The 55,006-nt window shown below is 69.6% G+C and carries 53 protein-coding genes, 2 pseudogenes and 1 riboswitch (1 of these 56 cut by a window edge); of the genes and pseudogenes, 24 read left to right on the forward strand and 31 right to left on the reverse strand.

What is annotated here, in order from left to right; translation table 11 throughout:
• Nucleotides 1-431 precede the first annotated feature (431 nt).
• Nucleotides 432-566, reverse strand: coding sequence for a hypothetical protein (locus tag BMY22_RS25190; RefSeq protein ID WP_279626340.1), 135 nt, complete (start codon nucleotides 564-566; stop codon nucleotides 432-434).
• A gap of 530 nt (nucleotides 567-1,096) precedes the next feature.
• On the opposite strand from BMY22_RS25190, the pseudogene BMY22_RS25305 reads away from it, so the two are divergent.
• Both BMY22_RS25305 and BMY22_RS03720 read left to right on the forward strand, forming a co-directional pair.
• Nucleotides 1,097-1,532, forward strand: a pseudogene (locus BMY22_RS25305) (DUF3450 domain-containing protein).
• Nucleotides 1,532-2,599, forward strand: a pseudogene (locus BMY22_RS03720) (MotA/TolQ/ExbB proton channel family protein); the annotation flags it as partial. The pseudogenes BMY22_RS25305 and BMY22_RS03720, both read left to right, overlap by 1 nt.
• A gap of 262 nt (nucleotides 2,600-2,861) precedes the next feature.
• Here the strand turns inward: BMY22_RS03720 and BMY22_RS03725 are convergent.
• From BMY22_RS03725 to BMY22_RS03740, 4 genes are read right to left on the reverse strand one after another with little or no spacing between them, the layout of a single operon-like run.
• Nucleotides 2,862-3,377, reverse strand: a complete 516-nt coding sequence (locus BMY22_RS03725; protein ID WP_090619683.1) for a DUF3299 domain-containing protein — start codon at nucleotides 3,375-3,377, stop codon at nucleotides 2,862-2,864.
• A gap of 9 nt (nucleotides 3,378-3,386) precedes the next feature.
• The gene (locus BMY22_RS03730; RefSeq protein WP_090619685.1) at nucleotides 3,387-4,652 is read right to left on the reverse strand and encodes an ABC transporter permease; all 1,266 of its coding nucleotides are present in this window, start codon (nucleotides 4,650-4,652) and stop codon (nucleotides 3,387-3,389) included.
• Between the two features lies 1 nt (nucleotide 4,653).
• Nucleotides 4,654-5,361, reverse strand: coding sequence for an ABC transporter ATP-binding protein (locus BMY22_RS03735; protein WP_090619686.1), 708 nt, complete (start codon nucleotides 5,359-5,361; stop codon nucleotides 4,654-4,656).
• A gap of 42 nt (nucleotides 5,362-5,403) precedes the next feature.
• Nucleotides 5,404-5,958, reverse strand: coding sequence for a DUF2796 domain-containing protein (locus tag BMY22_RS03740; RefSeq protein WP_090619688.1), 555 nt, complete (start codon nucleotides 5,956-5,958; stop codon nucleotides 5,404-5,406).
• A 129-nt stretch (nucleotides 5,959-6,087) separates the two neighbouring features.
• On the opposite strand from BMY22_RS03740, the gene BMY22_RS03745 reads away from it, so the two are divergent.
• Nucleotides 6,088-6,423 carry a hypothetical protein gene (locus tag BMY22_RS03745; protein WP_090619690.1) on the forward strand — a complete coding sequence of 112 codons (336 nt, stop codon included), beginning with the start codon at nucleotides 6,088-6,090 and terminating at the stop codon, nucleotides 6,421-6,423.
• Nucleotides 6,424-6,433: 10 nt separating this feature from the next.
• Here BMY22_RS03745 and trxA read toward each other — a convergent pair whose 3' ends face one another.
• The 3 genes from trxA to BMY22_RS03760 all read right to left on the reverse strand — a co-directional run bounded on the left by trxA (nucleotide 6,434) and on the right by BMY22_RS03760 (nucleotide 8,482).
• Nucleotides 6,434-7,303, reverse strand: a complete 870-nt coding sequence (gene trxA / locus BMY22_RS03750) for a thioredoxin (protein WP_090619691.1) — start codon at nucleotides 7,301-7,303, stop codon at nucleotides 6,434-6,436.
• 88 nt (nucleotides 7,304-7,391) lie between these two features.
• On the reverse strand, nucleotides 7,392-8,051 hold the full coding sequence (locus BMY22_RS03755) for a class I SAM-dependent methyltransferase (RefSeq protein WP_090619693.1): 660 nt from the start codon (nucleotides 8,049-8,051) through the stop codon (nucleotides 7,392-7,394).
• Nucleotides 8,048-8,482, reverse strand: coding sequence for a hypothetical protein (locus BMY22_RS03760; RefSeq protein ID WP_090619694.1), 435 nt, complete (start codon nucleotides 8,480-8,482; stop codon nucleotides 8,048-8,050). The genes BMY22_RS03755 and BMY22_RS03760 overlap by 4 nt, the downstream gene beginning before the upstream one ends.
• Before the next feature lie 112 nt (nucleotides 8,483-8,594).
• Here BMY22_RS03760 and nrdR point away from each other — a divergent pair, with 112 nt between their 5' ends.
• From nrdR to BMY22_RS03825, 13 genes are all read left to right on the forward strand, one after another.
• Entirely contained in the window at nucleotides 8,595-9,059 is a 465-nt protein-coding gene (nrdR, locus tag BMY22_RS03765) for a transcriptional regulator NrdR (protein WP_039806057.1), read from the forward strand.
• 14 nt (nucleotides 9,060-9,073) lie between these two features.
• Complete coding sequence (gene ribD / locus BMY22_RS03770) at nucleotides 9,074-10,156, forward strand: bifunctional diaminohydroxyphosphoribosylaminopyrimidine deaminase/5-amino-6-(5-phosphoribosylamino)uracil reductase RibD (protein ID WP_090619903.1); 1,083 nt, start codon at nucleotides 9,074-9,076, stop codon at nucleotides 10,154-10,156.
• 88 nt (nucleotides 10,157-10,244) lie between these two features.
• Nucleotides 10,245-10,399, forward strand: a riboswitch (FMN riboswitch).
• Nucleotides 10,400-10,513: 114 nt separating this feature from the next.
• Nucleotides 10,514-11,173, forward strand: coding sequence for a riboflavin synthase (locus tag BMY22_RS03775; protein WP_090619696.1), 660 nt, complete (start codon nucleotides 10,514-10,516; stop codon nucleotides 11,171-11,173).
• Nucleotides 11,174-11,188: 15 nt separating this feature from the next.
• Complete coding sequence (ribBA, locus tag BMY22_RS03780; RefSeq protein ID WP_090619697.1) at nucleotides 11,189-12,268, forward strand: bifunctional 3,4-dihydroxy-2-butanone-4-phosphate synthase/GTP cyclohydrolase II; 1,080 nt, start codon at nucleotides 11,189-11,191, stop codon at nucleotides 12,266-12,268.
• Nucleotides 12,269-12,401: 133 nt separating this feature from the next.
• Complete coding sequence (gene ribH / locus BMY22_RS03785) at nucleotides 12,402-12,878, forward strand: 6,7-dimethyl-8-ribityllumazine synthase (protein WP_090619699.1); 477 nt, start codon at nucleotides 12,402-12,404, stop codon at nucleotides 12,876-12,878.
• The gene (gene nusB / locus BMY22_RS03790) at nucleotides 12,875-13,363 is read left to right on the forward strand and encodes a transcription antitermination factor NusB (RefSeq protein ID WP_090619700.1); all 489 of its coding nucleotides are present in this window, start codon (nucleotides 12,875-12,877) and stop codon (nucleotides 13,361-13,363) included. The genes ribH and nusB overlap by 4 nt, the downstream gene beginning before the upstream one ends.
• 8 nt (nucleotides 13,364-13,371) lie before the next feature.
• Entirely contained in the window at nucleotides 13,372-14,337 is a 966-nt protein-coding gene (gene thiL, locus BMY22_RS03795; RefSeq protein WP_090619701.1) for a thiamine-phosphate kinase, read from the forward strand.
• Nucleotides 14,338-14,341: 4 nt separating this feature from the next.
• Nucleotides 14,342-14,821 (forward strand): phosphatidylglycerophosphatase A family protein, encoded by a 480-nt coding sequence (locus tag BMY22_RS03800; protein ID WP_090619904.1) that lies wholly within the window; start codon nucleotides 14,342-14,344, stop codon nucleotides 14,819-14,821.
• Nucleotides 14,818-15,576, forward strand: a complete 759-nt coding sequence (locus BMY22_RS03805; RefSeq protein ID WP_090619703.1) for a substrate-binding periplasmic protein — start codon at nucleotides 14,818-14,820, stop codon at nucleotides 15,574-15,576. The genes BMY22_RS03800 and BMY22_RS03805 overlap by 4 nt, the downstream gene beginning before the upstream one ends.
• Nucleotides 15,577-15,594: 18 nt before the next feature.
• Nucleotides 15,595-16,248: a retropepsin-like aspartic protease family protein gene (locus BMY22_RS03810; RefSeq protein ID WP_090619705.1), complete on the forward strand. Its 654-nt coding sequence runs from the start codon at nucleotides 15,595-15,597 to the stop codon at nucleotides 16,246-16,248.
• Between the two features lie 123 nt (nucleotides 16,249-16,371).
• A complete protein-coding gene (gene ribA / locus BMY22_RS03815) occupies nucleotides 16,372-16,998 on the forward strand; it encodes a GTP cyclohydrolase II (protein WP_090619707.1) in 627 nt (208 codons plus the stop codon).
• 41 nt (nucleotides 16,999-17,039) lie between these two features.
• The gene (locus BMY22_RS03820) at nucleotides 17,040-17,837 is read left to right on the forward strand and encodes a cobalamin-binding protein (RefSeq protein WP_090619708.1); all 798 of its coding nucleotides are present in this window, start codon (nucleotides 17,040-17,042) and stop codon (nucleotides 17,835-17,837) included.
• Between the two features lie 95 nt (nucleotides 17,838-17,932).
• Entirely contained in the window at nucleotides 17,933-18,817 is an 885-nt protein-coding gene (locus BMY22_RS03825) for a lipase family alpha/beta hydrolase (RefSeq protein ID WP_090619710.1), read from the forward strand.
• Here the strand turns inward: BMY22_RS03825 and BMY22_RS03830 are convergent.
• From BMY22_RS03830 to BMY22_RS03895, 13 genes are all read right to left on the reverse strand, one after another.
• On the reverse strand, nucleotides 18,814-19,188 hold the full coding sequence (locus BMY22_RS03830) for a hypothetical protein (RefSeq protein ID WP_090619711.1): 375 nt from the start codon (nucleotides 19,186-19,188) through the stop codon (nucleotides 18,814-18,816). The genes BMY22_RS03825 and BMY22_RS03830 overlap by 4 nt on opposite strands.
• Before the next feature lie 96 nt (nucleotides 19,189-19,284).
• Nucleotides 19,285-20,547: an Hsp70 family protein gene (locus tag BMY22_RS03835; protein ID WP_090619713.1), complete on the reverse strand. Its 1,263-nt coding sequence runs from the start codon at nucleotides 20,545-20,547 to the stop codon at nucleotides 19,285-19,287.
• Nucleotides 20,548-20,629: 82 nt separating this feature from the next.
• The gene (locus BMY22_RS03840; protein ID WP_090619714.1) at nucleotides 20,630-23,437 is read right to left on the reverse strand and encodes a hybrid sensor histidine kinase/response regulator; all 2,808 of its coding nucleotides are present in this window, start codon (nucleotides 23,435-23,437) and stop codon (nucleotides 20,630-20,632) included.
• Nucleotides 23,438-23,557: 120 nt separating this feature from the next.
• Complete coding sequence (gene purD / locus BMY22_RS03845; protein ID WP_090619716.1) at nucleotides 23,558-24,838, reverse strand: phosphoribosylamine--glycine ligase; 1,281 nt, start codon at nucleotides 24,836-24,838, stop codon at nucleotides 23,558-23,560.
• A gap of 141 nt (nucleotides 24,839-24,979) precedes the next feature.
• Nucleotides 24,980-26,587 (reverse strand): bifunctional phosphoribosylaminoimidazolecarboxamide formyltransferase/IMP cyclohydrolase, encoded by a 1,608-nt coding sequence (gene purH / locus BMY22_RS03850; RefSeq protein ID WP_090619718.1) that lies wholly within the window; start codon nucleotides 26,585-26,587, stop codon nucleotides 24,980-24,982.
• A 72-nt stretch (nucleotides 26,588-26,659) separates the two neighbouring features.
• Nucleotides 26,660-26,980, reverse strand: coding sequence for a DNA-binding transcriptional regulator Fis (gene fis / locus BMY22_RS03855; RefSeq protein ID WP_041806900.1), 321 nt, complete (start codon nucleotides 26,978-26,980; stop codon nucleotides 26,660-26,662).
• The gene (gene dusB / locus BMY22_RS03860; protein ID WP_090619719.1) at nucleotides 26,977-27,975 is read right to left on the reverse strand and encodes a tRNA dihydrouridine synthase DusB; all 999 of its coding nucleotides are present in this window, start codon (nucleotides 27,973-27,975) and stop codon (nucleotides 26,977-26,979) included. The genes fis and dusB overlap by 4 nt, the downstream gene beginning before the upstream one ends.
• A gap of 174 nt (nucleotides 27,976-28,149) precedes the next feature.
• The gene (locus tag BMY22_RS03870) at nucleotides 28,150-29,322 is read right to left on the reverse strand and encodes a DUF3426 domain-containing protein (protein ID WP_090619723.1); all 1,173 of its coding nucleotides are present in this window, start codon (nucleotides 29,320-29,322) and stop codon (nucleotides 28,150-28,152) included.
• Nucleotides 29,323-29,453: 131 nt separating this feature from the next.
• Complete coding sequence (prmA, locus tag BMY22_RS03875; RefSeq protein ID WP_090619724.1) at nucleotides 29,454-30,332, reverse strand: 50S ribosomal protein L11 methyltransferase; 879 nt, start codon at nucleotides 30,330-30,332, stop codon at nucleotides 29,454-29,456.
• 152 nt (nucleotides 30,333-30,484) lie between these two features.
• Nucleotides 30,485-31,834 (reverse strand): acetyl-CoA carboxylase biotin carboxylase subunit, encoded by a 1,350-nt coding sequence (gene accC / locus BMY22_RS03880; protein ID WP_090619726.1) that lies wholly within the window; start codon nucleotides 31,832-31,834, stop codon nucleotides 30,485-30,487.
• Nucleotides 31,835-31,851: 17 nt separating this feature from the next.
• Nucleotides 31,852-32,313 carry an acetyl-CoA carboxylase biotin carboxyl carrier protein gene (gene accB, locus BMY22_RS03885; protein WP_090619728.1) on the reverse strand — a complete coding sequence of 154 codons (462 nt, stop codon included), beginning with the start codon at nucleotides 32,311-32,313 and terminating at the stop codon, nucleotides 31,852-31,854.
• Between the two features lie 22 nt (nucleotides 32,314-32,335).
• Nucleotides 32,336-32,779, reverse strand: a complete 444-nt coding sequence (gene aroQ, locus BMY22_RS03890; RefSeq protein WP_090619730.1) for a type II 3-dehydroquinate dehydratase — start codon at nucleotides 32,777-32,779, stop codon at nucleotides 32,336-32,338.
• Nucleotides 32,780-32,944: 165 nt separating this feature from the next.
• On the reverse strand, nucleotides 32,945-34,729 hold the full coding sequence (locus BMY22_RS03895; protein ID WP_090619731.1) for a protein-disulfide reductase DsbD: 1,785 nt from the start codon (nucleotides 34,727-34,729) through the stop codon (nucleotides 32,945-32,947).
• 210 nt (nucleotides 34,730-34,939) lie between these two features.
• Here BMY22_RS03895 and BMY22_RS03900 point away from each other — a divergent pair, with 210 nt between their 5' ends.
• The 5 genes from BMY22_RS03900 (at nucleotide 34,940) to speA (ending at nucleotide 40,219) form a co-directional block, all read left to right on the forward strand.
• A complete protein-coding gene (locus BMY22_RS03900; RefSeq protein ID WP_090619733.1) occupies nucleotides 34,940-35,989 on the forward strand; it encodes a DUF2333 family protein in 1,050 nt (349 codons plus the stop codon).
• Nucleotides 35,989-36,522: an NUDIX hydrolase gene (locus tag BMY22_RS03905; RefSeq protein WP_090619734.1), complete on the forward strand. Its 534-nt coding sequence runs from the start codon at nucleotides 35,989-35,991 to the stop codon at nucleotides 36,520-36,522. The genes BMY22_RS03900 and BMY22_RS03905 overlap by 1 nt, the downstream gene beginning before the upstream one ends.
• Nucleotides 36,523-36,710: 188 nt before the next feature.
• The gene (locus BMY22_RS03910; protein WP_090619736.1) at nucleotides 36,711-37,715 is read left to right on the forward strand and encodes a 2-hydroxyacid dehydrogenase; all 1,005 of its coding nucleotides are present in this window, start codon (nucleotides 36,711-36,713) and stop codon (nucleotides 37,713-37,715) included.
• 188 nt (nucleotides 37,716-37,903) lie between these two features.
• Nucleotides 37,904-38,275, forward strand: coding sequence for a translation initiation factor Sui1 (locus BMY22_RS03915; RefSeq protein ID WP_090619737.1), 372 nt, complete (start codon nucleotides 37,904-37,906; stop codon nucleotides 38,273-38,275).
• Between the two features lie 33 nt (nucleotides 38,276-38,308).
• A complete protein-coding gene (gene speA / locus BMY22_RS03920; RefSeq protein WP_090619739.1) occupies nucleotides 38,309-40,219 on the forward strand; it encodes an arginine decarboxylase in 1,911 nt (636 codons plus the stop codon).
• Nucleotides 40,220-40,300: 81 nt separating this feature from the next.
• Here the strand turns inward: speA and BMY22_RS03925 are convergent, their stop codons facing one another.
• The 3 genes from BMY22_RS03925 to BMY22_RS03935 all read right to left on the reverse strand — a co-directional run bounded on the left by BMY22_RS03925 (nucleotide 40,301) and on the right by BMY22_RS03935 (nucleotide 42,882).
• A complete protein-coding gene (locus BMY22_RS03925; RefSeq protein ID WP_244158789.1) occupies nucleotides 40,301-41,644 on the reverse strand; it encodes an MATE family efflux transporter in 1,344 nt (447 codons plus the stop codon).
• Complete coding sequence (locus BMY22_RS03930; RefSeq protein WP_090619742.1) at nucleotides 41,629-41,922, reverse strand: hypothetical protein; 294 nt, start codon at nucleotides 41,920-41,922, stop codon at nucleotides 41,629-41,631. The genes BMY22_RS03925 and BMY22_RS03930 overlap by 16 nt, the downstream gene beginning before the upstream one ends.
• A gap of 105 nt (nucleotides 41,923-42,027) precedes the next feature.
• Nucleotides 42,028-42,882 carry a universal stress protein gene (locus BMY22_RS03935; RefSeq protein WP_090619743.1) on the reverse strand — a complete coding sequence of 285 codons (855 nt, stop codon included), beginning with the start codon at nucleotides 42,880-42,882 and terminating at the stop codon, nucleotides 42,028-42,030.
• A gap of 476 nt (nucleotides 42,883-43,358) precedes the next feature.
• Here BMY22_RS03935 and BMY22_RS03940 point away from each other — a divergent pair, with 476 nt between their 5' ends.
• Nucleotides 43,359-45,098 carry an FAD-dependent oxidoreductase gene (locus tag BMY22_RS03940; protein ID WP_090619745.1) on the forward strand — a complete coding sequence of 580 codons (1,740 nt, stop codon included), beginning with the start codon at nucleotides 43,359-43,361 and terminating at the stop codon, nucleotides 45,096-45,098.
• 124 nt (nucleotides 45,099-45,222) lie between these two features.
• On the opposite strand, the gene BMY22_RS24810 is transcribed toward BMY22_RS03940, so the two are convergent.
• The 6 genes from BMY22_RS24810 to BMY22_RS03970 form a co-directional block, all read right to left on the reverse strand.
• Entirely contained in the window at nucleotides 45,223-45,786 is a 564-nt protein-coding gene (locus tag BMY22_RS24810; protein ID WP_244158790.1) for a hypothetical protein, read from the reverse strand.
• A gap of 572 nt (nucleotides 45,787-46,358) precedes the next feature.
• Complete coding sequence (locus BMY22_RS03950; RefSeq protein WP_090619747.1) at nucleotides 46,359-47,174, reverse strand: sugar phosphate isomerase/epimerase family protein; 816 nt, start codon at nucleotides 47,172-47,174, stop codon at nucleotides 46,359-46,361.
• 91 nt (nucleotides 47,175-47,265) lie between these two features.
• Nucleotides 47,266-48,609: an MFS transporter gene (locus BMY22_RS03955; protein ID WP_090619748.1), complete on the reverse strand. Its 1,344-nt coding sequence runs from the start codon at nucleotides 48,607-48,609 to the stop codon at nucleotides 47,266-47,268.
• Between the two features lie 260 nt (nucleotides 48,610-48,869).
• Nucleotides 48,870-49,679 carry an IclR family transcriptional regulator gene (locus BMY22_RS03960; protein ID WP_090619750.1) on the reverse strand — a complete coding sequence of 270 codons (810 nt, stop codon included), beginning with the start codon at nucleotides 49,677-49,679 and terminating at the stop codon, nucleotides 48,870-48,872.
• A 116-nt stretch (nucleotides 49,680-49,795) separates the two neighbouring features.
• Complete coding sequence (locus BMY22_RS03965) at nucleotides 49,796-50,839, reverse strand: Gfo/Idh/MocA family protein (protein ID WP_090619751.1); 1,044 nt, start codon at nucleotides 50,837-50,839, stop codon at nucleotides 49,796-49,798.
• Between the two features lie 40 nt (nucleotides 50,840-50,879).
• Complete coding sequence (locus BMY22_RS03970; RefSeq protein WP_244158791.1) at nucleotides 50,880-51,827, reverse strand: shikimate dehydrogenase family protein; 948 nt, start codon at nucleotides 51,825-51,827, stop codon at nucleotides 50,880-50,882.
• 260 nt (nucleotides 51,828-52,087) lie between these two features.
• Here BMY22_RS03970 and aqpZ point away from each other — a divergent pair, with 260 nt between their 5' ends.
• Both aqpZ and BMY22_RS03980 read left to right on the forward strand, forming a co-directional pair.
• A complete protein-coding gene (gene aqpZ, locus BMY22_RS03975; RefSeq protein ID WP_090619754.1) occupies nucleotides 52,088-52,792 on the forward strand; it encodes an aquaporin Z in 705 nt (234 codons plus the stop codon).
• A gap of 160 nt (nucleotides 52,793-52,952) precedes the next feature.
• Nucleotides 52,953-54,059, forward strand: a complete 1,107-nt coding sequence (locus BMY22_RS03980; protein ID WP_090619756.1) for a glycoside hydrolase family 5 protein — start codon at nucleotides 52,953-52,955, stop codon at nucleotides 54,057-54,059.
• On the opposite strand, the gene BMY22_RS03985 is transcribed toward BMY22_RS03980, so the two are convergent.
• Nucleotides 54,045-55,006, reverse strand: the 3' portion of a protein-coding gene (locus tag BMY22_RS03985; RefSeq protein WP_090619757.1) for an ABC transporter ATP-binding protein/permease. The gene runs 805 nt beyond the window's last position; only the last 962 of its 1,767 coding nucleotides appear in the window; its start codon lies off the right edge, out of view — the gene reads right to left on this strand; its stop codon occupies nucleotides 54,045-54,047. The two genes, BMY22_RS03980 and BMY22_RS03985, sit on opposite strands and share 15 nt — an antisense overlap.

Genomic DNA, 55,006 nt, shown 5'->3' on the forward strand with positions numbered 1-55,006 from the left:
TGCCGGGCAGCTTGCCGGTACCGTGGAGGCGGATGTCTTCGCTCTCTTCGTGGGGGTCGACGGTAACCAGGCCGGCCCGCATGATGATGTCGCCGCGCTCGTGTGCAGTGGCGTAGGGGGCTGCCAGGGCCATGCCGACCAAGGAAAGGGCGAAGAGGGATTTGAACTTGGCCATGGCGAACTCCCGAAGAAGTATTTACGTGTTGGAGTTGATATTAATAACTCCCGACAGTCCGGCCTTGATTTGTCTCAATAAAACTCCGGGATCTTGTTCGATCCGGATGGGAGGTAATAAAGTCGCTGTTTCTGGTGGAAGGCGATCTGGTGTCGAGTTGTTGGCTGGATAACTTTTTGGCGGGCAGGAAAGTTTGGCTTGCAGGGAGGCTCGAAAAACTTTCAGGAGGCTTGTCATCGTCGAAGTGTGTCGACAATCAAGCGGAAGAAAGAGCGGAGGTGGGATTCGACGGCTGGTACTGCGCGAGTCGTTCGGCGAAACCTGGATAATGGTTTCCGGACAGATGGGCGATGATAGTTTGCTCGGTCGCTTTCATCTTGATCTGGCGCAATAAAAGCTCTTTCGTGTTCTTGTGCGGGGAGTGAATTGTGAAGCCATTCTCAAAACACTGTCCTTCGTCCAGAGGGCGCGGGTGCCGAGGCGGGTTGTCGCAGATCGGGCCGGAGGCCTTGGCCCGAGCCCCGACAAGCCTTGCCACCGGTGGCTGCGGGTGGTTCCTCTGCAGAAGATGCTTTTCTCTTTGGGAATGTGCCTTGCCGAGGGTGCCCCGTATGAACGCTTATCCCCACCGTTTGCTGGCGGCTGTCTCACTGCTGCTCAGTCTGCCGCTGTCGGCGGCGTCGCTGGAGGAAAGCCAACGCCTGGCCGAGGAGGCAAAGGCCTCGCAAGAGCGCATCGAAGCGTTGGACGATACCGGTCGGGCAATACCGCGCGGCCATCCGGCAGGCCGAGGCCTTGAGGGGCTACAACACCCAGATGCGCGAAATGACCGTCGCCCAGAGCAAGGAACTGGCCGGTTATCGGTAGCAGCTGGACGATATCGAGCGTACCCGGCAGGCCGTGGCGCCGCAGATGCAGCGTATGGTCGAGGTGCTCGGCGAGTTCGTCGCGGCCGACCTGCCGTTCCTGCCGGAGGAGTGTGGCGACCGTCTGGCGCAGTTGCAGGAGCTGCGGCCGCAGCCGGATGTCTCCCTGGCGGAGAAATACCGGCGGACCCTCGAGGCCCGCCAGATCGAGAGCGACTATGGTCGTACCCTTGAGGCGTGGCGCGGCGAACTGCAGGCAGAGGGCGGCCTGCGCAGCGTCGAATTTTTCCGTCTGGGCCGGGTGATGCTTTATTACCAGACCCTCGACGGCCACGAGAGCGGCTGGTGGAGCCCAGGCGCGCCGCTGGGAGGTGCTTGACGACAGCGCCCGACGTCCCCTGGCCCAGGCCATCGCCATCGCCCGGCAGCAACAGGCTCCCGCCTACCTGCGGCTGCCCGTCAAGACCCTGACCCGGGAGGCCAAGCAATGATGCGTCGTTTCGCGGCCGCCTTTTTCCTGAGCCTGTTGCCGACCCTCGCCCCGGCGGCGGACGTCCTGAGTCCCGATCAACTGCTCGAGCATATCCGCAGCGAACGCGCCGCCGAGGTCGGTGCCATGGCCGAGCGAGAAAAGGCCTTCCTTGCCAAGCACAGCGAGCCAGCCAGTCTGCTCGCCGCCGCCCGGACCGAGCTGAATGCGCAGAAGGCCGAGGCCGAGCGCCTGAAGGCCGAATTCGACCGTCAGGCGGCCCAACTGGCCGAGCAGGAAAAAAACAGCTGACCCTGCACGTCGGCGACTTCGGCGAGCTGTTTGCCGTGGTTCGCCAGAGTGCCGGGGATATCGTCGGGCAGTGGCAGGACAGCCTGCTCAACGCGCAGTACCCCAGAGCGTCTGGCGCGCCTCAAGGCGCTGGCGGAAAGCAGGGTCCTGCCGTCCAGCGAGGATCTCGACGGCTACTGGATGACCCTGCTCGAAGACCTCGCCTCCAGCGGCCGGGTCGAGCGGCTGGAGCTGCCGGTGCTGCGCGTCGGCACCTTTTCCAGCTTCGGCGAGGCGGGCTTCCTGCGCTACGACGCCGAAGCCGGCGAACTGCTGGCGGCGGCCAACCAGCCCTCGGGACGCGGCCAGGTGACGAGCTATCTGGAGAGCGGCGAGGCGCTCGCCGAGCTGCCTGTCGATCCCTCGCGCGGCACCCTGCTGGCCCAGCTGCAACGCGAGCCGGATTTCTGGACCCGCCTGCAGCAGGGCGGACTGGTCGGCTGGGTGATCGTCGCCCTCGGCGTATTCGGTCTATGCCTCGCCGCCTGGCGGATATTCTATCTCGGCGGCGTGCTCGGGCCGCAGCCGCAGTTGGCCGACCTGGAAACCCTGGAACTCAAGCTGGGCGAGGTGATCCTCCAGGAAACCCCACCGCTGGAGCGCGGCCTGGGCCTGGTCAAGCTGATCAGTACGGTAGCCCCACTGCTCGGCCTGCTCGGTACCGTCGGCGGCATGATCGCGGTGTTCGATGTGCTGGCCCTGAGCGGGGCCGGCAACCTGCGCGGCATGGCCGCCGGCGGCGCCGAGGGCGGAGCGGGCAGTACCGCTCCGGCAATCCCCTGCACTGGCTGAGCCCGGCCCAGCTGGAGCAGGCGCACTGGAATCTCGCCCTGGAGGCGCTGACGCGCGCCGAGCAGGCCGGCGCGGGCCGTAGCCAGGTAGGCCCCTGGCGCGAGTGGGCGGAGGGCGAACTGGCGTTCGAGCGCGAACGACATCCGGCCACGGTGAACTGAGCGTTGCGGTTTCCGGCCCCTTCGAAGGCCGTTGGGACAGGCGGCGATTATTGGTCCAGCTGGTACGGATAGACCTTGCTGGTAGCCATCCGGTAACCCGCCTCGGCCAGCTCGCTGCTGGTATGTTCGACCTGTAGTTTGCCTTCCACCCAATACGGCTGGTACAGCACCTCGAGCTGTACGCCCGGCTCGTTGCGCACATGCACGATCTGGTTCGACGGCGGCGGTGGCACATGGATGCAGGCGCCGAAGTAGGGCACCAGCAGGAATTCGCGGACGCGCCCGTCGCTGGCAGTCTCCAGCGGCACCAGGTAGCCGGGCAGGCGGACCAGCTGGCCGTTCAGCGCCTCGACCACCGGCGCCGCCGGCGACATCTGCGCCGCGGGCGGGTCGGACTCGTCCGACAGCGCGCTGCCCTGGCCTGGGTCGTGCATCGGCGCCTGCGGTTCCGGAGTGGCCGGCGTCCCCGTCGGGATCATCTCGGTCCAGGCCAGGTCGCGGGGTTCGGCCGCCCACAGCGGCGGGACGAGGGCGAGCAGCAGGGCAATCAGAATGCGTCGCATCGGGACTCCTCACAGACGAATGGACAGGCCGTCGGACAACGACTGGCGATAGGCGCGCCAGGCCGGCACGCCGCCCAGCGGCAGGGCGGCGAGCAGAATGGCGCCGAGCAGCAGCCATTCGTAGGCGCTCGGCGCAGCGAACGGCAGATACAAACCGTAGGCCGCCTGCAGCGGTCCCTGGGCCAGCAGGATACCGAGATAGAGCAGGGCCAGGCCGAGCAAGATGCCGGCCAGGGCCAGCGCGAAGGCCTCCAGCACCAGCAGTCCGGCGATGTGCCAGGGCCGCGCGCCCAGCGAGCGGAGGATCGCCATCTCCCGGCGGCGCTCGTTGAGGCTGGCGAGGATCGCCGTGAGCATGCCGATCAGCCCGGTCAGCACGACGCACAGCGAGATCACGAACAGCGCCTGCTCCGCCGTGCCCATCAGGCTCCACAGCTCCTGCAGGGCGACCCCGGGGAGGATCGCCAGCAGCGGCTCGCCCAGGTAGTCGTTGATTTCCCGCTGCACGGCGAAGGTGGCGATCTTGCTGTCGAGACCGAGCAGGAAGGCGGTGATCGCCTTGGGCTGCAGGTCCAGCCGGCGCGCCCGTTCGGCGTCGATCCGCGCGCTGCCCTGGGCCGGCACGCCGCCTCGCCAGTCGACGTGCAGCGCCTCCATCCCGGCCAGGTCGATGTGCAGGGTGCGGTCCACCGGCGTGCCGGTGCGGCCGAGGATGCCGACCACGCGGAACGGCTTGTCGTCGTGGCGGGTCAGGCTGATCTTCGCCACGCCGTGGGCCAGGACGATCTCGTCGCCCGGTCGGTAGTGCAGCGCTTCGGCCACCTCGGCGCCGAGCACCACCTCGAACGGGTCCGCGGCGAAGGCGCGGCCTTCTTTCAATTCCAGTGGCTGCTGGCGGCCGTAGTGGTAGTGCTCGAAGTAGGCCGGCGTGGTGCCGAGCACCCGGTAGCCGCGGTGCGAATCGCCCAGCGACAGCGGGATCGCCCATTTCACCCGCGGGTGCTCGGCGAAGTGCCGGAAACTCTCCCAGCGGATGTTGTTGGTGGCGTTGCCGATGCGGAACACCGAGTAGAGCAGCAGGTTCACCGGACCGGAGCGGGCGCCGACGATCAGGTCGGTGCCGCTCAGGGTGCTGGCGAAGCTGGCGCGGGCCTCGGTGCGCACCCGCTCGACGGCGAGCAGTAGGCAGACCGAGAGGGCGATGGCGAACACTGTGAGCAGGGCGGTGAAGCGGCGGTTGGTCAGGCTGGCCAGGGCCAGGCGCAGCAGGTGCATGTCAGATCTCCCGGGGGCGGGCGGCGCGGTTCAGTTCGAGCAGCGACAGGTTGCGCTCGAACAATCCCGCCAGGCTCTGGTCGTGGCTGACGAACAGCAGGCTGGCCGAGGCTTCGCGGCACTCGGCGAAGAGCAGGTCGAGAAAGGCCTGGCGAGCGTCGGTGTCCAGTGCCGAAGTGGGCTCGTCGGCGATCACCAGCTCCGGCTGGCCGATCAGCGCGCGGGCGGCGGCGACCCGCTGCTGCTGGCCGATCGAGAGTTCCGCGGCGCGGCGTTCCAGCAGGGACTCGTCCAGGCCGAGGTGTTCCAGCAGGCCGGCCACCGCCCGGGCGACGCTGCCATGGCGCTGGCGGGCTCGTGCGGTGCGCAGCTTCGAGAAATGGCAGGGCAGCTCGACGTTGGCGCGTACCGACAGGAACGGCAGCAGGTTGAATTGCTGGAAGATGTAGCCGGTATGGTCGACCCGGAAGTGGTCGCGGGCCGCCGCGGAGAGCGCGCCGAGTTCGGTACCGAGCAGGCGGATGTGCCCGCGGGCGGGCTGCTGCACGCCGCCGAGCAGGCCGAGCAGGGTGGTCTTGCCGCTGCCGGAGGGGCCCTTGAGGAACAGGGTCTCGCCGCGCCGCAGGTGAAACTCGGGAATGTCCAGCAGCTCGGGCTGGCCCGGCCAGGCGAAACCGAGGTTGGACAGTTCGATCAGGGGGGCGCTCATGGTGTCGGTCGAGGTACTCGATTGGGTCGTCGGCCGCAGGCCTCAGAATTCCAGGGCGGTGCGTTCGGGGCCGAGTTCCAGGCCTTGCTGCCCGTGGGGGCCGATCAGTTGGACCTGGATCTTCCGGGTGGCCGGGAATGTGCCGAACAGTGCGGCGAGATTCAAGCCCTCCAGCGCGTCTGCGGCGCTGCACTGCAGGCGGTAGCGGGCCTCGATGGCGCTGTGCTCGTGTCCGGCGACTTCGTCCGGATCGAGCAGTGCGCCGTGCAGGCTGTGCTCCTGCACCCGGCAGCGGGCGGCGGACGGTACGCCGAACAGGTCGAGCGGCTGCTCCAGCCGGGCGCGGACCTCGGCTACCCTGGCCTGCTCGGCGTCGCTGCGGGCGGCATGTTCGAAGCCGACCAGGTTCATCGCCGGGCTGGCGAATTCGATTTCGAGGATCTCCCCGTCCAGCGCCAGGTTGAGCTGGGCGCTGCCGTGCTCGTGGGCGGCGAGGGCTTCCCCGTGGGCGTGTTCGGAATGGCGATGGGGCTCCTCGGCCCGGGCAAGGCCGGCGGTCAGCAGGAGGAGGGACAGGGCAAGCAGCGAGCGGGGCATGGCGGTCTCCGGGCCGGATTCACGTTATGTTATAACGAGTTTGCCCGGGCCTCGCCAGCTGCGGGTCGCGCTTGGCGGAGCGCAGGCGGCGTGGGAGCATGGCGGCCTTCATCGCGAGGAGCTGTGCCCATGCTGAGAATACGCGGACACATCGGCGACTGGCCGGTAGACCTGAGTCTGGAACTGGACGACGAGGACTGGGCGCGCCTCGGCGCCCGGCTGGCTGCCGGCAACCCCGGCGCGCCCGCGGCCCCGGCGACGGAGCCGGTCGACCGGCTCTGGCAGACCGCCCAGCAGCTGCTGCGCAGCGCCGGGCAGATGGACGGCCCCGCGCTGCTCAACCAGTTGCAGGCGCTGGCCGGCAGCGCCGAGGCCGGCAAGCGCCTGCTGGTGCGGCTGCGCCACTGCGCGCAGGTCCGGGTCGAGAACGGCCCGGACGCGCCGATCTACCACTGGGCGGAATGATGCTCACGCCTCAGTAGAGGGCCTGGTAGAGCTTGCGGCGGTAGGTGGCGACCAGCGGGTGATCGCTGCCGAGCAGGTCGAAGACCTGCAGCAGGGTCTTGTGCGGCAGGCCGTCGGCGTAGCTGCGGTTGCGCACGAACAGCCGGAGCAGGCCGTCCAGTGCCGCCTCGTACTGCTGGCGCGCCAGTTGCTGGATCGCCAACTGATGGGCGGCCTCGTCGTCGCCGCCGTCCTGGGCCAGACGGCTCTTCAGCGCGGCGACCTCCGGCAGGTCGGCGGCCTGGCGCAGGAAGGTCAGCTGGGCCCGGGCGCCGGCCAGGGCCTGCTTGTGTTCGTCGCCCTTCACCGCCGCGAGCACCGCCTCGGCCTCGCCCAGTTCGCCGCGTTCGGCCAGGCAGCGGGCATAGAGGATCAGCGCGGCGGCGTTTTCGTTGTCTTCGCCGAGCAGCGCCACGAGCAGGCTCTCCGCCTCGCCGAACTGCCCGGCGGCGAACAGCGCCTGGGCGTTTTCCAGCGGGTCGCCCGCGGCGGGGGCGGGCGGCTGCACGTGGGGTTCGAGCATCGCGCGGATCGCCGATTCCGGCTGGGCGCCGGCGAAACCGTCGATAGGCTGACCGTCCTTGAACAGCACCACGGTGGGCAGGCTGCGGATGCCCATGCGCATCACGGTCTGCTGCTCGACGTCGCTGTTGACCTTGGCCAGCAGCAGTTCGCCCTGGTAGCTCTCGGCGATCTTCGCCAAGAGCGGCATCAGTGCCTTGCAGGGCGCGCACCATTCGGCCCAGAAGTCCACCAGCACCGGCTTGTGAAAGGAGTTTTCGAGGACCAGTTGCTCGAAGCTGGCGTCGGTGACGTCGAAGATGTAGGGGGTTTCGCTCATCGGAACTCTCGGAATGGGCTGGAACGGAGGCCAGCATGGTAAGTGGGGGCGCGCAGCGGGGGAAGCAAGGGGCGGGCGGGGCGCCCGCTCAGGCGCCGCGCCGGGCGTGGTACAGACTGACCCGGCGAAACTCCGCCGGCTCGGCCAGGTCCGGCCAGGTGCAGGCGTCGAGGGTGGCCAGGCGCCGGTAGCGCGGATGGGCGAAGTCGCGCACCCGCGAGTCCGCCACCAGGGCCTCGCGGCCGCGGGCGAGGAACGCATCGAGCAGCGGCAGGTTGGCGCGGTCGTAGAGCACGTCGGCGACCAGGATCAGCTCGAAGCGGTCGGCCTCGGCGAAGAAGTCCGTCGAATAGCCTAGCTCCACCCCGTTCAGCGCGGCGTTCGCCCGGCAGGCGGCGAGCGCCAGCAGGTCGAGATCGCAGGCCACCACTTCGGCGGCGCCCAGGCGGGCCGCAGCGATTGCCGCGACGCCGCTGCCGGCGCCGAAGTCCAGCACGCGCCGGCCGCGTATCCACGCCGGGTGTTCGGCCAGCCAGCGGGCGAGCGCCAGGCCGCTGGCCCAGCAGAAGCTCCAGTAGGGCGGTTCCGCGAGGATGCGCCGGGTTTCCGACGGGCTGAAGGCGCGTGCCATGTTCGCCAGATCGACCAGCCAGAGGCGCAGGTCGCTGCCCGGCAGCGCCTGGGCGACCAGTCGGGCATCGCCGAGCAGCTCGTCCAGCGCCGCCTGCAGCTCGAACGGCGCGTTCACGGCGCGGGGACCAGTTGCAGGGCGCCCAGCGCCTGGCTGTCGACGACGGAAAGGGTACGCGGCGGCAGGCGCAGGATCAGCCGGCCGGACTGGCTGGCCCGGCCGCGCAGCTCGATCCGCGTGCCGGCGGCGAAGGGCTGCGGGTGAAAGCGCAGGCTGAACGGCAGCGTCTGGCCGTTGCCCTGCAGGCGGGTGCTGCCAAGCTCCTCGCGCGGCGTGCCGCGCGCATCGACCAGCAGCACCGCCAACTCCACCTCGCTGTCCGCCGGGGCGCCGAGCAGGCTGCCGCGCAGCTCGCGCTGGTCGGCCGGCAGCGCTTCGTGCGTGGCGGCGGGCGCTGCCGAGGGCGACGGCGGGGACGGCTCGGGGTGATTGGAACAGGCGGCGAGCAGGAGGCTCAGGCCGAGGAGGGCGAAAGGGCGCGGCGACATGGGGGCTCCTTGGCGAGGGGGTGGCTGGGCGTCTGTATAGCGCAAAGCCCGCGGCTTGTCTTGGGGGCGGGATGCGCTACCATGGACTCCCGTTCTGCGACAGCCCTCGCCCATGCATTGTCCCTTCTGCAGCGCCCACGACACCAAGGTCATCGACTCGCGGCTGGTCGCCGAGGGCGATCAGGTGCGCCGCCGTCGCGAATGCCAGGCCTGCGGCGAGCGCTTCACCACCTTCGAGACCGCCGAACTGGTGATGCCCCGGCTGATCAAGCAGGACGGCAGCCGCCAGCCGTTCGACGAGGACAAGCTGCGCGCCGGCATGCAGCGGGCGCTGGAGAAGCGTCCGGTGAGCGTCGAGCGCCTGGAGGCGGCGATCGGCCGGATCAAGCACGAGCTGCGCGCCACCGGCGAGCGGGAGATCAAGTCGCGGGTGCTCGGCGAGCTGGTGATGGCCGAGCTGCGCAAGCTCGACGAGGTCGCCTATATCCGCTTCGCCTCGGTCTACCGGCGCTTCCAGGACCTCAACGAGTTCCGCGAGGAAATCGAACGCCTCTCCCGCGAGCCATCCAAGCCATGAACCACCCTCTCTATATGGCCCGCGCCCTGGAACTGGCGCGCCGGGGACTGTATTCCACCCACCCCAATCCGCGGGTCGGCTGCGTGGTCGTCGCCGAAGGCACGGTGGTCGGCGAGGGCTGGCACGTGCGCGCCGGCGAGTCGCACGCCGAGGTCCATGCCCTGCGCCAGGCCGGCGAGCGGGCGCGCGGCGCCACCGCCTACGTCACCCTGGAGCCCTGCAGCCATCACGGGCGCACGCCGCCCTGCGCCGAGGCGCTGGTCGCGGCCGGGGTCGGCCGGGTGGTGGCGGCCATGCAGGACCCCAATCCGCAGGTGTCCGGGCGCGGTCTGGCGCGTTTGCGCCAGGCCGGCATCGAGGTCGAGGTCGGCGTGCTGGAGGCCGAGGCGCGCGAACTCAACGCCGGTTTCGTCAAGCGCATGGAGCGCGGCCTTCCGCTGGTGCGGGTCAAGCTGGCGATGAGCCTGGACGGCCGCACGGCGATGGCCAGCGGCGAGAGCCAGTGGATCACCGGGGCGCCGGCGCGCGCCGCGGTGCAGCGCCTGCGCGCCCGCTCCAGCGTGGTGCTGACCGGCGCCGACACCGTGCTCGCCGACGGCGCCCGGCTCACCGTGCGCGGCGAGGAGCTGGGGCTGGCGCCCGAGCAGGCCGCCCTGGCGCTGCAGCGCCCGCCGCTGCGCGTGCTGGTCGACGGAGGCCTGCGGGTGCCGCTGGACGCGCCCTTCTTCCAGGCCGGGCCGGCGCTGGTGGCGAGCTGCGCGGCCGAGCGCGAAGCCGCCTACCGCGCGGCCGGCCACGAGCTGCTGGCCTTGCCGGGCGAGGCCGACCGGGTCGACCTGCCGGCGCTGCTCGCCGAGCTGGCCGCGCGCGGCGCCAACGAGGTGCTGGTGGAGGCCGGCCCGCGCCTGGCCGGGGCCTTCGCCCGGCTGGGGCTGGTCGACGAGTACCGGATTTTCGTCGCGCCCAAGTTCCTCGGCTCGACCGCCCGGCCGCTTCTGGAGCTGCCCTTGGAGCGCATGGCCGAGGCGCGCGCGCTGAAGATCCGCGACATCCGCGCGGTGGGCGAGGACTGGCAGATCGTCGCGGTGCCCGCCTAGACGGCGCCTCATCCTCGCCCAGAGAGCCAGACGCCGGTGGCCGGCGGCGCGCGCCTTGTGGTAAAAAGCGCCTCCGGGCCGCAGGGCCCGACGTTCTCAGGGCGGGGTGGAATTCCCCACCGGCGGTGATGACGCGCAGCGTCCAGCCCGCGAGCGCTTGCCACGGGGCGATCCCGCGCAAGGTCAGCAGATCCGGTGCGATTCCGGAGCCGACGGTCAGAGTCCGGATGAGAGAGCGGGATGTTCCGCCACGCGCAATCCGCGCGCGCGATCCCTTTCGATCTGCATGCCCTGTTTTTCCGAAACAGGAGATCGTTCCATGCACCATCATCTGCAACAGCGTGCCGGAGGGACTGCATGTTCACCGGCATAATCGAGGCCATCGGCACCGTCCGCGCCCTCACCCCCAAGGGCGGCGACGTGCGCGTCTACGTCCAGACCGGCAAGCTCGATCTCGGCGACGTCAAGCTCGGCGACAGCATCGCGGTGAACGGCATTTGCCTGACCGCGGTGGAGCTGCCCGGCGACGGCTTCTGGGCCGACGTCAGCCGCGAGACCCTGGCGCGTAGCGCCTTCATCGACCTCAAGGCGGGCAGCCGGGTCAACCTGGAAAAGGCCCTGACCCCCACCAGTCGCCTCGGCGGCCACCTGGTCAGCGGGCACGTCGACGGCGTCGGCGAGGTGATCTCCCGCGAGGAGAACGCCCGCGCCGTGCAGTTCCGCATCCGTGCGCCGCGCGAGCTGGCGCGCTACATCGCCCTCAAGGGCTCGATCACCGTCGACGGCACCAGCCTGACGGTCAACGGGGTGAACGGCGCCGAGTTCGAGCTGACCATCGTGCCGCACACCCTGGGCGAGACCATCATGGTCGACTACCGGCCGGGCCGGCAGGTGAACCTGGAGGTCGACCTCCTGGCGCGCTACCTGGAGCGGCTGATGCTCGGCGACAAGGCCGCCGAGCCCAGCGCCTCCGGCCTCACCACCAGCTTTCTGGCCGAGCACGGCTACCTGAAGTAATCGAGGAGTGGCCAGATGGCTCTCAACAGCATTGACGAACTGATCGAAGACATACGCCAGGGCAAGATGGTCATCCTCATGGATGACGAGGACCGCGAGAACGAGGGCGACCTGATCATGGCCGCCGAATGCGTGCAGGCCGAGCACATCAATTTCATGGCCAAGCACGCCCGCGGGCTGATCTGCATGCCGATGAGCCGCGAGCGCTGCGAAACCCTCAAGCTGCCGCTGATGGCGCCGCGCAACGGCTCCGGCTTCGGCACCAAGTTCACCGTCTCCATCGAGGCGGCCGAGGGCGTCACCACCGGAATTTCCGCCGCCGACCGGGCGCGCACCGTGCAGGTCGCCGCGGCGAAGCATGCCAAGGCCGACGACATCGTCAGCCCCGGGCACATCTTCCCGCTGATGGCCCAGTCGGGCGGCGTGCTGTCCCGTGCCGGACACACCGAGGCGGCCTGCGACCTGGCGCGGATGGCCGGCTTCGAGCCTTCCGGGGTGATCTGCGAGATCATGAACGACGACGGCAGCATGGCCCGTCGTCCCGAGCTGGAGGCCTTCGCCGAGCAGCACGGCATCAAGATCGGCACCATCGCCGACCTGATCCACTACCGGCTGATCCACGAGCGCACCATCCAGCGCATCGCCGAGCAGGAGCTGGACAGCGAACTGGGCCGCTTCCACCTGGTGAGCTACCGTGACGCGGTGGAAGGCGACGTGCACATGGCGCTGATCATGGGCGAGATTCACGCCGACGAGCCGACCTTGGTGCGGGTGCACAACATGGACCCGCTGCGCGACCTGCTGATGGTCCGCCAGCCGGGTCGCTGGAGCCTGCGCGCGGCGATGGCCGAGGTGGCCCGCGCCGGCCGCGGCGTGGTGCTGCTGCTCGGCCATCCGCTGGAGGCCAACGAGGTGTTGACCCTGCTGCGCGAGGGGACGCCCAAGTCGCCGAGCACCTACAGCACCGTCGGTGCCGGTTCGCAGATCCTGCGCGATCTCGGCGTGCGCAAGATGCGCCTGATGAGCGCGCCGATGAAGTTCAACGCGATATCCGGGTTCGACCTGGAGGTTGTAGAATACCTGCCCGCCGAATGATCCCCGCCGGAACCGCCCTCCACTCCCATGCCCTTGCCGGCAGGGGCGGGCGGTGCCGTCCGGGAGGTCGGGACCGATTGGTTTGCGGAGCCGCCGAGGGCGCTCCGGTTCTTTAACGAGACGAGATTCGCCAATGACCCTGAAGACCATCGAAGGTACCTTCACCGCCACCAAGGGCCGCTACGCCCTGGTGGTCGGCCGCTTCAACAGTTTCGTCGTGGAAAGCCTGGTGCAGGGCGCCATCGATACCCTGGTGCGCCACGGCGTCGAGCAGAGCGAGCTGACCATCGTCCGTGTCCCCGGCGCCTTCGAGATCCCGCTGGTGGCCCAGAAGGTCGCCCAGCGCGGCGAATTCGACGCCATCATCGCCCTCGGCGCGGTGATCCGCGGCGGTACCCCGCACTTCGAATACGTCGCCGGCGAGTGCACCAAGGGCCTGGCTCAGGTGTCCCTGCAGTTCGGCGTGCCGGTCGCCTTCGGCGTGCTCACCGTCGACTCCATCGAGCAGGCCATCGAACGCTCGGGTACCAAGGCCGGCAACAAGGGCGCCGAAGCGGCCCTGTCCGCCCTGGAAATGGTCAGCCTGATGGCGGCCCTGGAGGCCAAGTGAGCGCGAATCGCGACGACGGCCAGAGCGGGCAGGGCGCCAAGCCGGCCAAGGGCAAGATAGCGGCGCGCCGGCAGGCGCGCGTCCTGGCCATGCAGGCGCTCTACCAGTGGCACGTGGCCGGTCAGCCGCTCAACGAGATCGAGGCGCAGTTTCGCGCCGACAACGATTTCAGCACGGTCGACGGTGCCTACTTCCACGAAATCCTGCACGGCGTGCCGCGGCAGAAGACCGAGATCGACGAGGCCTTTGCGCCGCTGCTCGATCGCCCGCTGGCGGAGGTCGACCCGGTGGAACTGGCCATCCTGCGGCTGTCCACCTACGAGCTGCGCAGCCGTCCCGACGTACCCTACCGGGTGGTGATCAACGAGGGCATCGAGCTGGCCAAGGTGTTCGGCGCCACCGACGGACACAAGTTCGTCAACGGCGTGCTGGACAAGCTGGCGCCGCGCCTGCGCGCGGCCGAAGCCCGCGGCGGCAGGCGCTGAGCGCGCCGATGGGCGAGTTCGAGCTGATCCGCCGCTACTTCGCCGCCGCCGCCTGTGCGCAGGCGGCGCCCGGCGTGGCTCTCGGCATCGGCGACGACTGCGCCCTGCTGGAGCTTCCCGCCGACGAGCAGTTGGCGATTTCCACCGATACCATGGTCGCCGGGGTGCACTTCCCCGATCCCTGCGATCCCTTTCTGCTCGGCCAGCGCGCCCTGGCCGCGGCCGCCAGCGACCTGGCGGCGATGGGCGCCACGCCCCTCGGCTTCACCCTCGCCCTGACCTTGCCGGCGGCCGATCCGGCCTGGCTGGCGGCCTTCGCCCGCGGCCTCGACCACAAGGCGCGCGAGTGCGGCTTGGCGCTGATCGGCGGCGATACCACCCGTGGTCCCCTGTGCATCACCCTCACCGTGTTCGGCCGGGTGCCGGGCGGTCTGGCGCTGCGTCGGAACGGCGCGCGTCCCGGCGACCTGCTCTGCGTCGGCGGCCCGCTCGGCGATGCCGCCGGCGCGCTGTCGCTGGTGCTCGGCCGGCGCCAGGCGCCCGACGAGATCGCCGGCCCGTTGCTGGCGCGCTACTGGTCGCCGCGGCCGCAGCTATCCCTGGGGCTGGCGCTGCGCGGTCGGGCCAGTGCGGCGCTGGACGTTTCCGACGGCCTGCTCGCCGACTGCGGGCATATCGCCGCGGCATCCGGCGTGGCCCTGTGCATCGAGCGCCGCCGGGTGCCGCTGTCGGCGCCGCTGCGCAGCCTGCTCGACGAGGAGGCCGCACTGGCCTGTGCCCTCGGCGGCGGCGACGACTACGTGCTGGCCTTCACCCTGCCGCCGCGCTTCCTCGCCGCCCTGCAGGCCGAGTGGCCGTTGCGGGTGATCGGTCGGGTCGAGGCCGGCTCGGGGGTGCGCCTGCTGGACGAGGCCGGACGAGTGCTCGAAGCGCCGCCCGGCGGCTATCAACATTTCGGGAGTCCGCGTGACTGAATCCGTGCGCGTGCCGCCCTCGGTGTGGCGCAATCCCTGGCACTTCCTGGCCTTCGGCTTCGGCTCCGGAACCCTGCCGAAGGCCCCCGGTACCTGGGGTTCGCTGGTCGCGCTGCCCTTCGTGCCGCTCTGGCAGATGCTGCCGGACTGGGGCTACTGGCTGCTGCTCGGGCTGACCATGCTGTTCGGCTTCTGGCTCTGCGGCAGGGTTGCCGCCGATCTCAAGGTGCACGACCACGAAGGCATCGTCTGGGACGAGATGGTCGGTATGTGGATCACCCTCTGGCTGGTCCCGGAAGGCTGGCAGTGGCTGCTGCTGGGGTTCGCGATGTTCCGCCTGATGGACATCCTCAAGCCCTGGCCGATCCACTGGATCGACCGTCACGTGCACGGCGGTGTCGGCATCATGCTGGACGACGTGCTGGCCGGGGTCTTCGCCTGGCTGGCGATGCAACTGCTCGTCTGGGGTCTGGCCTGGCTATGAAGCGGGTCTGGGCGAGCGTGTTGCTGTGCTGCTGCCTGGGCGTCGCGGCCGCCGGGGCGGGGGAGGAGCTACCGGGGGCGCTGCTGGCCGGGGCGAGCCTGCCGCGGGAGATCCTGCTGGTCGGCGTCGAGCGCAAGAACCATACCGGTGCCGATGCCCGCGGCCTGGTCTGGGAGATCCTGCGCCTGGTCTTCGAGCCGGCCGGGCTGCAGGTGCGCACCGACACCGTGCCCTATACCCGCGCGGTCGGTCTGGTCGCCCGCGGTGATGCCGATGCCTGGGTCGGCGCCTATCCGGAGGAGACCGCGGGAGCCCTGTTTCCCAAGTGGCACTACGCCGCCGAGGTGATCGCGGCGCTCGGCCTGGCCCGGGCACCGGTACCGACCCTGCAGGACCTGGGCAATTTCCGCCTGGCCTGGATACGCGGCTACGCCTTCGATAAGTACCTGCCGCGGTTGCAGCGCTACCAGGAAATCCAGCGCTACAACGGCGCGCTGGCGATGCTCCGGCTCGGCCATGCCGACTACCTGATCGCCGCCCGGGCGGAACTCGAGAGCGTTCTCGCCTGGGCAGAAGCTCCCGACGCTTACCGCATCACCGACCTGACCTTGTTGCCGCTGTACCCTGGCTTCGCCGACACGCCCCGCGGGCGCGAGCTGGCCGCGCTGTACGACCGGCGCATGGGCGAGCTGGTGCGCTCCGGCGAGCTGCGGCCGATCTTCGAGCGCTGGCAACAGCCTTATCCTTTCGACTGATACTTCCTGGAGGCAGGGATGCTGCGCTTTCGTTGGTTCGTCGCCGGCCTGCCGCTGGCCGTTGCCGCCAGCTTGGCGGCCGCGCCTCAGGTGCGGGTGGTGGGCTTGTTCCCCGGCGCCGCGGTGGTCAACCTGGACGGTCGGCGCCAGCTGCTCAAGGTCGGCCAAGAGGGGCCGGGCGGCGTGCGGCTGATCGCCGCCGACAGCCGCGGCGCGCTGCTGCAGGTCGACGGCGTGGAGCGCCGCTACGAGCTGACCCGTGAATACGGCGAGGGCGACGGTTTCGCGCCGCCGGGCAAGGCGCGCCTCGGCGTCGCCCGCGGCGAGGGCGGCCACTACTGGGTCGCCGGCGCCATCGGCGGCCAGCCGGTGCAGTTCCTGGTCGACACCGGGGCCACCACCGTGGCGCTCAGCGAAAGCCAGGCCCGGCGTCTGGGCATCGACTATCGCGGCGGCGGGCGGCCGGTGCGGGTGAGCACCGCCAACGGCACGACCCAGGGCTGGCAGGTCAAGCTGGAGCGGGTCAAGGTCGGCGCGCTCGAGGTGCTCGGCGTCGAGGCGGTGGTCCTGCAGGGCGACTCGCCGAGCACCGCCCTGCTCGGTATGAGCTTTCTCAACCGCGTGCGTTGGCGGGAGGAGCAGGGGCTGCTGATGCTGGAGTCGAAGCTCTAGCGGCGCGCCCCGGTTCGCCCTTCGGCGCGAGGCTTCCGGTCGATGATCGGCAATTCGGGCTGCGCCGCCGGGCGACACGGCTGTTACAATGGCCGTTCGCCGAATCTTTCAGGAGTCCCTCCGGTGTCCGTCGTCTTCGCCGCCGCATCCAAGCTGCCCACGCCGTTCGGCGTCTTCACCATGCATGGCTTTCTCGACGAGGCCACCGGCAAGGAGCATGTGGCGCTCACCCTGGGCAAGGTGGACGACGGAGCGCCGGTGCTCGGCCGCCTGCATTCCGAATGCCTGACCGGCGACGCGCTGTTCAGCCTGCGCTGCGACTGCGGCTTCCAGCTGGAGGCGGCGCTGCGCGCCATTGCCGCCGAGGGCCGCGGCGTACTGCTCTACCTGCGCCAGGAAGGGCGCGGCATCGGCCTGCTGAACAAGATCCGCGCCTACAAGCTGCAGGATGCCGGGGCCGATACCGTCGAGGCCAACGAGCGCCTGGGCTTTCGCGCCGACCAGCGCGACTATGGGATCTGCAAGCCGATGCTGGAGCATTTGGGCATCTCGGCGATCAAGCTGATGACCAACAACCCGCGCAAGGTCAAGGCGCTGGAAGGCTCCGGCATCCGGGTGGCCGAGCGGGTGCCGCTGCAGACCGGACTCAACCCGCACAACCAGAAGTACCTGCAGACCAAGGCCGGCAAGCTCGGCCATCTGCTCGGCAGCCTGCACCAGGGCGAGGTGGAGGCGGAGTCCGAGGGCTGAGGCCGGTCTCTCTGCGTTCCCGGCCGCGCCCGTTCCGCGCGATGCGCCCGTGGCTCGCCGGCCTGCTCTGCTTCGCCCTGCCGCTGATGGCCGCCGAGCGGGTGGTCAGCCTGGCGCCGTCGCTCACCGAACTGATGCTCGAACTGGATGCCGGCGACCGCCTGGTCGGCGTGCTCGACGGCGGCGAACGGCCGGCGGCGCTGGCCGGCCTGCCTTCGCTGGGGCGCTGGGGGCGGCTGGAAATGGAGGGCCTGCTCGCCCTGCGCCCGGACCTGATCCTGCTCTGGCCGGACAGCCTCGGCGCGGCGCAGCGCGAACAGTTGCGCGGTTTCGGCATCCCCGTTTTCGAGGCGCAGCCGCGGCGCTTGGAGGATATCGCCGGGCAGCTCGAGGCGCTCGGCGCGCAGGTGGGGCGCGCCGAACGGGGCCGGCAGCTGGCGGCGCAGCTGCGGGGGCAACTCGCCGAGCTGCGCCGCCATTACCGTCGCGAGGTGCCGCTGCGGGTCTTCTACCAGGTCTGGGACCGGCCGCTGTACAGCATCGGCGGTGTGCAGATCATCAGCGACGCCCTGCAGGTCTGCGGTGCGGTGAACGTCTTCGCCGACCTCGACCTGCCGGCGCCGCAGCTCTCCCTGGAGGCGGTGCTGGCGCGCGATCCCGAGGTGATCCTGGTCAGTGAGCCGGACCAGCTCGCCGCCTGGCAGGCCTGGCCGCAGCTGGGGGCGGTGCGCCGCGGGCAGGTCTGGGCAGTACCCGACCGCGGCCTCGAACGGCCCAGCCTGCAGATGCTGGCGGCCACCCGCACGCTCTGCGAGCTGCTGCGCCAGGCCCGGCCCTGATCGGCCCGCGGCGGGCAGGCGAAGCGGATGCATTCGGGCGGGCGGCGGCGCTATCGTTGTCCCATTCCGATGTGGAAGGAGCGCGCAGGGAGGTCATGGGCATGCTTCTCGAAACCCGCTATCCGATCGTGCTGGTCCACGGCCTGCTCGGCTTCGTGCGCCTGCCCGGCCATTCCTACTGGAACGGCATCGATGTGGCGCTGCGCCGGCGGGGGGTGGCGGTCTATCCGGTGCGGCTCTCCGGCGTGCACGACAACGAGGCGCTGGGCGCCCAACTGCTCGAACGCATTGCCGCGATCCGCGACGCCAGCGGGGCGCCCCGGGTCAATCTGCTCGGCCACAGCCAGGGCGGGCTGAGCGCCCGCTATGCGGCGGCGCGGCGCCCGGACTGGGTGGCCTCGGTGACCACCGTGGCCACGCCCAATCACGGCTCCGAGGTGGCCGACCGGCTGCGCGGCCGGCTGCCGCCCAGCGGTCGGCGCGAGCGCCTGCTGGCGCGGGGCATCGAAGGGCTGGCGCGGCTGATGGAGCGGCTCGAATGCGCCGAGCCGGGACTCTGCCTGCCCCTCGACGGGCCGGCCTCGCTGCTGGCGCTGACCAGCGAAGGCATGGCCGGCTTCAACGCCCGCTACCCGCAGGGGCTGCCCGTGCGCTGGGGCGGCGAGGGCGCCGAGGAAGTCGACGGGGTGCGCTACTACTCCTGGGGCGGCACCCTGCAGACCCGCGACGATGCCGTGCTGGACCTGGACCCCGGGCATGTCCTGTGCCGGCAGCTGGCCCGCTGCTTCGTCCGCGAGGCCGGACAGAACGACGGCCTGGTCGGACGCTTCAGCTCGCACCTGGGCAAGGTGATCCGCTCCGACTATCCCTTCGACCATCTGGACGTCATCAATCGCTGCGAGGGACGCCGAGAGGGGGCGGCCGATCCGCTCGGGGTGTACCTCGAACACCTGGCGCGACTGGCCGAGGCCGGGCTTTAGTGCAGCTCCAGGGTGCGTCCGTCGAGGATGAGGCGCTCGGCGCGCATCTCCGCGCTGCCGTCCTTGCGCGGCGAGCCGACCAGGATCACCGGCCTTCCCGGGCGCAGGTCGTTCTTGATGACGCCGCGCGACAGCAGGAGCGAGGAGGCGCCCAGGATCACCTTCCACTCCTTGCCTTGGTAGTTGACCCGGACCTCGGTCTGGGCGCTGCGATAGTGAATCCGTTTCAGCGGCGCCTCGATGGTCAATCTCTCTCCCGTGTCGTAGGCGTCCCAGTCCGGGTTAGTCAGCCGCGCGGAGGCGCCGAGCAGCACGGAGGCACCGAGCAGCAGCACGAGGCAGGAAAGTGGCAGGCAGCGTTTCTTGAGCATGATGGGGATCCCGGGGCGAGGCGTCGGTGATCCCAAAACCATAGGCCAGAATCCTTCGGCCGGTGGGATGCGCCGCTGCGCCGCTCTCGGCGCCTCTCAGCCGTAGCGCCGCCGCGCCTCGATGGCCAGGCCGCTGCCGATGCTGCCGAAGCGGTCGCCTTCCACCAGCCGGGCTCCCGGCAGCAGCGCGGCGACGCTTTCGCGCAGTGCCGGCACGCCGCTGGAGCCGCCGGTGAAGAACAGCGTGTCGATCCGCTCCCGCGCCACTCCGGCACCGGCCAGGAGGCTTTCGAGACTGGCGCGGACCCGCTCCAGCAACGGGTCGATGGCCCGCTCGAAGAGCGCACGGTCGAGTTCGGCGGCCAGCTGCGCCTCGATGCGCGCCAGATCGATGCGGTAGCGTTCGCTGTCGCCGAGGGCGATCTTGCCGTCCTCCACCTGCATCGCCAGCCAGTGCCCGGCGCGCTGTTCGATCAGTTTGAACAGCCGGTCGATGCCGGTGGGGTCGAGGATGTCGTAGCGCATGCTCGCCAGCGCCCGCTGCGAGGCCTGGGCGTAGACGGCGTTGATGGTGTGCCAGGTGGCCAGGTTGAGGTGCACGCTGGTCGGCATCGGCGCGTCGCTCTTCATCCGGCTGCCGTAGCCGAACAGCGGCATCACCCCCTGCAGGCTGAGTTGGCGGTCGAAGTCGGTGCCGCCGATGTGCACGCCGCCGGTGGCGAGGATGTCGTCCTGCCGCTCGGCGAGGGCGCGGCGTTCGGGCGCCAAGCGTACCAGGGAGAAGTCCGAGGTGCCGCCGCCGATGTCGACGATCAGCACTAGCTCCTCGCGGGCGATGACCGACTCGTAGTCGAAGGCCGCGGCGATCGGCTCGTACTGGAAGGAAACCTCCTTCAGGCCGAGGCCCTTCGCCACCCCGAGCAGGGTGTCGGCGGCCTCCCGGTCGGCCTGCGGGTCCTCGTCGACGAAGAACACCGGGCGGCCCAGCACCGCCTCCTCGAAGGGGCGCCCGGCCACCGCCTCGGCGCGCCGCTTCAGCTCGCCGAGGAACAGCTTGAGGATCTCCTTGAACGGCAGCGCACTGCCGAGCACCGTGGTTTCGCTTTTCAGCAGCTTGGAGCCCAGCAGGCTCTTCAGCGAGCGCATCAGGCGGCCTTCGTAGCCTTCCAGGTATTCGTGCAGGGCTTGGCGGCCGAACACCGGGCGGCGCTCCTCGAAGTTGAAGAAGAGTACCGAGGGCAGGGTGATCCGGCCGTCCTCCAGGGGGATCAGCGTCTCCGCGCCAGGGCGCAGCCAGCCGACGGTGGAGTTGGAGGTGCCGAAGTCGATGCCGCAGGCGCGGGCGGGCAGGGTGGTCATGGCGCGGGCTCGGGCGAAAAAGGGGCGCGCATTCTATCAGGCCCTCGCCGGAGGTCTGCACCCGCCCGCCTGCCGGTGCGGATCAGGGATGGAGCGCGTGGCGGTACTGTTCCTTGCGTTCCACCCATTGCTCGATCAGGGCGCGCAGCTGGGACAGTTCCACCGGCTTGGCCAGGTGGCCGTCCATGCCGACCCGCTGGGCGTGCTCGCGGTGCTCGCTGAGGATGTGCGCAGTAAGCGCGACGATCGGCGTGTGCGGGCGATGTTCGAGGATCTCCCAGGCGCGCAGCTGCTCGGTGGCGGCGAAGCCGTCGAGGATCGGCATCTCGCAGTCCATCAGCACCAGGTCGTACTGCCGGGTCTTCATCGCCTGCAGGGCTTCCTCGCCGTTGCTGGCGGTGTCCGGCTGCAGGTTGAGCTTGCGCAGCATGCCGCGGATCACCTTGGTGGAGATGCTGTTGTCCTCGGCGACCAGAATGCGGAAGTCGCTCGGCACCTCCAGGGGGGTGTTCTCTCCCGGGACGGCGGGCTGCGGATGGCCGGCGCGGCGCTTGGCGAGTTCGTCGGCGAGGGTGGTCTTCAGCGTATAGCCGGCCACCGGCTTGGCGAGGGTGCAGGTGATGCCGGCGTTGCGTGCGTAGATCCGGCTCGGCGCATCGCTGAGACCGGTCAGCATGATCAGCAGGATGTCGTGGTCCAGGCCGGGGTCTTCCTTGATTCGCTGCGCCAGCTGCAGACCGCTCATGCCGGGCATGTTCTGGTCGAGCAGCGCTGCGTCGAAGTATTCCCCCAGATGGGCCTTGGTGCGCAGCAGGGCCAGGGCCTCCTTGCCGGAGGATACCGCGCTGACCTTCAGGCCCCAGGCCACGCATTGCTGCAGCAGCACCTTGCGACAGGTGTCGTTGTCGTCCACCACCAGCAGGCGGGCGTCCTGCAGCTGGCCGTCGAGGTCGGCGACCGGGCGTTCCAGGCAGGCGGGGTCGAGCGGCAGCGACATCCAGATCGTGCTGCCCTTGTCGGGGCCGATGTCGATGCCGTAGCGCCCCTGCATCAACAGGACCAGCTGGCGGGCGATGACCAGGCCCAGGCTGCCGTCGAGCTGCGCGGCGGAGAGCAGGTCGCGGCTCTGCAGTTCGCTGTTGAGCAAGGCCTCGCGGCGGCTCGCCGACATCGGCTGGCCGGTGTCCTGCACGGCGATGTGCAGACGCGGCTGCGAACCCTCGGTTTCCAGCGACACCTTGAGGAGGATCTCGCCTTCGTCGGTCTGCCGGAAGGCGTTGTCGATCAGGGTCAGCAGGGCCTGGCGCAGGCGCGTCGGATCGCCGTTGACCACCCGCGGCACCTGCGGCTGGAGAAAGCTGATCAACTCGACCCGGCGCCGTTCCGCCTTGATGCGGAAGATGCCCAGGCAGTCCTCGATCAGACCGTTGAGGTCGAACGGCACGTCGTCCAGTTCGATCTGCCCGGACTCCAGGCGGGAGATGTCGAGGATGTCGTTGATCAGGCTGAGCAGCTCGTTGCCCGAGCTGTTGATGGTCTGCACGTAGTCGTACTGCTTGGCGGTCAGCGGCGTGCCGAGCAGCAGTTCGGTCATGCCCAGGACGCCGTTCATCGGCGTGCGGATCTCGTGGCTGAGCTTGGCCAGGAACTCGCTCTTGGCGCGCAGCTCCGCGCTGCTCGCCGCCTCGCTGGTGCGCCGGGCCGCACGGTCCTGCTCGATCTTGCGCTGCCGCTCGGCGAGGGCGAAGCCGAGCAGCAGACCGCTGGCGGCGCTGAAGGCGAAGAGCGCGAAGACCTGCCAGCAGGGACCGAACTGGCCGAAGTCGAGCAGCATCGACAGATAGGCGCTGAAGCCCAGGTGGAAGAGCACCATCCCGACCAGCACCAGGCGCGCCGGACGATAGCCGCGCAGCCAGTGGTAGAGCGCGCAGACCGTCGCGGTCAGGCTGGCGATCAGGATCAGTCCGCTGCGCAGCCCGTCGTGGGGAGACGGGCCGTCCAGCACGACGGCCAGGGCCAGCGCGGCGATCTCGCCGCGCAGCAGCCAGTCGAACAGGCGCGGGCGCTCCACCTGGTCGAAGAAGCTGCAGGTGAACAGCAGCAGGAAGAGGAAGCTGGCGAGGGCGGCGATGTCCGCCGCCGGTATCTGGTAGCGCTCGAGCGGTGGCAGCCAGGCGCCGAGCAGGCCGAAGTGCGCGACGGCACTGAGCAGGAGCGAACCCTGCATGGCCGCCAGCCAGAGATTGCAGAGCGCCTTGTTGTAGCCGAAGCGGATCAGGTTGTAGAGCACCCCCAGGGCGAGGGCGCTGAGCAGTGCGCCCAGCGTGTAGGCCAGCTTGTTCTTGCCGAGCAGCCCGGCGGTATCGATGTAGTCGAACCAGGCCGGTGCCGCCTGCCGGGGGGCCAGTCGCAGCCAGACCTCGCGCGGCATCTGGTCCGCCGGCAGGGCGAACAGGTGGGCCTGGTCGGGGGCGGACAGGTTGGCCGGGAGCATCGCCCCGGTTTCGATCCCGCGTTCCTGGACGCCTCGGTTGGTCAGGAAGAAGTCGACCCGATCCACCCGTGGGGCGAACACCCAGATCCAGTGGGGATCGTCGTGGGCGGCGATGGGCACGTGCAGCCAGGCGGCCTGGTTGGCCGGCAGGGTGAGGGAGTGGTGGTCGAGCGGGACGAAGCGGTCGCGATGCTTGATGACGTCCTTCAGCGTCAGGCTGGCCGACTCGTCGAGGAGAAGCCGCCAGTCGCCCCGCGGCATTCCATGACCGGAGTAAGCGGCAGGCATGGCGGTTTCGCCCGAACGCAGCAGGCTCTCCGCCAAGCTCGGCAATGTCGCGAGCACGACCAGCAGCAGCGTGACGATGAGCGTTGTGGCATTCCAAAGCCGGCGCACGGCGAAGTCCCTTCCAGAATGAGTGGCCAAATTATAACCAATCGCCCGCTCTAAGGTAATAAGCAAAAGGCCATCATCCGATGGCCTCTTCCCTGCCCGATGCCGCGGCGTGTGCCGCTTTCAGCTCTCGCGGGCGATGGCGCGGTAGCCGATGTCCTTGCGGTAGAAACAGCCGTTCCAGTCGATTCCGGCGGCCAGGGCGTAGGCGTTCCGCTGGGCCTCGGACACGCTCTCGCCCAGGGCGGTGGCGCACAGCACGCGACCGCCGGCGGTGACCACCTGGCCGTCCTTGACGGCGGTGCCGGCGTGGAACACCTTGCCCGGCAGTTGCGCGGCGGCGTCCAGGCCGGAGATGGCGTCGCCCTTGGCATAGTCGCCGGGGTAGCCGCCGGCGGCCAGCACCACGCCCAGGCTCGGCCGCGGGTCCCACTGCGCCTCGATCTTGTCCAGCGCCTTGGCCAGGGCGGCCTCGACCAGCAGCACCAGGGAGGACTGCAGGCGCAGCATCACCGGCTGGGTCTCGGGGTCGCCGAAGCGGCAGTTGAACTCGATGACCCTGGGCGCGCCGGATTTGTCGATCATCAGGCCGGCATACAGGAAGCCGGTGTAGACGTTGCCCTCGGCGGCCATGCCGCGCACGGTCGGCCAGATCACCTCGTCCATCACCCGCTGGTGCACCGCGGCGGTGACCACCGGGGCGGGAGAGTAGGCGCCCATGCCGCCGGTGTTCGGGCCGGTGTCGCCGTCGCCGACGCGCTTGTGGTCCTGGCTGGTGGCCATCGGCAGCACGTTCGCGCCGTCGACCATGACGATGAAGGAGGCTTCCTCGCCGTCGAGAAACTCCTCGATCACCACGCGCGCGCCGGCGTCGCCGAAGGCGTTGCCGGAGAGCATGTCGCGCACCGCGTCCTCGGCTTCGGCGAGGGTCATGGCGACGATCACGCCCTTGCCGGCGGCCAGGCCGTCGGCCTTGACCACGATCGGCGCACCCTGCTCGCGCAGGTAGGCCAGCGCCGGCTCGACGTCGGTGAAGTTCCGGTAGGCGGCGGTGGGGATGTTCTGGCGCGCCAGGAAGTCCTTGGTGAAGGCCTTGGAACCTTCCAGCTGGGCGGCGGCGGCGGTCGGGCCGAAGATCGCCAGGTCGCGCGAGCGGAACAGGTCGACCACGCCTTTCACCAGCGGCGCTTCCGGGCCGACGATGGTCAGCTGCACGTTGTTGGCGGCGAAGTCGGCCAGTTGCTCGATGGCCAGCACGTCGATGGCGACGTTCTCGCACTTGGCTTCCAGCGCGGTGCCGGCGTTGCCCGGGGCGACGAAGACCTTCTCGACGCGCGGGTCCTGCGCCACCTTCCAGGCCAGGGCGTGCTCGCGGCCGCCGCTGCCGATGATCAGTACGTTCATGTTTCAAGCCTCATGTGATCGTTCCCACGCTCCGCGTGGGAACGTTGCTGTGGACGCTCGGCGTCCGCGGCATGGGACGCGGAGCGTCCCGGGCTGCATCCCCACGCGGAGCGCGGGGATGATTGGTCGGTGCGGTCGATCTCAGTGGCGGAAGTGGCGCATGCCGGTGAATACCATCGCCATGCCGGCTTCGTCGGCCGCGGCGATCACTTCGTTGTCGCGCATCGAGCCGCCCGGCTGGATCACCGCGGTGATGCCGGCTTTGGCCGCGTTGTCGATGCCGTCGCGGAACGGGAAGAAGGCGTCCGAGGCCATCACCGCGCCCTGGACCGCGAGGCCCGCGTGCTCGGCCTTGATCGCGGCGATCCGCGCCGAATTCACGCGAGACATCTGGCCGGCGCCGACGCCGACGGTCTGGCGGTTCTTGGCGTAGACGATGGCGTTGGACTTGACGAACTTGGCCACTTTCCAGGCGAAGATCAGGTCGTGGATTTCCTGCTCGTTCGGCGCGCGCTGAGTGACGACCTTGAGGTCGGCCGCGGCGATCATGCCGATGTCGCGACTCTGCACCAGCAGGCCGCCGTTGACGCGCTTGTAGTCCAGGCCGGCGCTGCGCTCGGCGGGCCACTGGCCGCACTCGAGCAGGCGCACGTTGGCCTTGGCGGCGACCACCGCGCGGGCCTCGGCGGACACGCTCGGAGCGATGATCACCTCGACGAACTGGCGTTCGACGATGGCCTTGGCGGTCTCGCCGTCCAGCTCGCGGTTGAAGGCGATGATGCCGCCGAAGGCCGATTCGGTATCGGTGGCGTAGGCCAGGTCGTAGGCCTTGCGGATGCCGCCCTCGGTTTCCGGGACCACGGCCACGCCGCACGGGTTGGCATGCTTGACGATCACGCAGGCCGGCTTGACGAAGCTCTTCACGCACTCCAGTGCGGCGTCGGTGTCGGCCACGTTGTTGTAGGAGAGTTCCTTGCCCTGCAACTGCTTGGCGGTGGCGATGCTGGCCTCAAGCGGGTTGGCCTCGACGTAGAAGGCCGCGTTCTGGTGCGGGTTCTCGCCGTAGCGCATGTCCTGGGCCTTGACGAACTGGCTGTTGAAGGTGCGCGGGAACTCGCTGCGGCCTTCGGTGGACAGGGTCTCGGCCGACTGGTCGACGGTGCCCAGGTAGTTGGCGATCATGCCGTCGTAGGCGGCGGTGTGCTCGAAGGCCTTCAGCGCCAGGTCGAAGCGCTGGGCGTAGGTCAGGCCGCCGGCCTTGAGGCTGTCGACGATGCCGGCGTAGTCGCCGGCGTTGACCGCGATGGCGACGTCCTTGTGGTTCTTCGCCGCGCTGCGGACCATGGTCGGGCCGCCGATGTCGATGTTCTCGATGGCATCCGGCAGGGTGCAGCCGGGCTTGGCCACGGTGGCGGCGAACGGGTAGAGGTTGACCGCGACCAGGTCGATCGGAGCGATGCCGTGCTCGGCCATCACCGCGCCGTCGAGGTCGCGCCGGCCGAGGATGCCGCCGTGGATCTTCGGATGCAGGGTCTTCACCCGGCCGTCCATCATTTCCGGAAAACCGGTGTAGTCGGCCACTTCCACGGCGGCCACGCCGTTTTCACGCAGCAGCTTGAAGGTGCCGCCGGTGGAGAGGATCTCGACGCCGAGGGCGGCGAGTTCGCGGGCGAAGTCGACGACGCCGGTCTTGTCGGACACGCTGATCAGCGCGCGGCGGACGGGAAGGCGGGTGGTCTGGTCGGTCATCTCGGATTCCATCAGGACAGGATTGAATGGAAACGGGAGCGGCCGGGCCGCTCCCGTTTCAGACGGATAGGGTTACAGCAGGTCGTACTGCTTGAGCTTCTTGCGCAGGGTACCGCGGTTCAGGCCGAGCAGTTCGGAGGCCTTGGTCTGGTTGCCCTTGACGTACTGCATCACGGTTTCCAGCAGGGGGGCCTCCACTTCGGAGAGCACCAGGTTGTAGACGTCCGTGACGGCGGCCCCCTCGAGATGGGCGAAATAGTTGCGCAGCGCCTTCTCCACGCTGTCGCGCAGCGTCTGGCCCGCCTCGCTCGGCGTGTTCAGGTGCTGTTTCAGATTGGCGTTGTCACTCACGGGTGTCGTTCCACTCTCTAAAGTCTCGGTCGTCGTCGTCATGCGGCCACCCCCTCTCCATCGTCGTGACGTTCGGCGAAGAATTGCCGAACCTGGGTGTTCTGTGCGTCCGTGCTATCCAAGCGGTTGAAGCGGGCTCGAAACTCCCCTGCGCCGGACAGGGTCGCCAGATACCAGCCAACGTGCTTGCGGGCGATGCGCACGCCCAATTCTTCCCCGTAGAAGAGGTGCAGTGCGGCCAAGTGCTCCAGCAGAACCGGTTCCACTTCCGCGGCCGTCACTGCCGGCAGGCGCTCGCCGGTTCGCAGGTAGTGCTCGATCTCGCGGAAGATCCACGGCCGTCCCTGGGCTGCGCGGCCGATCAGCAGGCCGTCGGCGCCGGTGGCGTCGAGCACCCGGCGGGCTTTTTCCGGCGAGTCGATGTCGCCGTTGGCGAACACCGGAATCGACACCGCCTGCTTGATCGCGGCGATGGTGTCGTATTCGGCCTCGCCGCTGTACAGGTCGGCGCGGGTCCGCCCGTGCACCGCGAGGGCGGCGATGCCGGCCTGTTCGGCAAGCCGGGCCACGGCGATCCCGTTGCGGTTCGCCCGGTCCCAGCCGGTGCGGATCTTCAGGGTCACCGGTACCTCGACGGCGGCAACCACCGCCTGGAGGATCTCGGCGACCAGCGCCTCGTTCTTCATCAGCGCCGATCCGGCGGCCTTGTTGCAGACCTTTTTCGCCGGGCAGCCCATGTTGATGTCGATGATCTGAGCTCCCAGTTCGACATTGCGCCGGGCTGCCTCGGCGAGCATCTGCGGATCGCCGCCGGCGATCTGCACCGAGCGCGGCTCCGGTTCGTCCTCGTGCGGCAGGCGCAAGCGGGACTTGCGGCTGTTCCACAGGCGAACGTCGCTGGTGAGCATTTCCGACACTGTCATGCCGGCACCGAGCCGGCGACACAGGGCGCGAAACGGCCGATCGGTAACGCCGGCCATGGGCGCGAGGATCAGTCGGTTGGGTAAAGTGTAGGGGCCGATACGTACCGCCGACATAGGTCTTCCCTGCTGGAGACTGGTTTCAGGTCGAACGGGGACCGCAAAAAAAGGGTGGGCATGATACCTGCTCTCCATGAACGGATAAAGGCTGTCCTGCACAAAATATGAACAGCTTCGGGCAGGCTTCCGCGACCGCTCGGCAGTCCGACGGCTGCCCTCTCGGGCGGACCGTCACTCCGGAGAGTGGAAGCTTAGGCTGTAATTCACCGCCTGGGCGCCGGGGTCGAGAATCTCCAGCGAGATGTGGATCGGCGTCTGCGGCGGCATTTCCTGCTGTCCGGCCAGCTCGCCGCTCAGGTACTCGTTGGGCTTGAAGCGCCGGGTGGCGACGGACCGGCCGTTGATGTCGGCGAAGCGCAGTTCGAGCAGCGGGAAGGGTTGGGCGAAGGTGGCGCGGTTGTAGAGGATCGCGTCTACCACCAAGGCGCCGGCGAATTCGGGATGGTGGCGCACCACCAGGTTGCTGCTCTTGATCTGCTCGATGTCGACCCGCGGCGGCAGGGTGCAGCCGATATGCGGGCAGAGTCGCTCGAACCAGGGCCGGTAGCGGTCCTGGCGGACCAGTTCGTCGTAGTGGAACCAGACGTACTGGCCGACCAGCGCGGCGGCGGCGAGCAGGTTCAGGAGTAGCCAGCCGAGGCGGCGGCCCCAGGATTGGCGCGGTTTTCGCCAGTCGAGGCGAAGGGGCTCGTCGGCCAGTTCGAGCAGTCCCTCCTCGGGCCGCTCGGATTCGCTGCGCTGCAGCGGGCCGACGGGCGAGGTCTGGCTCGGCGCGGGTTGGGCGGCAGGCGTCTCCCGGGGCGTGGGCGGTGGAGGGCGGAGCGGCTCGTCGTCCTCGACGGGCGGCTTCAGGGTCAGGGTCGGCTCGTCGCGCTCGCCCGGACCGCTTGGTGTGACCAGCAGGCTGCCGGTTGGCGGCAGTAGCGGCTCGGTGGGTTCCGGGTGCGCTCGGGCGGGAGCGGTCTTCGGTGCCGGGGGGGGGGCGTCGACGCTCTGCAGGCGCGCCATCAGCTGGCGCTCCTGGCTTTCCAGCTTGGCCAGCTCCTCGTCCAGGTCGAGGGTGTCGAGGTCCAGATCGCCCAGGTCGAGTTCGTCGTAGTCCCAGTGGGGGGCGGGCGCCGGCGAGCGCTCGGCGGTCGGCGGGGTGGCCGGGGCGCTGTCGGCGGTCGGCGCCTCGCTGGCTGCGGGCGGCGGGGCCGGGTGCTCGATGAGGTGTTTGGCGGCGTTGAACACCTGCAGGCAGGAGCCGCAGCGCACTGCACCGCGGGCGGCGTCGAGCTGTGTGCGGTTGATGCGAAAGCGGGTCTGGCAGTGCGGGCACTGGGTGGCGAAGGTGTCTGTCATGCGGGGAACCGGCAGCCGGCGGTCTGGACGGAACGGGTGGCTAGTCTAGGGGCTGCCACCGATTGTTTCCACGCTTGCGGAAGCAATCGACGTCGGGCCGTGGTGCAGTTCTATTGCCCAGGGGCCGGGGATCAGCGCCGCACGCCACCGATGCGTACCCAGCCGTCCTGCTCCGCGGTGGGGTCGAGAGCGAAGGCTTCGGCGTAGGCGGCGCGCACTTCCCCGGCCTGTTCGGCGAGGATGCCGGACAGCGCCAGACGGCCGCCCGGTTTGACCAGGGCGGTGATCTGCGGCGCGAGCTGCACCAGCGGACCGGCGAGGATGTTCGCCACCACCACGTCGGCCGGTTGCGGCGGCAGGGCGGCCGGCAGGTAGAGCGGGAAGCGCGCCGGGTCGATGCCGTTGCGTGTGGCGTTGTCGCGCGAGGCGTCCAGCGCCTGCGGGTCGATGTCGGTGCCGACCGCCCGTTCGGCGCCGAGCAGCAGCGCGGCGATGGCGAGGATGCCCGAGCCGCAGCCGAAGTCCAGCACGGTGCAGCCGCTCAGCTCCTGGCCGTCCAGCCACTCCAGGCACAGCGCGGTGGTCGGGTGGGTGCCGGTGCCGAAGGCCAGGCCCGGGTCGAGCAGCAGGTTGACCGCGTCGGGCTCCGGCGCTTGGTGCCAGCTCGGCACGATCCACAGGCGGCGGCCGAAGTGCATCGGCTGGAAGTTGTCCATCCAGCTGCGCTCCCAGTCCTGGTCCTCGATGCGCTCGATCCGCCGCTCGGGCAGCTCGCCGCCGCGCAGCAGCTTGAGGTGGGCGAGCACCGCCTCGGCGTCGGTGCCGTCTTCGAAGAGGGCGAGCAGGTGGGTGTGCGACCAGAGCGGGGTAGTGCCGAGGTCCGGTTCGAAGATCGGCTGGTCCTCGGCGTCCATGAAGGTCACCGAAACGGCGCCCAGCTCCAGCAGCTGGTCTTCCAGCGCGCCAGCCTGGTCGGGGGTGATGGCGAGACGGATTTGCAGCCAGGGCATGGGAAGACCTCTTCAAGAGTGGGGCGGGCGAATGGCGGGCAAGCTTACTGGAGGGGCGGGGCCTCTGCCAGCGTGGCGGGTGAAGGGCGGGATGCTCGAAACGACAGGGGCCGCCCGAAGGCGGCCCCTGTCATGCGCTACTGGCACGGTGCTCAGTGCTTGTCCAGACCCAGTTTCTTTTCCAGGTAATGGATGTTCACGCCGCCCTTGCAGAAGCCCGGGTCGCGGGTGAGGTCGCGGTGCAGCGGCACGTTGGTCTTGATGCCGTCGACGACGATCTCGTCGAGGGCGTTGCGCATGCGCGCCAGGGCCTCGTCGCGGTCCTTGCCGTAGGCGATCAGCTTGCCGATCAGCGAGTCGTAGTTCGGCGGTACCGCGTAGCCGCTGTAGAGGTGCGAGTCGACGCGGATGCCGTTGCCGCCCGGGGCGTGGAAGTGCTTGACCTTGCCCGGACTGGGCATGAAGGTCGCCGGGTCTTCGGCGTTGATCCGGCACTCCAGCGCATGGCCGCGGATCACCACGTCCTCCTGGCGGATCGACAGTTTCTCGCCGCTGGCGATGCGCAGCATCTCCTTGACGATGTCGATGCCGGTGACCATCTCGGTGACCGGGTGCTCCACCTGCACGCGGGTGTTCATCTCGATGAAGTAGAAGCGGCCGTCCTCGTAGAGGAACTCGAAGGTGCCGGCGCCGCGGTAGCCGATCTCGATGCAGGCCCGCACGCAGCGGTCCAGCACTTCGGCACGGGCCTGCGGGTCGATGCCCGGTGCCGGAGCTTCTTCCAGGACCTTCTGGTGGCGGCGCTGCAGCGAGCAGTCGCGGTCGCCCAGATGGATGGCGTTGCCCTGACCGTCGGAGAGCACCTGCACCTCCACGTGGCGCGGGTTTTCCAGGAACTTCTCCAGGTAGACCATGCCGTTGCCGAAGGCCGCCTCGGCCTCGGTGCGGGTCAGTCGCGCCGACTTGATCAGGTCCTCTTCATGGCGCACCACGCGCATGCCGCGTCCGCCGCCGCCGCCGGCGGCCTTGATGATCACCGGATAACCGACCTGGCGGGCGATCGCCAGGGCGGTTTCCTCGTCTTCCGGCAGCGGGCCGTCGGAGCCGGGCACGGTGGGCACGCCGGCCTGCTTCATGGCGTTCTTGGCCGAGACCTTGTCGCCCATCAGGCGGATCACTTCGGCGGTCGGGCCGATGAAGGCGAAGCCGGATTTCTCCACCTGCTCGGCGAAGTCGGCGTTCTCGGCGAGGAAGCCGTAGCCCGGATGGATTCCGTTCGCGCCGGTCACCTCGGCGGCGGCGATGATGGCCGGGATGTGCAGGTAGGATTTGGTCGCCGGAGCCGGACCGATGCACACGGTCTCGTCGGCGAGGCCCAGGTGCATCAGCTCGCGGTCGGCCGTGGAGTACACGGCCACCGTCTTGATCCCCAGCTCCTTGCAGGCGCGCAGGATGCGCAGGGCGATCTCGCCACGGTTGGCGATCAGGACTTTTTCCAACATCGCAGGCTCTCCGCGGTTCAAACGATGGTGAACAGCGGCTGGTCGTACTCTACCGGCTGACCGTTTTCCGCCAGGATGGATTCGATGACGCCGCTGGCCTCGGCCTCGATGTGGTTCATCATCTTCATGGCTTCGACGATGCACAGGATGTCGCCTTTCTTGACGCTCTGGCCGACCTGGACGAAGGAGGGAGTGCTCGGCGACGGCGAGCGGTAGAAGGTGCCGACCATCGGCGAGCGCACCACATGGCCGTTCAGCTTGGGTGCGGTCGGCGCGGCAGCTTCGACGGGCGCGGCGATCTGGGCGGCGGCGACCGGTGCGGGCATGGCGGCCATGACCGGAGGCGCGGCATACACCGGCTGGGGGGTCTTGGAATGGCGGCTGATGCGAACCGATTCTTCGCCTTCGCGAATCTCCAGCTCGTCGATACCGGACTCTTCCAGCAGTTCGATCAGTTTCTTGACTTTGCGGATATCCATTCGAAATAACTCCGGGTGCGAATCAGGAATGTTCAAGTTTTTCGAGAGCGGCTTCCAGGGCCAGCCGGTAGCCGCTGGCGCCCAGACCGCAGATCACCCCTACGGCGATATCGGAAAAGTAGGAGTGATGGCGGAAAGGCTCGCGCTTGTGCACGTTGGACAGATGCACTTCGGTGAATGGGATGCTCACCGCCAGCAATGCGTCACGCAGGGCGACACTGGTATGGGTGAAAGCCGCCGGATTGAAGATGATGTAGTCCACATTCTCCAGGCGGGCGGCATGGATGCGCTCGATCAGCACGTGCTCGGCGTTGCTCTGCAGGTGGAACAGGCGGTGGCCGGCCGCGCCGGCACGGCGCTCCAGGTCCTGGTTGATCTGTTCGAGGGTGGTGGCACCGTACACGCCGGGCTCGCGGGTGCCCAGCAGATTGAGGTTGGGGCCGTGCAGCACCAGTAGGGTGGCCATGTCGGTCGTAGTCCTTGAATGCTATGAGTGGGGCTCGGCAACGGGCCGGCCCGTCCCGCAGACTGCGGGTTGGCTGGGGCGCCGTTCCGTCGGGACCTTCAGCCGGGCATTTTAACCGGAATTTGCCGCATGTTACCTGCGATCAATCGTAGATGTTTTGCAGGATCAGTGCTGGGATTGACTTTCCCGCAGGCGTTGCGCAAAGCCCGCGGCGTCGATTTCGCCGACCACCCGCAGCGCCTCGCGCTCCTCTCCGTCGGCGGCGAAGAACTGGATCGCCGGCGGACCGAACAGTTGATAGCGATCCAGCAGCGCGCGCTGCGCCGGGGTGCCGGCGGTGATGTCGAAGCGGATCAGCCGGTAGCCCCCAAGCTGGGCGGCGACCTCCGGGGCGACGAACACCTCGCGTTCGAGCACCTTGCAGCTGATGCACCAATCCGCATACCAGTCGAGCAGCAGCGGTTGGCCGGCGTCTTTCGCCTCGGCCAGGGCGCCGTCCAGATCCTCCGCAGCGGTAACCGTCCGCCAGGCGCCGGCGGCCTGCGCGGCGGGGGCGGCGGACAGCGGCGCGCTGCCCAGCGGGCGCAGCGGATCGGACTCGCCGCGCAGCGCACCGGTCCAACTGGCCAGGGCATAGACCAGGAGGACCAGCCCGGCGAGCTGGCCGAGCTTCTGCCGGTGGCTCTTCGCGGTGAGTTCGAGGGTGCCGAGAAACAGCGCCACCCCCGCCGCCAGCAGACCCCACAGGGCCAGCGCCAGCGGGCCGGGCAGCACCCGTTCGAGCAGCCACACGGCGACCGCCAGCAGCAGCACGCCGAAGGCATTGCGCACCGCGAGCATCCAGGGGCCGCTCTTCGGCAGCAGGGCGCCGCCGCCGGTGGCCAGCAGCACCAGCGGCGCGCCCATGCCGAGCCCTAGGGCGAAGAGTTTCAGGCCGCCGCCGAGGGCATCGCCGCTGGAGCTGATATAGAGCAGCGCGCCGGCCAGCGGAGCGGAAACGCAAGGCGAGACCAGCAGGCTGGAAAGCACGCCGAGGGCTGCAGCGCCCCACAGCGAGCCGCCGCGCGTATTGCCGGCCAGGCGCTCCAGCGGCATGGCGAGGGCCTGCGGCAGACGCAGTTCGTAGACGCCGAACATGGCCAGGGCGAACGCCGCGAAGAACAGCGCGAAGGGCGCCAGCACCCAGGGCGACTGCAGGCGGGCCTGCAGGTTCAGCTCGGCGCCGAACAGCCCCATCAGCGCACCGAGCGCGGCGAAGCAGGCGGCCATCGGCAGCACGTAGGCCAGCGACAGGACCAAGCCGCGCGCGCCGCCGATCTCCCCGCGCAGCACCACGCCGGAGAGGATCGGCAGCATCGGCAGCATGCAGGGGGTGAAGGTCAGGCCGAGGCCGGCGAGGAAGAACAGCGCCAGCTCCCGCCAGCTCCAGGCCATCGTCCCGGCGGGCGGGGCGGCCTCGCTCGGGACGCCCGCCCCGGGAGCGCCGGCAGGGGCGCCGGCGATCTGCAGCCGCTCGGTTTCCGGCGGGTAGCAGAGCCCCTTGTCGGCACAGCCCTGGTAGCCGACCTGCAGGGTGAAGGGCTGTCCGTCCGGATTGTCCAGCGGCAGCTCGACGTCGAGCACGCCGTAGTAGACCTCGGTCTCGCCGAAGTAGTCGTCGGTCTTGAGCTTCCCGGCCGGCAGGCGTGGCGCGGCGAGCGTGATCCCGGCCGGTTCGGCGCGAAACTGCAGGCGCTGGCGGTACAGGTAGTAGCCCTCGGCAGCGACGAAGCGCAGCCGCACCGACTGTGGCGTGCTCTCCACCAGGCTCAGGCGGAACGCCTCGCGGACCGGCAGGAAGTCGCCGCGATTGTCCAGTCCGCCCAGCGTGGCGCTGGGCCGGCTGCCGAACAGGCTGGCGGCGGCGGGCAGGGCGAACAGCAAGAGGAGCAGGGGCAGCAGGCGGCGCATGGCGTTCTCGCAGAAACGTGCAGAAATACAACGGGCCGGATGATACCGGAGGCGACGGAGCGCTGCAGGGCGGGGCCTGCCGCGGCAACTGCCGCTTGGGTCGAGGAGCGGAGCGTCGCCGCTCTGTCTCGGTGCTTTCCTCAATAGTGTTAGGCTCTGCGCAACAGGCCCTCGGGCCTGCCGAATTTTCGAATCAAGAAGGATTTTGCCATGCTGGACTGGAAAGAATGCGCAATCCGTACGCGCGACGGCATCGACGGCGCGCTGCGTCGCGTCGTCGGCAACCACTGGCTGGGTCGCGCCCTGGCGCTGCTGCTCGCCGTCTACCTGCTGGTGGCCGGGCTGCTGGGCTGGTTCTGGAGCCTGGAGCCGGACCCCTTCCCGGTGCAAGAGAATGCCCAGGCCGCGGCTGAGCAGGCACAGCGCAAGTTCGTCAAGGGTTACACCACCGTCGAGACCCTGCGGACCGTGGCCGGTACCCTGCTCGACAAGCCGGGCGGCTACCTGACCAACGACCTTGCCCCGCCCGGACTCTGGCTGGACAACATGCCGAGCTGGGAATTCGGCGTGCTGACCCAGGTGCGCGACCTGGCCCGCTCGCTGCGCAAGGACATCGCTCGCTCGCAGTCGCAGTCCACCGAGGACACGGACCTGGCCAAGGCCGAGCCGCGCTTCAACTTCGACAACCGCAGCTGGGCGCTGCCGGCCTCCGAGACCGAATACCGCGTCGGGCTCAAGCTGCTCGACAACTACCTGGCCCGCCTGGCCGACCCGGCCAAGCCCGGCGCCCAGTTCTTCGCCCGCGCCGACAACCTGAGCGGCTGGCTGGGCGACGTCTCCACCCGCCTCGGCTCGCTCTCCCAACGGCTCTCGGCGAGCATCGGCCAGGAGCGCCTGGACGCCGACTTGGTTCCCGACGAAGCGACCGGCCAGACCCAGCAAGGGGAAGTCGTCAAGACGCCCTGGCTGCAGATCGACAACGTGTTCTACGAGGCGCGCGGCCAGGCCTGGGCGCTGTCGCACTTCCTGCGTGCCATCGAGGTGGACTTCGGCGACGTGCTGGCGCGCAAGAACGCCACCGTCAGCCTCCAGCAGATCATCCGCGAGCTGGAGGCGGCGCAGGAGCCCTTGTGGAGCCCGATGGTGCTCAACGGCGGCGGCTACGGCGTGCTGGCCAACCACTCGCTGGTGATGGCCAACTTCATCTCTCGGGCCAACGCCGCGCTGATCGACCTGCGCGCGTTGCTCTCCCAGGGCTGATGGACATCTCCGCACGGGAGGCGGCCCACCGGGCCGCCTCCGACGCCGAACTGATCGCCTGGGTCGACGCCGACGACCGCCCGCTCGGCGCGCTGCCCCGCGCCGAGCTGCGCGCGCGCCGGCTGATCGGTCGCGGCACCTTCATCCTGCTGTTCAACGGCGCCGGGCAACTCTGCGTACACCGGCGCACCCTCAGCAAGGCGATCTATCCCGGCTACTGGGACGTCGCCGCCGGCGGCATGGTGCAGGCCGGGGAGGACTACGGCGAGTCCGCCGCCCGCGAACTGGAGGAGGAACTCGGCATCGCCGGCGTGGAACTGCGCGAGCACGGGCGCTTCTTCTTCGACCAGCCGGACAACCGCCTGTGGTGCGCAGTGTTCTCGGCGACCTCCGACGCTCCCCTGGTCCTGCAGCCCGAGGAAGTCCTGGAAGCCCGCTTCATCCCGCCCCACGAGGCCCTGCGCGAAGCCCTGGAGCGCCCCTACTGCCCGGACTCCCTGCAGGCCCTGCGCCGCTGCCTCGGAATGGGCTGAGGCGGCCGCGACCTTTCGAGGGGCGGCGCGCCGCCGCTGGAAACGTGACCCCGGCTTTTCTGGGTGTGGTTGCGGGGCATTGACCCGGTGCATCTGGCGGCGCGCCCGGATTCCCTACACTGTTCCTGATTTCCACACGCGTCGGCCTGCCAGGGTGGCGGCCGACCGAACGGCAGGAGCTTTCATCCATGAAGATCGTGGTATTCAGTGCGCAGCCCTACGACGAGCGTTCTTTCGACGAGGTCCTGCAGCGGGACTACGCCTCCCGCGGCTTCGAGCTGATCTACCAGAAGGCCACGCTGTCGGTGCAGACCGTGGCGCTGGCCGAGGGCAGCGAGGCGGTGTGCGTCTTCGTCAACGACCTGCTCGATGCGCCGGTGCTGGAAACCCTGCACGGCTACGGCGTGCGGGCGATCCTGCTGCGCTGCGCGGGGTTCAACAACATCGACCTGGAGGCCGCCCGCCGGCTGGGGCTGTTCGTCGCCCGGGTGCCGGCCTATTCGCCGGAGGCGGTGGCCGAGCACACCGTCGCCCTGATCCTGGCCCTCAACCGGCAGATCCACCGCGCCTACAACCGGGTCCGCGAGGGCAACTTCATGCTCGACGGCCTGCTCGGCTTCAACCTGCACGGCAAGACCGTGGGGGTGATCGGCACCGGCAAGATCGGCATGGCCACGGCGCGCATCCTCAAGGGCTTCGGCTGCCGGGTGCTCGGCCTCGATTTGTACGAGACGGCCGAGTTCGCCGCACTCGGCGAGTACGTGGCGCTCGACGTCCTGCTCGCCGAATCGGACGTGGTCAGCCTGCACTGCCCGTTGAGCGACGCCACCCGACATCTGATCGGTGCCGCCAGCCTGGCGCGGATCAAGCCCGGCGCGATGCTGGTCAACACCTCCCGCGGCGGCCTGATCGACACCCACGCGGTGGTCGCCGCGCTCAAGTCGCGACGCCTCTCCGCGCTGGCCATCGACGTCTACGAGCAGGAGAGCCAGCTGTTCTTCCACGACCGCTCCTCGGACATCATCGACGACGACGTCTTCATGCGCCTGATGACCTTCCCCAACGTGATCGTCACCGGCCACCAGGGCTTCTTCACCGTCGAGGCGCTGCGCGAGATCGCCGAGACCACCCTGCACAACCTCGACTGCTTCGTCGGCGGCCGGGCCTGCGAGAATGTTCTGATGGCCGAGTAACCGCGGGAGGGGGATGGCTCGGAGCGGTTATCCCCCTGCGCCAGGGCTGCGGTTGGGGAGGGTGGGCTGCAGCGTCGCGGCCAGGGCCGCGCCCACTGGCAGCGAAGCCGCCCGACACCGTCTTCGGCATTTCACACGCTTGCCGCTACACTGCCCCCTCGTTTCCGCGCATTTCCGAGGAGCCCGCCTTGGCCAAGAAAGCCTCTTCACTCGCCGCCCTGGGCGGTCTGGTCTATTCCACCGACAGCGGCCGCCACTGTCCCGACTGCGGCCAGCCGGTCGCCGCCTGCGTTTGCGGGCAGAGCCCGGTGCCGGCCGGCGACGGCATCGCCCGGGTGCGCCGCGAGACCAAGGGCCGCGGCGGCAAGACGGTGACCACCGTCAGCGGCGTGCCGCTGGCCGAGGCCGAGCTGAAGGAGCTGGCCAGTGCGCTGAAGCGCCGCTGCGGCACCGGCGGCGCGCTCAAGGACGGGGTCATCGAGATCCAGGGCGAGCACGTCGAGCTGCTGGTCGAGGAACTCGCCCTGCGCGGTTTCAAGGCGAAAAAATCCGGCGGCTAGGCTGTATCAGACATCTCTGCACGGGAGAAACCGATGGCACGACGTACACGCAAGGACGACGGCAGCCAGTGGACCGTGGCCGACAGCCGCGCGGTCTACGGCATCCGTCACTGGGGTGCCGGCTATTTCGCGATCAACGAGGCCGGTCACGTGGAGGCGCGGCCGAACCGCGCCGCCGAGCGGCCCGTCGACCTCGTCGAGCTGGTCGGCCAACTGCGCGAGGCGGGCCTGTCGCTGCCGCTTTTGGTGCGTTTTCCCGACATCCTGCAGGAGCGCGTGCGCCAGTTGACCGGTGCCTTCGACGCGCACATCGCGCGGCTCGGCTACCGGAGCCGCTACACCGCGCTGTATCCGATCAAGGTCAACCAGCAGGAGGCGGTGGTGGAGAACATCATCGCCACGCCGAACGTCTCCATCGGCCTGGAGGCCGGCTCCAAGCCGGAGCTGCTCGCCGTGCTGGCGCTGGCGCCGAAGGGCGGCACCATCGTCTGCAACGGCTACAAGGACCGCGAATTCGTCCGCCTGGCGCTGATCGGCCAGAAGCTCGGCCATGCGGTGTTCATCGTCGTCGAGAAGGAGTCGGAGGTGCAGCTGATCATCGAGGAGGCCGCCGAACTGAAGGTCGTCCCGCAACTCGGCCTGCGCGTGCGGCTGTCCTCGCTGGCCTCCTCGAAGTGGGCCGACACCGGCGGCGAGAGGGCCAAGTTCGGCCTCTCGGCGGCGCAGCTCCTGCGCGTGGTGGAGCGCCTGCGCGGCGCCGGGCTGGACCAGGGGGTGCGCCTCTTGCACTTCCACATGGGCTCGCAGATCGCCAACCTGGCCGATTACCAGAGCGGCTTTCGCGAGGCGATCCGCTACTACGGCGAGCTGCGTGCCCTCGGCCTGCCGGTCGACCACATCGACGTCGGCGGCGGCCTGGGCGTCGACTACGACGGCACCCACTCGCGCAACGCCAGCTCGATCAACTACGACATGGACGACTACGCCGGCGTGGTGGTGGGCATGCTCCAGGAGTTCTGCGACGCCCAGGCGCTGCCGCATCCGCACATCTTCTCGGAGAGCGGCCGGGCGCTGAGCGCGCACCACGCGCTGCTGGTCGTGCAGGTCACCGACGTGGAGCGCCACAACGACCAGCTGCCGGAGATCGCCGATCCGCAGAGCCTGCCGGAAACCCTGCGCTGGCTGGTCGAGCTGCTCGGTCCGACCGACGACGAGATGGTCACCGAAACCTACTGGCGGGCGACCCAGTACCTCGGCGAGCTGTCCCGCCAGTACGCCGACGGCAAGCTGGGGCTGGCCGACAAGGCGCTCGCCGAGCAGTGCTACTACGCGCTCTGCCGGCGTCTGCACGACTCCCTGAAGGCCCGCCAGCGTTCCCACCGCCAAGTGCTCGACGAACTCAACGACAAGCTGGCCGACAAGTACATCTGCAACTTCTCGGTATTCCAGAGCCTGCCGGACACCTGGGCGATCGGTCAGGTCCTGCCGATCCTGCCGCTCGGTCGGCTCGACGAGGAACCGCTGCGCCGCGCCGTGCTGCAGGATCTGACCTGCGACTCCGACGGCAAGATCAAGCAGTACGTCGACGAGCAGAGCATCGAGACCAGCCTGCCGGTGCACGAGCTGCGCGCGGGCGAGGAGTACCTGCTGGGGATCTTCCTGGTCGGCGCCTACCAGGAGATCCTCGGCGACATGCACAACCTGTTCGGCGACACCGATTCGGTGAACGTCTACCAGAATGCCGACGGCAGCGTCTATCACGCCGGCATCGAGACCCACGACACCATCGAGGACATGCTGCGCTACGTGCACCTGTCGCCCGAGGAGCTGATGACCTACTACCGCGACAAGGTGGCCGGCGCGCCGATCGGCGCCCGCGAGCGCGCCCAGTACCTGGACGCCCTGCGCCTGGGGCTGACGCGCTCGTCCTACCTGTCGGCCTGAGCGAAAAGGCGCGGCCTTTCCCGTAGGGCGGGTTTCACCCGCCCTACGGGGCTTCCGATCGCCAGCAAGCGGGGGTAGCGCTCAGACCTCGCCCAGCAGGCGCCGGGCGAACAGGCCCATGACCAGGGCGCGCAGCGCCATGAAGGCGAGGAAGGCCAGCCACAGGCCGTGGTTGCCGAATCCCTGCAGCAGCCAGGCGAGCGGCAGCGCCAGGGCCACGGCGAGCAGCATGGCGTCGCGCATCTCGCGGGCGCGGGTGGCGCCGACGAACAGGCCGTCGAGCAGGTAGCTCCACACCGCGATCAAGGGCAGCGCGGCCAGGTAGGGCAGGTAGGTCTCGGCCAGTTCGCGCACCGCCGGGATGTCGGTCTGCAGGCGGACGAACAGCGCGCCGCCGACCAGGAAGAACAGCGCGAAGCCCAGGCTGGCCAGCAGCGACCACAGTCCGGCGACCGTCAGCACCCGGCGCAGGGCGGTGCGGTCGCGGTTGCCGATGGCGTGCCCGCACAGCGCCTCGACGGCGTGGGCCAGGCCGTCCAGGGCGTGGGCGGTGAGCAGCAGGCCGTTGAGCAGCAGGGCGTTGGCCGCCACCGTGGCGTCGCCGAGCCGGGCGCCCTGCACGGTGATCAGGAAGAACGCCAGCTGCAGGAGCAGGCTGCGCAGGAAGATGTCGCGGTTCACCGCCAGCAGCGGGCGCCAGTCCGCCCAGCGGCGCAGGGCGCCCCAGGGCAGCCGGCCGGGGTGCTGGCGCAGCGCCCGGCGGGCCAGGATGAGGCCGAGCAGGGCGCCGCTCCACTCGGCGATCGCCGAGGCGCGGGCGGCGCCGGCCACGCCCCAGTCGAGGCCGAGGACGAACCACAGGTTGAGGGCCACATTGACCAGGCTGGTGACCAGCAGCATGGCCAGCGGCGCGCGGGCGTTCTGCGTGCCGAGCAGCCAGCCGATCAGCGCGTAGCCGGCCAGCACCGCCGGCAGGCCGAGCAGGCGGGTGTGGAAGTATTCGCGGGTCAGCGCGTCGAGCGCCGCCGAGGGCTGCATCAGGCCGAGGGCGAACTCGCCGAAAGGCAGCGCCAAAAGGCCCAGCAGCAGGGCGAAGAGCAGCCCGAGCAGCAGACTTTGCAGCAGTACCCGGCGCAGTGCGGCGCCGTCGGCGCGGCCGCAGGCCTGGGCGGCGAAGCCGGTGGTGCCCATGCGCAGGAAGCCGAAGGCCCAGGCGAGGAGGGTGAACAGGCTGCCGCCGACCGCCACTGCGCCGAGCTGGTGGGCGTGCGGCAGGTGGCCGACCACCGCGCTGTCGACCAGCGTCACCAGCGGCTCGCAGAGGTTGGAGAGGATCATCGGCGCGGCCAGCGCCCAGACCCGGCGCTGGGTCGGCGCGTGGCGCCAGGCCTCGGCCAGGGCGCGGGCGTTCACCGGATCAGCCAACTGAGCACCCAGAGTCCCAGCAGCAGGTAGATCGCCCCGCCGACGAAGCTCCGCCGCAGCAGCGCGCGCACCCCGGCGACCAGCAGCGCCAGGCCGAGGACCAGGGCCAGGACGCCGAGCAGCGTGGGGTTCATGCCGAGGGTGTGCGACAGTCCGTCGAGGAACTGCGCGCCGGCCCGGGCGACCGAGCCGAACAGTCCGCCCAGCCCCTCGACGAGGTAACGGAGCGCCGCGCCCACCGCCTCGCCGAGCCATTCGAAGAAGTTACCCGCTTGCATTGCATCCCCCTGCCGAACCCAGAAAGGGGCGGTCCCGGCTCCCCCGCCGGGGGAGCGGGGCCGCCCGGAAAAACCGCGCAAGGATAGCGCGCCGGGCGGGCGCTTTCAGCGCAGCAGCAGCAGGGGCGTTCGCGACTTGTGCAGCATCTGGCTGGTGGTGCTGCCGAGGAGCAGGCGGCGGATTCGCGAATGGCCGTAGGCGCCCATCGCCACCAGGTCGATGGCGCGCTCCTGCCGGTAGGCATGCAGCACCGGCTCGAGGTTGCCCTCGCGGATCGCCGGGATCACCAGGAAGCCGGCGATCTCCAGCTGTGCCTGGGCGTCGTGCAGCGCGGCGCGGGTCAGCGCGTTGTCCTCGCCGACCATCAACAGATGCAGCGGCAGGCCCTTGACCAGCGGGCTGGCGGCTAGCGTGCTCACCGCCTGGCGGGCGCTCGGGCTGGCGTCGTAGGCGAGCAGCAGGCTGCCCGGTGCCTTGAAGTCGTCCGGCACGACCAGGGTTGGCCGGGCCAGGCTGCGGGTCACGTTCTCCAGCTGGCTGCCGATCGGCTGGCCGGCGTGGCGCCGGCTGTCCTCGCCCTGGCGGCCGATCACCAGCAGGCGGACGTCGGCGGCCATCTCGGCGAGGGTTTCGACCAGATCGCCGTGGCGCTGGCAGAGTTCCGGCTCCTCCAGGCCGGCGGCCAGGGCGCGTGCGCGGGCGGCGGCGAGGATCGCCTGGCCCTGCTCCAGGGCCACCTGGGCACGCCGCACGTCCAGCCGGGTCAGCTCGTCGGTCAGGTGCTCGCAGCTGCCCAGGCCGATGGCGCCGCTGTAGTCGCCCGGCGCCGGGTAGCGTCCGCGGTCCAGTACGTGCAGGAAGGTCAGCGGCTGGCCGAGGCGCCGGCTGGCCCAGATGGCGCCGTCGCAGACCGCCGCGGTGGCTGCGGAGCCGTCGATGCAGGCCGTAATCCGAGTCATGGGTCGTTCCTTTTTCAGTGTTCCATGGGTAGCTCGATGGCATCGGGTGGGTCGTGCACGCCGAAGCGGCCGGCGAGGGGGCGCTGGCCGCATCGAGGCCGAGCACCTCCAGCGCCGCCCCCGCGCGGCGATGTCCCGGAGGTGGGTACGGGACAGGTCGATGGCGACCCGGTTCGGTGCCTCCTTGAAATCGAAGGCTTCGACGAACGTGCTCGAGGAGCTGAAGGATACCTGTCCTGCCGCTCGGTAGGTACGGGCATGGCTGCGCGGTCGATGCGAGGTTCAGCGGCACGCCGCGGCCTGCCGCGGGCGTCCGGCGGCTGCTCTGCAGAAAATGGAACCTCGTTCTTGAATGAATGGAGGGATTGGATTATTTTCTGGAATGTAATTCCAGAAAAGCCTGTCTCGACCGTCTGCCGGCCTGCGTGCACGGCGGCGGGCCCCCGGCTTTCCAATCCGCCCGGAGACCCATAACAATGAGAACGACCCTTCAAGAGATTCAGGACGGCGAAAGCTTCGACATCGTCGTCGTCGGCGCCGGCGGCGCCGGCATGTCGGCCGCGCTGTTCGGCGCGCTGCAGGGCGCCAAGGTGCTGCTGCTGGAGAAGACCGAGTACGTCGGCGGCACCACGGCGTTTTCCGCCGGCACCACCTGGATTCCCAACAGCCACCACGCGGCCGAGATCGGCGTGCACGACGACAGCCTGGCCAAGGTCGGCGGCTACCTCGACCTGGCGGTCGGCGAGCGTTCCAGCGCCGAGCTGCGCCGGGTGTTCCTGGAGAACGGGCCGAAGGCGGTCAAGGCCATCGAAACCGGCACCTCGGTGCGCTACCGCGCCCGCCCGCTGCACCCGGACTACATCTCCGACCTCGAAGGCTCGACCCTGCGCGGCCGCGCCCTGGAGCCGCTGCCCTTCGACGGCCGGCTGCTCGGCGAGCGCTTTCGCCTGGTGCGTCCGCCGATCCCCGAGTTCACCGTGCTCGGCGGCATGATGATCGACCGCGACGACGTCAACCACCTGCTCAAGCTGACCCGCTCGTTCGCCTCGTTCCGCCACGCGGTCAAGCTGCTCTCCCGGCATGCCCTGGACCGCCTGCGCCATCCGCGCGGCACCCGCCTGGTGATGGGTAACGCGCTGATCGCCAGTCTCCTGCACTCGCTGGACGCGCGGGACGTGCCGGTGCTCACCGAATGCCGGCTCGACCGCCTGCAGCGCGGCACCGCCGGCATCGAGGCGCTGGAAGTGTCGCAGAAGGGCGTGAAGCGGCGGATCGTCGTCAAGGGCGGGGTGATCCTCGCTTCCGGCGGCTTCAACCGCCATCCCGAGCGGCGCCGCGCGCTGCTGCCGGGCAGCGATCCGCAGTGGTGCCCGGGGGCGCCGGGGCACACCGGGCAGGCCCACGACGTCGCCGAGGCGGTGGGCGCCCACTATGGCAAGCCCGGCCTGAGCCACGCCTTCTGGGCGCCGGTGTCGATCCGCAAGCGCGGCGACGGCAGCGTCGCGGCCTTCCCGCACTTCATCCTCGACCGCGGCAAGCCGGGGATGATCACGGTGAACCGGGAGGGGCGGCGCTTTCTCAATGAATCCACCTCCTACCACCTGTTCGGCATCGGCATGCAGGAGGCCGGGGTGGCGCCGGCCTATCTGGTCACCGATGCCGAGGGCCTGCGCAAGTACGGCCTGGGCATGGTGCGCCCGGGCGGCAAGGGGCTGAAGCCGTTCCTCGCCGACGGCTATCTCGTCGAAGGTTCGACCCTCGCCGAGCTGGCCGGGCGCCTGGGCATCGACGCCGCCGGGCTGCAGGACAGCGTACGGCGGATCAACGAATACGCACGTACCGGCGTCGACCTTGACTACCGGCGCGGCACCACCGACTACCAGCGGGTCAACGGCGACGCGGCGCAGCAGCCCAACCCCAACCTCGGGCCGATCGGCACCGCGCCCTTCTACGCGGTGCGCCTCTACCCCGGCGACATCGGCGCCGCCACCGGCTTCGCCACCGACACCGACGCCCGCGTGCTGGACGGCGACGCCGCGCCGATCGACGGTCTCTATGCGGTCGGCAACGACATGCACTCGATCATGGGCGGCACCTACCCGGGGCCGGGGATCACCCTCGGTCCGGGTCTGACCTTCGCCTACCTCGCCGCCCAGCACGCCGTGGCGCGGGCCCGGGCGCCTCAGGCCCAGGAGGCGAAGTCCGCCGTCGCCTGAGTCTTCCCCCTATGAAAAAGCCCCCGCCGGGTCCGCCCGGCGAGGGCTTTTTCATGGCGCCGGTCCGGGCGCGCGGGGGAGCAGTCTCGAATCGGAAGCCGTCCCTTTTCGTCGTTCGTCGGCCCTATGGCGCCGCATCCGGCGAGTCGACCGGTTGGGCGTCTTGCGCCGCCAGATCGGCTTTCGTTTTCTTCGCCGACTTCCATTTCGAATAGAAATACGCCCCGCCCGAGATGGCCCCCGTCACAGCCGCTGCAGCACTGACAAGCGGTGCGGCCGTCACGATCAAGGGAGCACTGGTCAGGCCGAGAGCGACGCCTATCGCACTTAGCCCGGTCGGGGCGGCGAGCGCTGCGCCGGCGGTCACCACGCCGGAGGTAATGCCCAATCCCATGGAGACCGTGTCTATCTTGCTGGCCACTTCCCGGTGATTCGCATCGACCTCTTTGACCTTCGCCACAACCTTGCCGGAAATAGTCTTTGTCCCGGTTGCCGCCGCCGCCGTCAGCCGCTTCGCCCCGACGATGGCAGCCCTGGCGTATTCGTGGGCACTGCTCTTGCGAGCTGTCGTCGACGCGGCCGCCGCTTCGGCAGCCCCCTCCGGGAGGGCGGCCGGGTCATTATTCGCCGGCGACGACGCATCGGAAGCCGATTCCGTTGGTTTCTCGATCCGCTGGTTCAATTTCATCACCTCACTCGAGTTTTCCCGCAAGCCGAAAACGCCCGACCGTTCAGTGAGCGGCACAGGCGGCGGCAACGCGACTGCCCCCGTGCATTCTTCCCTGTGAAAGCCTTTGCTGCCATGGCTTGGCGAGCGGCGCCGGTCGGCCGCCGAGTCGGGCCACCCACGGCCAAGAGGTCACCCGACTCAGGTCATGAGCACCGCGGCGCGAGTCTTGTCGCTCGTCGCCACACGAACTATCGAAACAGCCCCCGGAGCTTGAGGGTTCCTGGGACGCTTCATTGAAAATCAAATGGATAGCGCTTGATGAGGTCCGCATGGACCGGCGATCTCGGTGGTCGCCAGACCCACCGATACCCCTCAAGCAGACCGCCCGATTCTTGCACGCCGCGTTCGCCAAGGCACGCCCCACGATCCTGAATCGGCGCAACGACTGCGTGGGACGGGATTACGGCCATGGCGCGGGGAGTCGACGCAAGGCCTCGTTCCGAAACGAAAGCCGGGCGGTCGCCACTGGCCCGATCTCGCGGTTCCGACGCCCGCCGGGTCCGGCGGGCTCTTCGCAAAGGCGGCTCGCCTCAGTCGCGCACGCTTTCCACCAGCGCCTTGGCTGCCTGCAGGGCGGCGCGGGCCCAGGCTTCGCTGCCCATTTCCGCGACGCGCCGGTCGTTGGGGATCTCGATGCTCACCGGCAGGCTGGCCGGCAGCTCGCGCCACAGCCGGCGCAGGTCGATGCCGCCCTCGCCGGGCAGCAGGCGTTCGCCGCGGGCGGCCTGGATCAGCCCTTCGTCGGTGGTCGGGCGCTCGGCGGGGCCGTCGCAGATCTGCGCGTAGTGCAGCCACTGGGCAGGGATCTCGGCCAACTGCTCGAAGCGGCTGGCCGAGCGGTCGAAGTGCAGGGCGTCGACCAGGACGCCGCCGTTGCGGCGGTCGGCGCGGCGGACGATGCGCAGGGCGCTGTCCAGGTCGCGCACCGGGGTCCAGGGCATGAATTCCAGGTCCGCCGACAGGCCGAACGGCAGCATGGCGTCGCACAGCCGTGCGTAGTGCTCGACCAGGCGCTCCTCCTCGGGATCGTCGCCGGCCACCAGCACGGCCTGGGCGCCCAGTTCGGCGCCGGTTTCCAGGAAGGGCAGGTAGCGTTCGAGATCGAACTCCGCGCCGATGCGGATCAGCTCCAGGTCGAAGATGCGCACGCCGGTGTCGTTCATCCGCGCCAGGGTTTCGCGCAGCATCGGCTTGTCGGTCATCAGCGGGTAGGCCACGGCGCCGGGCGCCACCGGCAGCAGGCGCACGCCGGCCTGGTCGTAGCCGGTGCGCGCCGCCAGTTCGATCATCTGCAGCGGGCTCAGCTGCAGGGCGGTGAGCTGGGCGATGGAATAGGTCGGTTGCATGGGAGTCTCCGGGAACGTGAAGGGGCGGCGCGGCCGCCCCGGAGTCGGAAAAGCGGAATGGCGGCGGCGGACCGGGCGGTCCGCCGGGCCGTCAGAGGGCCGGGGCGGCGGCCAGTGCCGGCCGCGCCTGGCGTCCCTTGAGGTACTGGGCGAGGATGCCGAACAGCGAGGGGACGGCGAGGAACAGGAAGACCTGGCTGAAGTTCCAGTTCGCCGCGAGGATCAGCGCGCCGATCCCGGCCCCGCTGATGGCGCCGAGGCGGCCGATGCCGGTGGCCCAGCTCACCCCGGTGGCGCGCATCCGGGTCGGGTAGAAGTGCGCGGAGAGGGCATAGCAGCCGGGGGAGACGCCGTTGACGAAGTAGCCGAGGAGCAGGATCAGCGGGCAGAGCACCGCCATGGTCGGCGGCAGCAGGGCGATCAGCACCGCGCAGGCGGCGCCGCCGAGGATGGTCAGGGCGATCACCTTGTGGGGGTTCCAGCGGTCCATCTTCAGGCCCACGGTGACGTTGCCGACCACCCCGCCCAGTTGCAGCAGCGAACCGATGATCGCGGCGTCGGCCAGGCTCAGGCCGGCGTCGCGGCTGATCAGCGGCAGCCAGCTGGAGAGCAGGTACATGGTCAGCAGGCCCATGAACAGGGTCAGCCAGATCATGCAGGTGCCCAGGCGGTAGCCGGGGGCGAACAGCGCGCCGACCGAGCTGCCGCTCTGCACCTGCTCCTCGGAGCTGTAGAACTGGGTGTCGCCGTTCGCCAGGCCGGGTGCGACCTTGTTCACCGCGCGGATCAGGCGGCCCTTGAGCGCCGGGTGCTGGGCCAGGAAGCGGATCGACTCGGGCAGCAGCAGGAGCAGCAGCACGGCGAAGGCGATCGGCAGCACGCCGCCGGCGACCAGCACCGAGCGCCAGCCGAAGTGATCGATCAGCGCCTTGCTGCCGATGCCGCCCAAGGCCGCGCCGACTGCGAAGCCGCAGTAGATGAAGGTCACCATCTGCGAGCGGCGGCGCTGGGGCGCGTATTCGGCGACCAGCGTGGCGGTGTTGGGCATCGAGGCGCCGAGGCCCATGCCGGTGAGAAAGCGCAGCACGCTCAGGGTGAAGATATCGGTCGCATAGGCCGAGGCCAGGCTCCACAGGCCGAAGAACAGCACCGAGCCGACGATCACCAGCTTGCGGCCGAGGCGGTCGGCGAGCGGGCCGGCGGTCAGCGAGCCGGCGGCCAGGCCGAGCAGGCCGCTCATCATCACCGGGCCGAGATCCTGGCGCAGCACGCCCCAGTCGTCGATCAGCGCGGGGGCGATGAAGCCCATGGCGGTGGTGTCGAAGCCGTCGAAGACCAGCACCAGAAAGCCGAGCAGCAGGACCAGCCATTGCCGAGCACCTATCGAGCGAGCGTCGAGGAAGGTGCCGACGTCCACGCGAGCGGAAGTCGTCATTCGTGTACCTCCAATTTGTTGTTGTTGTGCAGAGATGCGTTCGAGCCGGCGGGCGAGCCGCCGGCCGTGGCTCCGGGAGAGTTTTTCCCGGAGGGCCAATGGACAGTAGCATTTTATGGAACATCATTCCAATTACAAAGATTATTCCATTTTCAGATTGCGGGCGAAGGGACGCCGCGCCCGCATCCGACGGAGGCGGGGCTGGCAGGGCGAAGGGGCGAAGGGCGGGGCGGCCGGCGGCGGAGCGCCCGCCGGACGGCTCAGGGGGCGGGGGCCTGGGTCGAGGTCATCACGGACAGCTTGGACACGCAGTCCAGGCTGGTGGCGGCCAGTTCGCCGGCGGCCTCCAGCAGGGCCGGGACCAGTGCCTCCATGCGCTCGGCGGTGAGCCGCACGCTGGGGCCGGCGATGCTGATCACCCCGATCGCGCCCGGCTGCTGGGGATGGCGAATCGCCGTGGCGAGGGCCGCCGCGCCGGCCTCGAAGCTTTCGTCGGCGGTGGCGTAGCCGAGGCTGCGCGCGCGCTGCAGGCGGGCGAGCAGGTCCTCGACGGTGATCGGCGCGTTGGGGCCGTATTCGCCGGGCTTGGCCAGCCCCTGGCGGTAGACCAGCTCCAGCGCCTGCTCGTTGCTCAGGCAGCTCAGCCAGGCCAGTCCCGAGGCGGTGCAGCAGAGCTTGGCCTCGGCACCGGCATCCGGGTCGTAGCGCAGCCCCGAGCGCGATCCCTGGGCCTTGGAGACCCATACCAGGCGGTCGGCGTCGACGATGCCGAGGCGCACCAGCTCGCCGGAGAGCCCGGCCAGGCGCTCGAGCACCGGCCGGGCGAGGTCGACCAGGCTGCTCTGCGACAGGTGCTTGAGGGCCAGCGACACCACCTTGAGGGCGAGGATGTAGTTACCGTGCTGGTGTTCCTGGCGGACGTAGCCCTGCTCGACCAGGCAGTTGAGCATCCGGTGGGTGGCGCTCGGCGGGATGCCGAGGGTTTCGGCGACCTGCTGCAGGGGCAGGCCGGCCGCGTTGCCGGCCAGCAGTTCCAAGGCGGAGAGGCCGCGTTCCAGGGCATTGCTCATGGGGATTCCTTGGCGGTTCGAGGCCCGATCCGGATGGAGTTCGGGGCGTGGGATTAATTTACGGAATCCTATTCCGAGGTGGCGACCCGTGCAAAGCGCAGCGGCCTCTTCTAGGGCTACAGGGCCTGCGGCGTCACCGGGCGCCGCTCGCGGGCGGCCTGGCGGGCCGCCTCGACCAGCGCCAGGGTCCGTGCGGCATCGGCGGCGTCGATGATCGGCGGGCACTCGCGGCGCGCCACCTGGACGAAATGGCGCAACTGATTGTGCATCGCGCTGCCGGGCGAGGGCTGTCCCTGGCGGCAGAGCAGCGGGTGGTGCCAGCCCCGTTCCTCGCCGTAGCGCCAGAGCTTGAGCTGCGGGACGCTCAGCGAGCCCTCGGTGCCGGCGAGCAGGTAGCACGGCTGCTCGGGCTGCTGGGCGAACACCGCGGGGTTTTCCCCGGCGTTCTGGTCCCAGCCCCAGGGTGCGGTGGTGGCGTCCGAGCCGCTCAGGGTGCCCAGCGCGCCGTTCTCGAACTGCAGCAGCAGCGCCGCGCTGTCCTCGACGGCGAAGCCGCGCGCGGCGTGGCTGGCGAGGGCCTGCACGCTGGCGATCTCGCCGCAGAGAAAGCGCAGCAGGTCGAGGTCGTGGACCAGGTTGATCAGCAGCACGCCGGCCCCCGGCTCGCGGCACCAGGCGGCGTCGAAGTAGCGCTCGTCCTTGCGCGCCAGCCACAGCCCGGTGACCGTGACGAGCCGGCCGAGGGCGCCGGAGGCGAGGATGCGCCGGGCCTCGGCGACGATCGGGTTGTGCCGGCGGTGGTGGCCGACCAGCAGCGGCACCCCGGTGCGCGCCTGCACCTCGATCAGCCGGCGGGCCTCCTCCAGCGAGCAGGCCAGCGGTTTTTCCAGCAGGGTGGCGATGCCGGCCTCCAGGCAGTCGATCGCCGTGGGCACGTGGCGGTCGTTGGGGTTGGCGATGATCACCGCCTCGGGCCGGACCTGTTCGAGCATCCGGCGGTGGTCGACGAAGGCGGGGACGCCGTACTCGTCGGCCAGCGCCGAGGTGAAGGGATCGCCGATGGCGACCAGTTCGATCCCGGCTTCCTGGCGGATGTACTGGACGTGCTGGCGTCCCATGACGCCGGCGCCGATCAGGGCGATACGCAGAGGCGTGGACATAGGCTGACTTCCTTGTGCTTGTCGGGGTGGCGTGGGCCGGTCACTGCGCCGGATCGAGGCCGAAGAACTGCCGGTAGAGGCCGAGCTGGCTGCTCAGCATGTGGATGCCCGGCTGCACCGCATGGCCCCGGGCCGCGGCGCTCTGCAGCAGGCGGGTCTCGGCCGGCTTCATGATGATGTCGGCGATCAGCGTGCGCGGCGCCAGGCCGTCCAGCTCGAAGGGCAGCGGATCGTCGGGCCGCATGCCGATCGGCGTGGCGTTGATCGCCAGCTCCACCTCGCCCGGCCGCGCCGCTTCGAGCACGCGCACCCGGCCCGGCCAGTGCTGCTCCAGGCGTTCGGCGAAGCGGCCGGCGCGGGCCCGGTCGACGTCGAACAGGTCGAGGCGGGCGATGCCGGCCTGCAGCAGGGCGACGGCGATCGCGCTGCCCGCGCCGCCGCTGCCGAACAGCGCCACGCGCCAGCCCTCGGGGTCGCGCCCGGCATTGCGCAGGCCGGCGACGAAGCCGGCGCCGTCGAAGTTGTCGGCCAGCCAGCGGCCGTCCGCCTGGCGGCGCAGGGCATTGCTGCTGCCGGTGAGGGCGACGGTCAGGCTCTGTTCGTCGGCATGGGCGGCGACCGCCAGCTTGTGCGGCACGGTGATCAGCAGGCCGTCGAGGTTGCCGATCCGCTTGAGGCCCTCGATCACCGTGGCGAAGTCCGCCGCGCCGGCCTGCACCGGCAGCATCAGCGCGTCGATGCCGCGCTCGGCGAACAGCCGGTTGAGCAGGGTGGGAGCCTGCACCTGGGCGATGGGATCGCCGACCACGGCGTACAGCCGGGTGCTGCCGGTGGGACTGGGAATGAGCAGGGCGTCGTTCATGGTCGGGTTCTCCGCGGATGGATGTTCGGGCGTTGGGTTCGCGGCCGGCCGGGGACGGGCGCAGGCGGCGACCTGGGGATGGGGCGTCGGGACGATGGGCAGGGCGTGGGTGCGAGGGTTGGACATTTTAGGAATTTTTGTATTTTTTGGAATTGTATTCCATTTTTTCTTGAGCGCAACCCCGCTGCCGCCCCTGCAAGCGTTGCCGCGCAACTTCTTCGCCCGGCGCGGTCGGGGTGCCACTAGAACGCTACTAGCCGAGTGCGCAAGCCCATCCAGTGGGAATCAGTTTCCCGCCAAAGGAGCGCCGTCCCCCTCCGACTTAGACTTGCCGTGCGCCTCGAGCATGCGAGGCGTTCCCCCACGACCCCAGGGAGGTCGGAAAAATGAACAGGTATGGCGCGGAGTTTCTCGGAACCTTCTGGCTGGTGCTCGGCGGCTGCGGCAGCGCGGTCCTCGCCGCCGCCTTCCCGCAGGTCGGCATCGGTCTGCACGGCGTCTCGCTGGCGTTCGGCCTGACGGTGCTGACCATGGCCTATGCCATCGGCCATATCTCCGGCTGCCACCTGAATCCGGCGGTGTCCATCGGCCTGTGGGCCGGCGGGCGTTTTCCGGCCAAGGACCTGGCGCCCTACATCGTCGCCCAGGTACTCGGCGGGATCGCGGCGGGTGGCGTGCTCTACGTCATCGCCAGCGGCGCCGCCGGCTTCGAGGTCGCCAAGGGCTTCGCCTCCAACGGCTATGGCGCCCATTCGCCGGGCGGCTACTCGCTGCTGGCGGCACTGCTAACCGAGGTGGTGATGACCCTGTTCTTCCTGCTGGTCATCCTCGGCGCCACCGACAAGCGTGCCCCCGCCGGTTTCGCGCCGATCGCCATCGGCCTGGCCCTGACGCTGATCCACCTGATCAGCATCCCGGTGACCAACACCTCGGTGAACCCGGCGCGCAGCACCGGCGTCGCCCTGTTCGTCGGCGGCTGGGCGATCGGCCAGCTCTGGTTGTTCTGGATCGCGCCGATCGGCGGCGCGCTGCTCGGCGCCGCCGTCTATCGGCTGATCGCCGAGGAGCCCGGCCCCTCCCGCCCGTCGTGAGCGGGGCGCCGGGCGCGAGCCGTCCGGCCGCTTTCGCCATCCGCCGCGCAGCGCTGCGCGGCCCCACCCTGCAAACTGCATTCGATCTGCGCCGTTGCGGCTCCAGCGAAGCGGGCCATCTATGCTAATGAAAAGGCTTTTTCCGCAGGGGAGCGCAAGGATGAACAAGAACGGCCTGAAATTGCGTGGGGTCAATCTGGGCAGCTGGCTGGTGCTGGAGAAGTGGATGGTGCCGAGCCTGTTCGAGGGCCTGGCGGCCACCGACGAGACTACCTGGTGCGCCGAGCTGGGCGAGCGGGCCGGCGAGCGCCTGCGTGCCCACTGGAACCGCTGGATCACCCGCGACGACTTCGCCTGGCTGGCCGAGCGTGGCCTGAACGCCGTGCGCATTCCGGTCGGCCACTGGATCTTCGGCCCCGACTACCCCTATCACCCGAGCTACGGCGAGGCCCGCTATCCCTTCGTCGAGGGCGGCATCGAGGTGCTCGACCGGGCCATGACCTGGGCCTGGGAATGCGGCCTGCACGTGGTGCTCGACCTGCATGCCGCGCCGGGTTGCCAGAACGGCTTCGACAACGGCGGGATCAAGGACGTCTGCGAGTGGCACACCCGCCCGGAATACCGCGAGCACTCGCTGTCGGTGCTCGAGCGGCTGGCCGAGCGCTACCGCGAGCACCCGGCGCTGCACGCCATCGAGGTGCTCAACGAGCCGCGCTGGGACGTGCCCACCGACTACCTCAAGGCCTACAACCTGGACGCCTACGCGCGCATCCGCCGGCATTGCCCGCCCGAGCGGGTGGCGGTGATCTTCCACGACGGCTTCCGCGACTTCCGCGAATACCTGGGCTTCATGCAGGCGCCGCAGTACCGCAACGTGATCTTCGACATCCACCGCTACCAGTGCTTCGAGCGCGGCGACATCGACATGGACATCTACGGCCACATGCGCAAGGCCGCCGGGGACTGGAAGGCCGAGGCCGACGCGGTCATCACCGAGCTGGGCCTGCCGACCATCTGCGGCGAGTGGAGCCTGGGGCTGGACCTCAAGGTGGTGTCGCTGTGGGCCGCGGGGCCGTTCAACCATGCCCTGGAGCAGATGGACGCCTTCCAGGAGAGCGTCGCCTACCGCGGCTACGCCGCCGCCCAGCTGGCGACCTTCGAGAAGTACCAGGGCTGGTTCTTCTGGAACTACAAGACCGAAACCACCCCGGCCTGGTGTTTCCGCGACAGCGTCGAGCGCGGCTGGCTGCCCTCAGCGTTTGCGTAGGGCGCACAGCTCGTTGGCGCAGGCGAGAAAGCGCGGCTCGGCCTGGCGGTTGAGGATCAGCTTGCGCGAGTGGTGGTGTTCGAGCCCGGCGTGGAAGCTGATGGTCAGCAGGGTCGAGTCGGGCAGCTCGCGGCAGAGCATGGCCAGCATGCAGTCCTCGCCCTTGGGATCGAAGGCGTCGGTGGCTTCCTCGAGGAACACCCAGGGCGGCTGGTGGAGGATCAGTCGGGCGATGCCCAGGCACTGCTGGGCGCGCAGCGGCAGCACCCGGCTCCAGCTGTCGGCATCGTTCAGGCGCGGGGTCAGCCAGGCCACTCCGGCGCATTCCAGCGCATGGTGCAGCTCGGTCCGGCCGAAATGGCCGGGTTCGTGCGGGTAGCTGAGCACCGACTCCAGGCTGCCGTCGGGCAGGAAGGGGTGCTGCGAGAGGAAGACCATGCCGGCATCGTCGGGCAGCAGGATCTCGCCGTTGCCCCACGGCCACAGCCCGGCCACCGCCTTGAACAGGCCGATGGTCACCGCCGGGTCGCCGGCGATCAGTACCCGCTCGCCGCGGTGGATGGTGGCGTTGAGCCGTTCGACGAGGATCTCGCCATCCGGATTGGCCAGGCACAGGTCGCGGAACACCAGCTCGTTGGCCCGTCCGTGGCCCAGCTCGATACGGTGCTCGACCGGCTGGTGCGCCTGTTCCTCCAGTTGCAGCATGTCGTTGTAGAGGCTGGCCACCCGGTCCGCCGAGGCTTTGCACTTGGCCAGCTCGCCGAGGTTGTCGATCGGCCAGGAGAGCGCCGAGGTCAGGCGCTGGAAGGCCTGCGCCGCCTGCATCAGCACCCCCAGGGTCATCGCCCCGGCGATGTACTGCGGCGCCGCGACCAGGACCGGGAACACCGGCAGCAGGGCGCCGTAGCCGGCGGAGAAGGAGACGATGCCGAGGTAGCCGACGGTCT

Source organism: Azotobacter beijerinckii, assembly GCF_900110885.1.
In the GTDB taxonomy this organism is placed as follows: domain Bacteria; phylum Pseudomonadota; class Gammaproteobacteria; order Pseudomonadales; family Pseudomonadaceae; genus Azotobacter; species Azotobacter beijerinckii.

Coding starts and splice junctions, on each gene's coding strand:
- BMY22_RS03725 (WP_090619683.1), bottom strand. CDS start 3,377: ATGCGACGCATTCTGATTGCCCTGCTGCTCGCCCTCGTCCCGCCGCTG.
- BMY22_RS03730 (WP_090619685.1), bottom strand. CDS start 4,652: ATGCACCTGCTGCGCCTGGCCCTGGCCAGCCTGACCAACCGCCGCTTC.
- BMY22_RS03735 (WP_090619686.1), bottom strand. CDS start 5,361: ATGAGCGCCCCCCTGATCGAACTGTCCAACCTCGGTTTCGCCTGGCCG.
- BMY22_RS03740 (WP_090619688.1), bottom strand. CDS start 5,958: ATGCCCCGCTCGCTGCTTGCCCTGTCCCTCCTCCTGCTGACCGCCGGC.
- BMY22_RS03745 (WP_090619690.1), top strand. CDS start 6,088: ATGCTGAGAATACGCGGACACATCGGCGACTGGCCGGTAGACCTGAGT.
- trxA (WP_090619691.1), bottom strand. CDS start 7,303: ATGAGCGAAACCCCCTACATCTTCGACGTCACCGACGCCAGCTTCGAG.
- BMY22_RS03760 (WP_090619694.1), bottom strand. CDS start 8,482: ATGTCGCCGCGCCCTTTCGCCCTCCTCGGCCTGAGCCTCCTGCTCGCC.
- nrdR (WP_039806057.1), top strand. CDS start 8,595: ATGCATTGTCCCTTCTGCAGCGCCCACGACACCAAGGTCATCGACTCG.
- ribD (WP_090619903.1), top strand. CDS start 9,074: ATGGCCCGCGCCCTGGAACTGGCGCGCCGGGGACTGTATTCCACCCAC.
- BMY22_RS03775 (WP_090619696.1), top strand. CDS start 10,514: ATGTTCACCGGCATAATCGAGGCCATCGGCACCGTCCGCGCCCTCACC.
- ribBA (WP_090619697.1), top strand. CDS start 11,189: ATGGCTCTCAACAGCATTGACGAACTGATCGAAGACATACGCCAGGGC.
- ribH (WP_090619699.1), top strand. CDS start 12,402: ATGACCCTGAAGACCATCGAAGGTACCTTCACCGCCACCAAGGGCCGC.
- thiL (WP_090619701.1), top strand. CDS start 13,372: ATGGGCGAGTTCGAGCTGATCCGCCGCTACTTCGCCGCCGCCGCCTGT.
- BMY22_RS03805 (WP_090619703.1), top strand. CDS start 14,818: ATGAAGCGGGTCTGGGCGAGCGTGTTGCTGTGCTGCTGCCTGGGCGTC.
- BMY22_RS03810 (WP_090619705.1), top strand. CDS start 15,595: ATGCTGCGCTTTCGTTGGTTCGTCGCCGGCCTGCCGCTGGCCGTTGCC.
- BMY22_RS03820 (WP_090619708.1), top strand. CDS start 17,040: ATGCGCCCGTGGCTCGCCGGCCTGCTCTGCTTCGCCCTGCCGCTGATG.
- BMY22_RS03825 (WP_090619710.1), top strand. CDS start 17,933: ATGGGCATGCTTCTCGAAACCCGCTATCCGATCGTGCTGGTCCACGGC.
- BMY22_RS03830 (WP_090619711.1), bottom strand. CDS start 19,188: ATGCTCAAGAAACGCTGCCTGCCACTTTCCTGCCTCGTGCTGCTGCTC.
- BMY22_RS03835 (WP_090619713.1), bottom strand. CDS start 20,547: ATGACCACCCTGCCCGCCCGCGCCTGCGGCATCGACTTCGGCACCTCC.
- purD (WP_090619716.1), bottom strand. CDS start 24,838: ATGAACGTACTGATCATCGGCAGCGGCGGCCGCGAGCACGCCCTGGCC.
- purH (WP_090619718.1), bottom strand. CDS start 26,587: ATGACCGACCAGACCACCCGCCTTCCCGTCCGCCGCGCGCTGATCAGC.
- fis (WP_041806900.1), bottom strand. CDS start 26,980: ATGACGACGACGACCGAGACTTTAGAGAGTGGAACGACACCCGTGAGT.
- dusB (WP_090619719.1), bottom strand. CDS start 27,975: ATGTCGGCGGTACGTATCGGCCCCTACACTTTACCCAACCGACTGATC.
- BMY22_RS03870 (WP_090619723.1), bottom strand. CDS start 29,322: ATGACAGACACCTTCGCCACCCAGTGCCCGCACTGCCAGACCCGCTTT.
- prmA (WP_090619724.1), bottom strand. CDS start 30,332: ATGCCCTGGCTGCAAATCCGTCTCGCCATCACCCCCGACCAGGCTGGC.
- accC (WP_090619726.1), bottom strand. CDS start 31,834: ATGTTGGAAAAAGTCCTGATCGCCAACCGTGGCGAGATCGCCCTGCGC.
- accB (WP_090619728.1), bottom strand. CDS start 32,313: ATGGATATCCGCAAAGTCAAGAAACTGATCGAACTGCTGGAAGAGTCC.
- aroQ (WP_090619730.1), bottom strand. CDS start 32,779: ATGGCCACCCTACTGGTGCTGCACGGCCCCAACCTCAATCTGCTGGGC.
- BMY22_RS03895 (WP_090619731.1), bottom strand. CDS start 34,729: ATGCGCCGCCTGCTGCCCCTGCTCCTCTTGCTGTTCGCCCTGCCCGCC.
- BMY22_RS03900 (WP_090619733.1), top strand. CDS start 34,940: ATGCTGGACTGGAAAGAATGCGCAATCCGTACGCGCGACGGCATCGAC.
- BMY22_RS03905 (WP_090619734.1), top strand. CDS start 35,989: ATGGACATCTCCGCACGGGAGGCGGCCCACCGGGCCGCCTCCGACGCC.
- BMY22_RS03910 (WP_090619736.1), top strand. CDS start 36,711: ATGAAGATCGTGGTATTCAGTGCGCAGCCCTACGACGAGCGTTCTTTC.
- speA (WP_090619739.1), top strand. CDS start 38,309: ATGGCACGACGTACACGCAAGGACGACGGCAGCCAGTGGACCGTGGCC.
- BMY22_RS03930 (WP_090619742.1), bottom strand. CDS start 41,922: ATGCAAGCGGGTAACTTCTTCGAATGGCTCGGCGAGGCGGTGGGCGCG.
- BMY22_RS03935 (WP_090619743.1), bottom strand. CDS start 42,882: ATGACTCGGATTACGGCCTGCATCGACGGCTCCGCAGCCACCGCGGCG.
- BMY22_RS03940 (WP_090619745.1), top strand. CDS start 43,359: ATGAGAACGACCCTTCAAGAGATTCAGGACGGCGAAAGCTTCGACATC.
- BMY22_RS24810 (WP_244158790.1), bottom strand. CDS start 45,786: ATGAAATTGAACCAGCGGATCGAGAAACCAACGGAATCGGCTTCCGAT.
- BMY22_RS03950 (WP_090619747.1), bottom strand. CDS start 47,174: ATGCAACCGACCTATTCCATCGCCCAGCTCACCGCCCTGCAGCTGAGC.
- BMY22_RS03955 (WP_090619748.1), bottom strand. CDS start 48,609: ATGACGACTTCCGCTCGCGTGGACGTCGGCACCTTCCTCGACGCTCGC.
- BMY22_RS03960 (WP_090619750.1), bottom strand. CDS start 49,679: ATGAGCAATGCCCTGGAACGCGGCCTCTCCGCCTTGGAACTGCTGGCC.
- BMY22_RS03965 (WP_090619751.1), bottom strand. CDS start 50,839: ATGTCCACGCCTCTGCGTATCGCCCTGATCGGCGCCGGCGTCATGGGA.
- BMY22_RS03970 (WP_244158791.1), bottom strand. CDS start 51,827: ATGTCCAACCCTCGCACCCACGCCCTGCCCATCGTCCCGACGCCCCAT.
- aqpZ (WP_090619754.1), top strand. CDS start 52,088: ATGAACAGGTATGGCGCGGAGTTTCTCGGAACCTTCTGGCTGGTGCTC.
- BMY22_RS03980 (WP_090619756.1), top strand. CDS start 52,953: ATGAACAAGAACGGCCTGAAATTGCGTGGGGTCAATCTGGGCAGCTGG.